This is a genomic window from Bradyrhizobium sp. DN3 (assembly GCF_041357655.1).
In the GTDB taxonomy this organism is placed as follows: domain Bacteria; phylum Pseudomonadota; class Alphaproteobacteria; order Rhizobiales; family Xanthobacteraceae; genus Bradyrhizobium.
In genome coordinates this window covers 57129-113343 of record NZ_JAULLN010000005.1, presented here as the reverse complement: position 1 = coordinate 113343, position 56215 = coordinate 57129, and the positions used below count along the sequence as shown (strand labels likewise).

The 56215-nt window shown below is 63.2% G+C and carries 56 protein-coding genes, 1 tRNA gene and 1 pseudogene (2 of these 58 only partly in view); 26 read left to right on the top strand and 32 right to left on the bottom strand.

Annotation, left to right across the window (positions count from 1 at the left end; all coding sequences use genetic code 11):
* The 12 genes from AAE027_RS09775 to AAE027_RS09720 form a co-directional block, all read right to left on the bottom strand.
* Positions 1-1021, bottom strand: the 5' portion of a protein-coding gene (locus AAE027_RS09775) for an AI-2E family transporter (protein ID WP_370987572.1). The gene continues 104 nt to the left of window position 1, outside the view; the window shows 1021 of its 1125 coding nt (coding positions 1-1021); its start codon is at positions 1019-1021; the stop codon falls past the left edge of the window.
* Between the two features lie 185 nt (positions 1022-1206).
* On the bottom strand, positions 1207-1656 hold the full coding sequence (gene aroQ, locus AAE027_RS09770) for a type II 3-dehydroquinate dehydratase (protein ID WP_370987571.1): 450 nt from the start codon (positions 1654-1656) through the stop codon (positions 1207-1209).
* Positions 1657-1669: 13 nt separating this feature from the next.
* Positions 1670-2416 carry an amino acid ABC transporter ATP-binding protein gene (locus AAE027_RS09765; protein WP_370987765.1) on the bottom strand — a complete coding sequence of 249 codons (747 nt, stop codon included), beginning with the start codon at positions 2414-2416 and terminating at the stop codon, positions 1670-1672.
* Between the two features lie 62 nt (positions 2417-2478).
* On the bottom strand, positions 2479-3306 hold the full coding sequence (locus AAE027_RS09760; RefSeq protein ID WP_370987570.1) for a transporter substrate-binding domain-containing protein: 828 nt from the start codon (positions 3304-3306) through the stop codon (positions 2479-2481).
* 51 nt (positions 3307-3357) lie between these two features.
* Positions 3358-4014 carry an amino acid ABC transporter permease gene (locus AAE027_RS09755; RefSeq protein WP_370987569.1) on the bottom strand — a complete coding sequence of 219 codons (657 nt, stop codon included), beginning with the start codon at positions 4012-4014 and terminating at the stop codon, positions 3358-3360.
* A 10-nt stretch (positions 4015-4024) separates the two neighbouring features.
* The gene (locus AAE027_RS09750) at positions 4025-4693 is read right to left on the bottom strand and encodes an amino acid ABC transporter permease (protein ID WP_091878454.1); all 669 of its coding nucleotides are present in this window, start codon (positions 4691-4693) and stop codon (positions 4025-4027) included.
* A 51-nt stretch (positions 4694-4744) separates the two neighbouring features.
* On the bottom strand, positions 4745-5599 hold the full coding sequence (locus tag AAE027_RS09745) for a shikimate dehydrogenase (protein WP_370987568.1): 855 nt from the start codon (positions 5597-5599) through the stop codon (positions 4745-4747).
* Between the two features lie 15 nt (positions 5600-5614).
* Positions 5615-6442 (bottom strand): shikimate dehydrogenase, encoded by an 828-nt coding sequence (gene aroE / locus AAE027_RS09740; RefSeq protein WP_370987567.1) that lies wholly within the window; start codon positions 6440-6442, stop codon positions 5615-5617.
* A gap of 2 nt (positions 6443-6444) precedes the next feature.
* Positions 6445-7671, bottom strand: coding sequence for a CaiB/BaiF CoA transferase family protein (locus tag AAE027_RS09735; RefSeq protein ID WP_370987566.1), 1227 nt, complete (start codon positions 7669-7671; stop codon positions 6445-6447).
* Positions 7668-8138 (bottom strand): MaoC family dehydratase, encoded by a 471-nt coding sequence (locus tag AAE027_RS09730; RefSeq protein WP_370987565.1) that lies wholly within the window; start codon positions 8136-8138, stop codon positions 7668-7670. The genes AAE027_RS09735 and AAE027_RS09730 overlap by 4 nt, the downstream gene beginning before the upstream one ends.
* Positions 8139-8157: 19 nt before the next feature.
* Positions 8158-8544, bottom strand: a complete 387-nt coding sequence (locus AAE027_RS09725; protein ID WP_370987563.1) for a VOC family protein — start codon at positions 8542-8544, stop codon at positions 8158-8160.
* 4 nt (positions 8545-8548) lie between these two features.
* On the bottom strand, positions 8549-9493 hold the full coding sequence (locus AAE027_RS09720) for a ketopantoate reductase family protein (protein WP_370987562.1): 945 nt from the start codon (positions 9491-9493) through the stop codon (positions 8549-8551).
* 102 nt (positions 9494-9595) lie between these two features.
* Between AAE027_RS09720 and AAE027_RS09715 the strand changes: the two genes are divergently transcribed.
* The 7 genes from AAE027_RS09715 to AAE027_RS09685 all read left to right on the top strand — a co-directional run bounded on the left by AAE027_RS09715 (position 9596) and on the right by AAE027_RS09685 (position 18191).
* Positions 9596-10576, top strand: coding sequence for a LysR family transcriptional regulator (locus AAE027_RS09715; protein ID WP_370987561.1), 981 nt, complete (start codon positions 9596-9598; stop codon positions 10574-10576).
* A 442-nt stretch (positions 10577-11018) separates the two neighbouring features.
* Complete coding sequence (locus AAE027_RS09710; RefSeq protein ID WP_370987560.1) at positions 11019-12989, top strand: AMP-binding protein; 1971 nt, start codon at positions 11019-11021, stop codon at positions 12987-12989.
* Positions 12986-13771 carry an ABC transporter ATP-binding protein gene (locus AAE027_RS09705; RefSeq protein ID WP_091878471.1) on the top strand — a complete coding sequence of 262 codons (786 nt, stop codon included), beginning with the start codon at positions 12986-12988 and terminating at the stop codon, positions 13769-13771. The genes AAE027_RS09710 and AAE027_RS09705 overlap by 4 nt, the downstream gene beginning before the upstream one ends.
* Before the next feature lie 9 nt (positions 13772-13780).
* Positions 13781-14710: a branched-chain amino acid ABC transporter permease gene (locus AAE027_RS09700; RefSeq protein ID WP_091878473.1), complete on the top strand. Its 930-nt coding sequence runs from the start codon at positions 13781-13783 to the stop codon at positions 14708-14710.
* A gap of 14 nt (positions 14711-14724) precedes the next feature.
* On the top strand, positions 14725-15852 hold the full coding sequence (locus AAE027_RS09695; RefSeq protein ID WP_128932296.1) for a branched-chain amino acid ABC transporter permease: 1128 nt from the start codon (positions 14725-14727) through the stop codon (positions 15850-15852).
* Positions 15853-15953: 101 nt separating this feature from the next.
* Positions 15954-17279: an ABC transporter substrate-binding protein gene (locus tag AAE027_RS09690; RefSeq protein WP_370987559.1), complete on the top strand. Its 1326-nt coding sequence runs from the start codon at positions 15954-15956 to the stop codon at positions 17277-17279.
* Positions 17280-17354: 75 nt separating this feature from the next.
* Positions 17355-18191, top strand: a complete 837-nt coding sequence (locus AAE027_RS09685) for an ABC transporter ATP-binding protein (protein WP_370987558.1) — start codon at positions 17355-17357, stop codon at positions 18189-18191.
* 165 nt (positions 18192-18356) lie between these two features.
* On the opposite strand, the gene AAE027_RS09680 is transcribed toward AAE027_RS09685, so the two are convergent.
* The 5 genes from AAE027_RS09680 to AAE027_RS09660 all read right to left on the bottom strand — a co-directional run bounded on the left by AAE027_RS09680 (position 18357) and on the right by AAE027_RS09660 (position 22900).
* Positions 18357-18432, bottom strand: a tRNA-Lys gene (locus AAE027_RS09680).
* 168 nt (positions 18433-18600) lie between these two features.
* Complete coding sequence (locus AAE027_RS09675) at positions 18601-19197, bottom strand: Spy/CpxP family protein refolding chaperone (protein ID WP_370987557.1); 597 nt, start codon at positions 19195-19197, stop codon at positions 18601-18603.
* A 192-nt stretch (positions 19198-19389) separates the two neighbouring features.
* Positions 19390-20391, bottom strand: coding sequence for a TRAP transporter substrate-binding protein (locus AAE027_RS09670; protein WP_091878846.1), 1002 nt, complete (start codon positions 20389-20391; stop codon positions 19390-19392).
* Positions 20392-20673: 282 nt separating this feature from the next.
* Positions 20674-22236 carry a 2-isopropylmalate synthase gene (locus AAE027_RS09665; protein WP_091878849.1) on the bottom strand — a complete coding sequence of 521 codons (1563 nt, stop codon included), beginning with the start codon at positions 22234-22236 and terminating at the stop codon, positions 20674-20676.
* 397 nt (positions 22237-22633) lie between these two features.
* Positions 22634-22900: a hypothetical protein gene (locus AAE027_RS09660; RefSeq protein WP_091880278.1), complete on the bottom strand. Its 267-nt coding sequence runs from the start codon at positions 22898-22900 to the stop codon at positions 22634-22636.
* A gap of 176 nt (positions 22901-23076) precedes the next feature.
* On the opposite strand from AAE027_RS09660, the gene AAE027_RS09655 reads away from it, so the two are divergent.
* The 10 genes from AAE027_RS09655 to AAE027_RS09610 all read left to right on the top strand — a co-directional run bounded on the left by AAE027_RS09655 (position 23077) and on the right by AAE027_RS09610 (position 34367).
* On the top strand, positions 23077-24327 hold the full coding sequence (locus AAE027_RS09655; RefSeq protein ID WP_370987556.1) for an SMP-30/gluconolactonase/LRE family protein: 1251 nt from the start codon (positions 23077-23079) through the stop codon (positions 24325-24327).
* 102 nt (positions 24328-24429) lie between these two features.
* Positions 24430-25530: an NAD(P)/FAD-dependent oxidoreductase gene (locus tag AAE027_RS09650; RefSeq protein WP_370987555.1), complete on the top strand. Its 1101-nt coding sequence runs from the start codon at positions 24430-24432 to the stop codon at positions 25528-25530.
* Between the two features lie 57 nt (positions 25531-25587).
* On the top strand, positions 25588-25791 hold the full coding sequence (locus AAE027_RS09645; protein ID WP_176945287.1) for a hypothetical protein: 204 nt from the start codon (positions 25588-25590) through the stop codon (positions 25789-25791).
* A gap of 309 nt (positions 25792-26100) precedes the next feature.
* Positions 26101-27348 (top strand): ABC transporter substrate-binding protein, encoded by a 1248-nt coding sequence (locus AAE027_RS09640; RefSeq protein ID WP_370987554.1) that lies wholly within the window; start codon positions 26101-26103, stop codon positions 27346-27348.
* A 98-nt stretch (positions 27349-27446) separates the two neighbouring features.
* On the top strand, positions 27447-28322 hold the full coding sequence (locus tag AAE027_RS09635) for a branched-chain amino acid ABC transporter permease (protein WP_370987553.1): 876 nt from the start codon (positions 27447-27449) through the stop codon (positions 28320-28322).
* Position 28323: 1 nt separating this feature from the next.
* Entirely contained in the window at positions 28324-29250 is a 927-nt protein-coding gene (locus AAE027_RS09630) for a branched-chain amino acid ABC transporter permease (protein WP_370987552.1), read from the top strand.
* Positions 29250-30731 (top strand): ATP-binding cassette domain-containing protein, encoded by a 1482-nt coding sequence (locus tag AAE027_RS09625; protein WP_370987551.1) that lies wholly within the window; start codon positions 29250-29252, stop codon positions 30729-30731. Before AAE027_RS09630 ends, AAE027_RS09625 begins: the two co-directional genes overlap by 1 nt.
* A gap of 40 nt (positions 30732-30771) precedes the next feature.
* On the top strand, positions 30772-32007 hold the full coding sequence (locus AAE027_RS09620) for an ABC transporter substrate-binding protein (RefSeq protein ID WP_370987550.1): 1236 nt from the start codon (positions 30772-30774) through the stop codon (positions 32005-32007).
* 186 nt (positions 32008-32193) lie between these two features.
* Complete coding sequence (locus tag AAE027_RS09615) at positions 32194-33504, top strand: ABC transporter substrate-binding protein (RefSeq protein ID WP_130215736.1); 1311 nt, start codon at positions 32194-32196, stop codon at positions 33502-33504.
* Between the two features lie 590 nt (positions 33505-34094).
* Positions 34095-34367 carry a hypothetical protein gene (locus tag AAE027_RS09610; RefSeq protein ID WP_370987549.1) on the top strand — a complete coding sequence of 91 codons (273 nt, stop codon included), beginning with the start codon at positions 34095-34097 and terminating at the stop codon, positions 34365-34367.
* A gap of 225 nt (positions 34368-34592) precedes the next feature.
* On the opposite strand, the gene AAE027_RS09605 is transcribed toward AAE027_RS09610, so the two are convergent.
* From AAE027_RS09605 to AAE027_RS09565, 9 genes are all read right to left on the bottom strand, one after another.
* Positions 34593-35762 (bottom strand): Gfo/Idh/MocA family protein, encoded by a 1170-nt coding sequence (locus AAE027_RS09605; RefSeq protein ID WP_370987548.1) that lies wholly within the window; start codon positions 35760-35762, stop codon positions 34593-34595.
* A 48-nt stretch (positions 35763-35810) separates the two neighbouring features.
* The gene (locus AAE027_RS09600) at positions 35811-36125 is read right to left on the bottom strand and encodes a septal ring lytic transglycosylase RlpA family protein (RefSeq protein ID WP_370987547.1); all 315 of its coding nucleotides are present in this window, start codon (positions 36123-36125) and stop codon (positions 35811-35813) included.
* A 102-nt stretch (positions 36126-36227) separates the two neighbouring features.
* Positions 36228-37073 (bottom strand): CmcJ/NvfI family oxidoreductase, encoded by an 846-nt coding sequence (locus tag AAE027_RS09595; protein WP_370987546.1) that lies wholly within the window; start codon positions 37071-37073, stop codon positions 36228-36230.
* A 382-nt stretch (positions 37074-37455) separates the two neighbouring features.
* Complete coding sequence (locus AAE027_RS09590) at positions 37456-38394, bottom strand: ABC transporter substrate-binding protein (protein ID WP_370987545.1); 939 nt, start codon at positions 38392-38394, stop codon at positions 37456-37458.
* A complete protein-coding gene (locus tag AAE027_RS09585) occupies positions 38391-39491 on the bottom strand; it encodes an LLM class flavin-dependent oxidoreductase (RefSeq protein ID WP_370987544.1) in 1101 nt (366 codons plus the stop codon). Before AAE027_RS09585 ends, AAE027_RS09590 begins: the two co-directional genes overlap by 4 nt.
* Positions 39492-39521: 30 nt before the next feature.
* On the bottom strand, positions 39522-40694 hold the full coding sequence (locus AAE027_RS09580; RefSeq protein WP_370987543.1) for an acyl-CoA dehydrogenase family protein: 1173 nt from the start codon (positions 40692-40694) through the stop codon (positions 39522-39524).
* Positions 40688-41479: an ABC transporter ATP-binding protein gene (locus AAE027_RS09575; RefSeq protein WP_370987541.1), complete on the bottom strand. Its 792-nt coding sequence runs from the start codon at positions 41477-41479 to the stop codon at positions 40688-40690. Before AAE027_RS09575 ends, AAE027_RS09580 begins: the two co-directional genes overlap by 7 nt.
* A complete protein-coding gene (locus AAE027_RS09570) occupies positions 41473-42495 on the bottom strand; it encodes an ABC transporter permease (protein WP_370987540.1) in 1023 nt (340 codons plus the stop codon). Before AAE027_RS09570 ends, AAE027_RS09575 begins: the two co-directional genes overlap by 7 nt.
* Complete coding sequence (locus tag AAE027_RS09565; RefSeq protein WP_370987539.1) at positions 42473-43573, bottom strand: ABC transporter substrate-binding protein; 1101 nt, start codon at positions 43571-43573, stop codon at positions 42473-42475. Before AAE027_RS09565 ends, AAE027_RS09570 begins: the two co-directional genes overlap by 23 nt.
* Positions 43574-44079: 506 nt before the next feature.
* Here AAE027_RS09565 and AAE027_RS09560 point away from each other — a divergent pair.
* Both AAE027_RS09560 and AAE027_RS09555 read left to right on the top strand, forming a co-directional pair.
* Positions 44080-44313, top strand: a pseudogene (locus tag AAE027_RS09560) (aliphatic sulfonates ABC transporter substrate-binding protein); the annotation flags it as partial.
* A gap of 160 nt (positions 44314-44473) precedes the next feature.
* Positions 44474-44608, top strand: coding sequence for a hypothetical protein (locus AAE027_RS09555; protein ID WP_370987538.1), 135 nt, complete (start codon positions 44474-44476; stop codon positions 44606-44608).
* Between the two features lie 10 nt (positions 44609-44618).
* Here AAE027_RS09555 and AAE027_RS09550 read toward each other — a convergent pair whose 3' ends face one another.
* Positions 44619-45038, bottom strand: a complete 420-nt coding sequence (locus AAE027_RS09550; protein WP_128942822.1) for a hypothetical protein — start codon at positions 45036-45038, stop codon at positions 44619-44621.
* Positions 45039-45420: 382 nt separating this feature from the next.
* On the opposite strand from AAE027_RS09550, the gene glgC reads away from it, so the two are divergent.
* From glgC to AAE027_RS09535, 3 genes are all read left to right on the top strand, one after another.
* The gene (gene glgC / locus AAE027_RS09545; RefSeq protein WP_370987537.1) at positions 45421-46683 is read left to right on the top strand and encodes a glucose-1-phosphate adenylyltransferase; all 1263 of its coding nucleotides are present in this window, start codon (positions 45421-45423) and stop codon (positions 46681-46683) included.
* Positions 46680-48137: a glycogen synthase GlgA gene (glgA, locus tag AAE027_RS09540; RefSeq protein WP_370987536.1), complete on the top strand. Its 1458-nt coding sequence runs from the start codon at positions 46680-46682 to the stop codon at positions 48135-48137. The genes glgC and glgA overlap by 4 nt, the downstream gene beginning before the upstream one ends.
* Before the next feature lie 129 nt (positions 48138-48266).
* On the top strand, positions 48267-48527 hold the full coding sequence (locus AAE027_RS09535) for a SemiSWEET transporter (protein ID WP_091878893.1): 261 nt from the start codon (positions 48267-48269) through the stop codon (positions 48525-48527).
* A gap of 41 nt (positions 48528-48568) precedes the next feature.
* On the opposite strand, the gene AAE027_RS09530 is transcribed toward AAE027_RS09535, so the two are convergent.
* Positions 48569-49366 (bottom strand): DODA-type extradiol aromatic ring-opening family dioxygenase, encoded by a 798-nt coding sequence (locus AAE027_RS09530; protein WP_370987535.1) that lies wholly within the window; start codon positions 49364-49366, stop codon positions 48569-48571.
* A gap of 154 nt (positions 49367-49520) precedes the next feature.
* On the opposite strand from AAE027_RS09530, the gene AAE027_RS09525 reads away from it, so the two are divergent.
* On the top strand, positions 49521-49700 hold the full coding sequence (locus AAE027_RS09525; protein WP_027572935.1) for a hypothetical protein: 180 nt from the start codon (positions 49521-49523) through the stop codon (positions 49698-49700).
* Between the two features lie 6 nt (positions 49701-49706).
* Here the strand turns inward: AAE027_RS09525 and AAE027_RS09520 are convergent, their stop codons facing one another.
* Positions 49707-51179 carry a carboxylesterase/lipase family protein gene (locus AAE027_RS09520; protein ID WP_370987534.1) on the bottom strand — a complete coding sequence of 491 codons (1473 nt, stop codon included), beginning with the start codon at positions 51177-51179 and terminating at the stop codon, positions 49707-49709.
* Between the two features lie 329 nt (positions 51180-51508).
* Positions 51509-51757, bottom strand: coding sequence for a hypothetical protein (locus AAE027_RS09515; protein WP_370987533.1), 249 nt, complete (start codon positions 51755-51757; stop codon positions 51509-51511).
* A gap of 189 nt (positions 51758-51946) precedes the next feature.
* Between AAE027_RS09515 and AAE027_RS09510 the strand changes: the two genes are divergently transcribed.
* From AAE027_RS09510 to AAE027_RS09500, 3 genes are all read left to right on the top strand, one after another.
* Positions 51947-54634 (top strand): flavin-containing monooxygenase, encoded by a 2688-nt coding sequence (locus AAE027_RS09510; protein ID WP_370987532.1) that lies wholly within the window; start codon positions 51947-51949, stop codon positions 54632-54634.
* Positions 54635-54769: 135 nt separating this feature from the next.
* Complete coding sequence (locus AAE027_RS09505) at positions 54770-55042, top strand: hypothetical protein (protein WP_091878911.1); 273 nt, start codon at positions 54770-54772, stop codon at positions 55040-55042.
* Positions 55043-55126: 84 nt separating this feature from the next.
* Positions 55127-55432, top strand: a complete 306-nt coding sequence (locus AAE027_RS09500) for a hypothetical protein (protein ID WP_091878914.1) — start codon at positions 55127-55129, stop codon at positions 55430-55432.
* Between the two features lie 69 nt (positions 55433-55501).
* Here AAE027_RS09500 and AAE027_RS09495 read toward each other — a convergent pair whose 3' ends face one another.
* Positions 55502-55657, bottom strand: coding sequence for a hypothetical protein (locus AAE027_RS09495; RefSeq protein ID WP_164934324.1), 156 nt, complete (start codon positions 55655-55657; stop codon positions 55502-55504).
* Between the two features lie 91 nt (positions 55658-55748).
* On the bottom strand, positions 55749-56215 hold the 3' portion of the coding sequence (locus AAE027_RS09490) for a septal ring lytic transglycosylase RlpA family protein (RefSeq protein ID WP_370987531.1). Its footprint extends 52 nt past the window's final position; 467 of the gene's 519 nt are visible here — the last part of the coding sequence; its start codon lies beyond the right edge, outside the window — the gene reads right to left on this strand; it ends in the stop codon at positions 55749-55751.

Genomic DNA, 56215 nt, shown 5'->3' with positions numbered 1-56215 from the left:
AAGCAACCGACAGGATGATCGGCCCGATGAACAGGCCGATGATCCCATGCGCGAGCGTACCACCGATGACCCCGATCAGGATCACGAGCGTCGGCGTCGTCAGGCCTCGCCCCATGAGAAGCGGCTTCAGGACGTTATCAAGAAGACCGACGGCGACGAGATAGACCGTCAAAAGCAGGGCTACGGTCACGTCCTTGTCCATCCATATCCAAACGACCACGGGAAGAAGCACGATAGCCGCGCCGATCTGAACGATCGATAGCAAGAGCACGATGATTGCGAGCAGCCCTGCGCTTGGGAGGCCAGCGAGCTTGAAACCGATGCCCGCCAGCAGGGCCTGCACGATGGCGACACCGATGACACCCTGTGAGACCGCGCGTATGGTGGCCCCGGCGAGCTCCAGGAAGTGCTCGCTCTGGTCCGGCACGATGCGCAACAGGAAGCCCCGGAGCGCGGCAACAAGCTGCGCCCCGTACGGAAGCAGGAAACCGGCGACGACCACCGACAGCAGGAATTGGAGCATTCCGATGCCGGTGTCGCCCGCAAACGACAACATCGTCCCGGCGAGCGGTTTCAAATACGGCGCCAGCTCGCGCAACGCAGCACGGATATTCGTGTAGGCCTCATCCCAGAACGCGTAGAGCTGCGGACCGATCAAGGGCCAATCCCTGATCTGCTCTGGCGCCGCCTGAAGCACGAGATCCCCGCTGCCGATCTGGCCCGCAAGGTCCCGGAGCCCTTCAACCGCACTCAGGCCCAGCCAGGCGGCGGGACCGATGACGATACCTAGCGTGACGAGGGTGAGAACGGCTGAGGCGATCCGGGGACGATCGCCGAGGCGTTGGGCGAGCCAGGCGAAAACCGGGTAGAACGCCACCGCCAGCACCGCGCTCCAAGTCAGGATCGGCACGAACGGTCGGATGATCAGAAATGTCCATAGGATCAGCAGGCCGAGCAGCGCCAGCCGGATCACAAGCTGGACAACATCGTCGGTGGACAGAAGCTGGCGAAGTGTCTTCAAGGCTTTGTGCCGGATCTCAGAGGCCAGACAGCTTACAGCTTGAAGACCGCGGGGGCCGGAGACTTGATCCAGATCAAGCGAGCGGTTCCGACCACTATTGCCCTCCGCCGACGCCGGCGCAGACTACCAAACATCTGCAGCGATCGGCGTGACACGTTGGCGCATCACGACGGACTCATACGATGCTATCCCTTCTTCTCATCAAACAGCTTGGCCACACGACGCAAGCCGAGCAGATAACCCTGGGTCCCGAAGCCTGCGATGACTCCATCAGCTCGTTTGGAGACAAACGAGTGGTGGCGGAATTCCTCGCGTTTGTGCACGTTGGAAATGTGCACCTCGATCACTGTCCCCTCGAACGTGTTTAGAGCATCCAGGATGGCGACCGACGTATGGGTGAAAGCCGCGGGATTCATCACGATGCCGACAGCCGTCTCGCGCGCCTCGTGGATCCAGTCGATCAGCTCGTATTCTCTGTTGGATTGATGAAAGCGAATCTCCAGGCCAAGCTCCTTGGCTAGCGCTCGACAATCCCGCTCCACATCCGAAAGCGTCTCGTGGCCATAGATGTGGGGCTGGCGCCTGCCGAGCAAATTGAGATTTGGCCCGTTGAGGACGTAGACAAGACGACTCATGGAAGTACTCCGTTCAGTGATGGGCGAGGATCTCACCAAGGAACTGCCTGGTGCGGGCGTGCTGTGGATTGCGGAAGAAAGCGCCGGGCTCGCCTTCTTCGATGATCTGGCCTTCAGCCATGAAGATGACCCGGTCGGCAACCTGGCGCGCAAAACCCATCTCGTGGGTGACGCAAATCATGGTCATGCCGTCGTTGGCGAGGCCTATCATCGTATCGAGCACCTCCTTGACCATTTCGGGATCGAGAGCCGAGGTCGGTTCGTCAAACAGCATCACCTTGGGCTGCATGCAGAGCGCGCGCGCAATCGCGACGCGCTGTTGCTGACCGCCCGAAAGCTGAGCCGGATACTTCTCAGCCTGGTCACCGATGCGCACGCGCTCGAGGTATTTTCGCGCGGTCGCCTCCGCCTCGGTCTTGCTGATGCGGCGCGCGCGAATGGGGGCGAGCATGCAATTCTGCAACACCGTCATATGCGGGAAAAGGTTGAAGCTCTGAAAGACCATGCCGACGTCCTGACGTACGACATCGATTGCCTTGACGCTGTCGTCCAGCCGATGACCGTTTACTACGATACTGCCCTGCTGGATCGCCTCGAGGCGGTTGATACAGCGGATCAGTGTCGACTTGCCTGAGCCGGACGGACCGCAGAGCACGATCTTTTCACCCCTGCGCACAGTGAGATCAACGTTGCGGAGAGCTTGGTACCCGCCGTACCACTTCTGCACACCCAGCATTTCGATCAGGATCTGATCCCGCATGAATTCGGCCTCCGACATCGACAGCGGCCAACGCGCGCAGCGCGTCGGCCGCTTAACGGTATTTACTGGACTGTGAACGGAACGCCGGGGACCGAGTCCGGGAAGGTCGGCACGGGCGCCCTCATCCACTTGGCGTAGAAGCCGGCCAACTTGCCGTTAGACTTGATCTGGTCGATGAATTTGTTGGCGGTCTCGTTCCACTCCTTCTCTCCCAGGCGCGTGCAGGCCCCGTTGTACAGAGCGGTGAAGTGAAGCTTGGGCTCGAACCCAAATTCCGGCTTTGCGGCGTTCAGACGCTGCGGGTAGAAGCTGTTTGCGCCGACGGCCTGCACCTGACCCGAGAGCAGCGCCTGGATCGTGGCCGCATCATCATCAAATCTGCGGATTTCAGTGCCCGCTGGAGCACTATTGGTGACCTGGGTGTCCTGCGTGGAGGACCTCGGAACGCCTATAACGTACTTGCCCATATCGGCATTGCTGCTGATCGGCGTTGCCTGGGCAGCGACAAGCGTGATCTCATTGGCAACATACGGTTTGGAATACTGCACCGCCTTTGCACGCTCGGGCAGCATCGCCATGGTTGCGAACAGAATGTCTACGCGGCCTGTGGTCAGCGCCGGAATACGATTGGCCACCGCCAGCGGGACAAACTCGGCCTTCACGCCAAGATATTCAGCGAAGGCGCGCCCCATATCGGCATCGATGCCATCCTGCTTTCCTGAGCTGTCGACATAGCCCCATGGAGGATTATCGCCCTGAATGCCGATGACAATGACGCCCTTCTTCTTCACGTCTTCCAGAGTGCCCGCCTGCGATTTACCCGCGACAGCGATGGCCCCCAGCATCAGCAGCGCGATGCCGAGCTGGCGACGATTGAGTGAAAACAACATCAATATCTCCTCCTGATGATGGCTTTATGTGATTGAGCAAGTGCGCCGTTCCTACCTTTGATTGGCCAGGGCGAGCCTGGCCTCCATCCGGCTGCCCCACCACGACAGTGGCCAGCAGAGGATGAAATACATCGCGCCGACCACGCCGAAGACGAGCAACGGCTGGAAGGTCTGGTTCGATACGATTTGACCGGCGCGGGCGAGCTCGATGAAGCCGACGATGGCAGCGAGCGAAGTGCCCTTGATGAGCTGCACGAGATAGCCGATGGTCGCCGGCAGCGAGATGCGGATCGCCTGCGGCAGCACGATGTCGCGCATGCGGGACGAATAGTGCAGTCCAAGCGCCATCGCCGCCTCGGTCTGGCCGCGCGGCACGGCCTGTATCGCTCCGCGCCAAATCTCACCAAGGAAGGCGGAGGCATTCACGGTGAAGCCGATCGCCACCGCGACGAAGGCGTCAAGCTTCAGCCCGGTTAGCGCCAATCCGTAATACACGACGAAAAGCTGCAGCAGCAGCGGAGTGCCCTGGAATATCCCGATGTAAATGCGGATGACCCATTCCACGCCCTTATGACCACAGGTGCGCAGCAATGCGACAGCCAGCCCCGCCGTGCAGCCGCCCGCAAACGCGACCAGCGTCAGCAGCATCGTCCATTGCAGCCCACGCATCAGGAAACCGAACTCAGGGAGGCCAAAATGCGGTACCATGATCTCCCCCTCAGCGTGTCGGATATGAGAAGAAGCGGTGAGAGATAACCGCGAAGCCCAGCATCAACAGCCAGGAGATCGCGAGGTAGAGGAAAGTGACGAAGAAGTAGACCTCGAAGCTGCGGAATGTGTCGCTTTCGATGCGCTGCGCAACCGACGTCAATTCGTAAGCCGATACGGCCGAACAGATCGACGAGGTCAGCGTCAGCATGATGAACTGACCCGTGAGCGAGGGGTAGATCGCGCGAAGCGCTGGCTTGAGCACAACGAACCGGAATACCTGCCCTTTGTGCAGTCCGAGCGCGTAGCCGGCTTCTACCTGTCCCTTATGAATGGACTGCACCCCGCCGCGGATGATCTCGATGGCGTAGGCGCCGCCATTGACACCGAGTGCGATGACGGCGGTGGCTGTCGGATTGAGCTTCAATCCGACGAGCGGCAGGGCGAAGAACAGAAAGAAGATCTGCACCAGGAAAGGCGTATTGCGCACGGTCTCGACGAAGCCGATCACGAGAGCACGCAACCACGCCGCCTTCGAATCGCGTGCCGCGACGCCGGCGACACCGATCATCATTGCGAGCGTCATGCCGGCAAGCGCCAGGCCCAACGTACCCACGCACCCCCACAGCAGCGCGGGCATCGCATGCCAAACCACCGAGAAATCGAGCGTGTAGCCCATCTTGCGTTTCCTCTCGGGCGTTGTACGTGCCGCTCGCCCATCGGCCGGGTGTCACCCTCCCCGGGATGCAAAAGTGGCGAAGAAGACGTCTGGATCAGGTGAGATGCCCGTGAACAGGCGGAATGCCTCGGTGCCCTGGAAGATCGCCATGCCACCACCATCGACGGTGCGGCAGCCGAGGGCACGCGCCGCGCGCAGCAACGCGGTTTCCAGCGGGAAGTAGACGATCTCGGCGACCCACAGATCGGGACGCAGCAGGGCCGTCGGCAGCGGCGTGCCCGGATACTTGTCCATGCCGATCGGCGTCGCGTTGACAATTCCGTCTGCGGAAGCGACGGCCGCCGCGACATCATGGCCGGCCCTCAAGTGCCCCTCTACAAATCGGGGGGACAAGCTATCCACCAAACTCTGCGCCTTGGCCACGTCGACGTCGATGATGGTTAGCTCCCGCACGCCCAGCTTCATGAGCGCGAAAGCGACCGCCGAGCCTGCGCCGCCCGCGCCGAATTGGACGACGCGACCGAGCGATGCACCTTGCATGTTGCGGCGAAAGTTCTCGGCGAAGCCGAACCAGTCCGTGTTGTGGCCGGTCATTCGGCCATTCCTGATGACCACGGTGTTCACGGCGCCAAGCGCCTCTGCGTCAGGCGAAAGCTCATCCAGGAGTGGAAGAATCGCCTGCTTGCAGGGATGGGTCACGTTCAACCCGTCAAAGCCCATCCGCCTTGCGGCCGTGAGCAATTCCGGCAACGCCTCCACACCGAGCTTCAACTCTGTCAGATCGATCTTCTTGTAGATATAGCGGATGCCAGCGGCGTCTGCGGCCGCTTCGTGCATGGGCGGGGTGCGGGACGCAGCGATGCCGCTGCCGATCAGGCCGACGAGAAAGCTGGACTTCGGATGCATGCTCGGCATCGCCCGTCAGCTCAATGGGATGGTCAGTTCGGCGATGACCTGAGCCGTGCTCGGTCGAACGCCGCGCCACCAGGAAAAAGCTTCGGCCGCTTGCTCGACCAGCATGCCGACGCCGTCGGCCAGCTTGGCTACGCCTTCGGCGCGGGCCGCTTGCAAAAAGGGCGTCAGCCCTTTGCCATAGGCGAGTTCGTACGCCAGCGCCGCACCGCGGAAGACATTGCCTGGAAGCGGCGGCATTTCACCCCGCAGGCTGGCCGACGTCGCGTTGACGACGACGTCATAGCCCTCGGCAAGATCGGCCAGTTCAGCATAGCCGCTGACAATCAGCGGACCACAACCGGCAAGCTCTTCGGCCAATGCGACCGCTTTCGACAGCGTTCGGTTGACCAGAACCAGCTCGGACGGCTCCTGGCGCAGGAACGGCAGCAGCGCGCCACGCGCTGCTCCTCCAGCGCCGAGCATTAGGACGCGCCGGCCGGCCATTTTGACGCCGAGATTGACGGTGATGTCACGCACCAGGCCGATCCCGTCGAAATTCTCGGCAATGATCCGATCGCCCTCGAACTTCAGGCAGTTTGCGGCGCCTGCTCGTTTGGCGCTCTCTGAAAGCTCATTTGCGTAGGCGAAAGCATCGAGCTTGAACGGGGCTGTGATGTTCAGCCCCTTGGCGCCCTCCGTCCGGAATTGATCAACCCGTTCGTTGAAGCCATCGAGTGGTCCCTCGATCGCCTCATAGACAAGGTCCTGTCCCGTCATTTTGGCGAAAGTGCCATGGATGAGGGGTGATTTGCTGAAGCCGATCGGATTGCCAATCACCGCATAACGATCGCTCATGGCTACTCCTGCACTGCGGTTTCGTTGTAGAGAACACCGTCTCGCACCATCGCGTCGATGGTTTGGGCCGACAGTCCCAGCGACTCTGCCATGCGGCGATTGTCCTGGCCGAGCAGCGGCGCCGGAGTGCGCACCGTGGTGTCGCAATCGGAGAAGCGGAATGGCAGGTTCGGCAACGTCACCTTCCCGAGCACGGGATGCTCCTGCTCAACCAGCATGCCGCGCGCGTGGATCTGCGGATCCTTCACGACCTCTTCGATGGTCTGCACGGGCGCAGACGGCACACCTGCTTCGTCGAGTGCCGCGAGGCAGGCATCCCGAGACGGCTGCGACAGCGTCCAGTTGCGCACGATGTCCATCGCTTCGGCATAATGGGCGTTCCGCGCGGCAGGCGTGGTGAAGCGTTCGTCGGATGACAACCTGCTTCCTCCGATCAGCGCCGCCAATCGTCGCCACGCATCATCGACTTGCGCAGCGATGACAAGATTGCCGTCCTTGGCCGGAAAGACCCCGTAAACGGTCGAGTCCGGCTGTCCGCTGCCGGTCTGCTTCGGCAGGTCGGTACCGCCGGAGAGGAAGTAACGCTGAACCGCATAGTCGTGCATCGAGACCATGCAGTCGTACAGCGCCAGATCGATATGCTGGCCGCGGCCGGACGACGCGCGGCCGACCAGCGCGGCATTGATGGCAGCCACACCGTGAATGCCGGTATACATGTCGGCCAGTGGCATCCGCAGCAGCGGCGGCGCTTCACCGGGGGAGCCCAGTTGCGCCAGAGCGCCCGACATCGCCTCTGCGATCAGGCCGAAGCCCGGACGGTCGGCATAGGGACCGGTGTGGCCATAGGCGGAGACCGAGCAGTAGATCAGTTCGGGATTCCGCGTCGACAGCGCCTTGTAACCGAGCCCGAGGCGCTCGAGTGCGCCGGGGCGGTAGTTCTCGATGAAGACGTCGGCTGTGTCGACCAGCTTCATCATCATGTCGAGACCACGCGTGTCGCGCAGATCGATACACAATCCCTGCTTCCCCATGTTCTGCTGCAGGAAGTAGCCGGATTGTCCGTCCTTGAAATACCCATGGGCTCGGCCCGCATCGCCTGCCTTCGGACGCTCCACCTTGATGACGTCCGCGCCCATCGCGGCGAGGCAACGGCCCATGAACGGGCCGGCCAGGAAATGGCTGTAGTCGATGACGCGAATGCCTTTGAGCGGCAGATCTTGCGCCGTCATGCCTGCTCTCCTGCGGCGTTGGTCTTCGGCCGCATCGGAATCATCAGCCGATGCTCGCCTAGCTGCACCACTTCGCCGCGCTGGTTGATGAGCTCCGAGGGCAGCACCACGATGCCCCACCCGTCACGCTTCGTGGCGCGCATCGAACCAACGCGGAACTTCACGTGCACGGTGTCACCGAGCTTGATCGGTAGCTTGAAATCCCACGTCCAGCCCAGCGACATTCCCGGAAGGAAACGGTAGTCGGCACGGGTCTTCAAACCGTCGGCCAGCGACAGACCGAACAGCCCGTGCGCGACGCGCGTGCCGAATGGTGTGGTCTTGGCGTATTCCTCGTCGACATGGACCGGCGTGAAATCACCCGTCAGTTCGGCATAGGCATTCACCATCGCTTCGGTGACCGTCACCGAGGGGGTGACGCATTCGTCACCGACCCTGGCATCGTCCCAGTAGCGCTCACCGGTCATGTCGCGTCTTCCTCTAACTCTAGGCACGGGGATTGATCGCCAGGGCGGCTTCCACGGCGCCTGCACTGGCTTGCAAGATTTCGACGTTGAGCCCGCCCGGTAGCTCGAGCCAGTTCGGCCCGGCAGGCAACGCCTTGGCGCCCCACGCGGCCGCACGGGCGAGCACACCTTCGTAATCGTCGACCATGATGCCGAGATGGGCGAGACGCCCCTCTGGTCCCGCGAAGTTCGGATCTTCGATGAGTTGCACGCTTCCGAGCACCCACACCTGACGTGGGCGCGCGCCATCGGCGGGTTGCTCGTCGCGAATGGCAAGACCAAGCACCTCACGAAAGAAGTCGACGTGACGATCAACATCAGGCACACGGATGGCGACGTGTTCGACATAGGCACGGGGCGGCGACATCGTCTCAGGACCTTCCAGGATAGTGGCTGCGGGCGTATTCGATGCCCTTGACTAACGCGACGAGGGTGGAATTTACGGGAGTTGGGACGTTGAGCTTGGCGCCCCAACGCACGACGGAGCCGTGGATGTAGTCGACCTCGGTCAGGTTGCCGGACTGCAAACTCTGCAACATCGACGTCTTGAACTCGGGCGGTAGACCAGCGGATGCCATCGTCCAAGCGCGTCGCGGATCGGTGATCGAGATCTTCACGCCAGCCGCCTGCGCGACCGCGATGCTCTCCGAGATTGCGGCCAGCGCGCAATCTTCCAGGATAGGCAGCGAATAGAGACCGCCATAAGTCAGCCCGGTAACGGCGGTAATTCCTCCTCCGGCGACATTGATGAACAACTTGTCCCACATCGTGCCCAAGATGTTGTCGCTGAGCAGCGTGAGAATGCCGGCACGATTGAACGTCTCGGAAATTCGCTGAGCGCGTTCCGTCAGGCGTCCATCAAGTTCGCCGATGATGGTTTCCTTGCCGATGACCCCGGAGCGGACATGACCGGGGCCGAGCAGCACGCCGCCTACGTAGGTCTTGCCTGCCATGACCCGGTCACGACCGACTTCCTCCGAAAGGATGTCCTCATGACCAAGACCGTTTTGAAGTGACATCACGACCGTCTGCGGTCCGATGATCGGCGCTGCCGCCCGGATCGCATCCCGCGTGTGATAGGACTTGACGAGGACGATGACGAGGTCCGCCACGATGCCGACCTGGGTCGCGGAGGTGCAGGCAGAGACCGTCACAACGGTCTCGGCGTCACCTTCGAGCATCCGGAGACCATCAGCATTGATCGCGTCGACATGAGCCTGGAACGGATCGATCAGCCAAACCTCAGCGCCACCGCGCGCCAGCGTGCCACCGATGGTCGAGCCCAGGGCTCCCGCTCCGATAAAGCAGATCCTCATCCGAACGCTTCTCCCGCGCCCTTTTTGGCGTCGGAAGCGTGGTAGCAGTCGGCTCCGTATTTGGATATGCTATGATCCTTATATCCATTATTGCAGAATGCAATGAAGCACCGGGACCTCTCCGAGACGAACCTGCTGGAGCCGCGCCTGCTCCGGCTCTTCGATGCATTGTTCACCACGGGTAGCGTGACCAAGGCAGCCGATAAGCTCGGTCAGAGCCAGCCGACCATTTCGATCTGGCTGGCGCGCCTGCGAAAGGAACTGGACGATCCGCTCTTTATCCGGTCGGCGGAGGGAATGCTGCCGACTCCGCGCGCCGAGGCTCTCATCGGCACGGCCAGACAGGCGTTGGAGATGCTGCGTCGTCTGGCAGAGCTTCGCCCCGAGTTTGATCCGGCGACTGCAAAGCGCCGCTTCGTCATCTGCATGACGGATGCGAGCCACATCACGCTGCTTCCGGCCATCCTCGCCTACGTTCGTCGTGTTGCTCCGGGCATCCGCATCGAGGCGGCGCAGATCGGCGGCGATACCCCACGAATGCTGCAGTCTGGCGAGGCCGATCTGGCGCTCGGCTACATCTCGGACCTCGACGCTGGGCACTTCCAACAGGCACTCTTTCCGCAGGATTGGGTCTGCTTGGCGAACGCAAAACATGCCCGGATCCGCGACCGCATCACCGCAAAGGATTTCAGGCGTGAGGCGCACGTCCTCATTCGCTCCGGCACCGGACATCAGTTGCTCGCGGCCGCGCTACAGGAGCAGCGGATAGTCCTCGACGTTGCGCTTGAGCTGCCGGGCTTTTTGGGGTTACCCGCAATCGTCGGAACGACTGACCTGATCGCCACCCTTCCAAGGCACATCGGCGAAACGTTGGCTCACTATTACGGACTGCGCGTGCTCGACTGCCCGCTGGCGATCGTCGGCTTTACGGTGAAGCAATATTGGCACGCCCGCTTCCATCACGATCCGGCAAGCCAATGGCTGCGTGACGTGTGCGGTGAGCTCTTTCAACAGCAGGAAGTACGGGGTCTACATCGTTCCGGCCGGCCAAAGAAACGACGGCCCCGCGATTTGCCGTCGTAGTCGACCGTTTATTGAGGGCGGAAGCTAAACGTTCGGTTTGCGCAAAAAGGCTGCCGATGTCATGTATCCGGCCCTCGAAGCCTCGGTTGGTCAGGGCGGCAAGGCAGCCCTCCACCGCCTTCGCAGCCGACCAATGCCTACGCAGAATAGGATTTTCCCCTGTCGGAATGGAGCGCAGCTTCAATATCGCAACGCAACATAAATCTGGACGCTCGAGTTTAGCCGTCAATACCGCAATCGGTTATTGGCAGGCGGCCCCCTCAATGACCCACCGCGGGGACGGTCACGACAATCTCGGCCCGGCAAAACCGGGACTTGTAGGACTTTCGAACCGTTGTAATGTTGGAAGGTGCGGCGTTCGCATGGCTGCTTCCCATAAAGGGCGCGGCGTCACCATAAGCAGGCGCGAACCAACGCGTCGGTTTTTGGGATCGAGAGCGACATGGCCGATGGCGGATCGTTTGATACGTTCCCCAAGTTGCTTCTGCGAAATGCGACGCAGTTCGGCACGCGTCCGGCGTTTCGACACAAGGATCTTGGCATTTGGCAGACGTGGACGTGGGCCCAGGTTGCTGCGATCGTCCGGGCTTACGCCGCGGGCTTGCATCGACTTGGACTGCAGCCAGGAGACAAGATCGCGGTAGTGGGTTCCAACCGACCGAAGCTCTACTGGACCATGATGGCAGCGCAGGCGCTGCAAGCGATTCCGGTTCCGGTTTACTCGGACGCAGTGGCTGAAGAGCTTGCTTTTGTTCTCGCGCACGCTGAGGCGAGCTTTGTTGCAGCACAGGATCAGGAGCAAGTGGACAAGGTCTTGTCCGTATGCGAGCGAGTGCCGCATCTTCAAAAGATTCTCTATGACGAGTCGCGCGGCCTTGATGGCTACGCGGACAGCCGGCTGATCGCGATCCACGATGTCATCGAGGACGGTCGCGCAGCGCTGACGGCGGATCCGGCGCTCTGTGGACAGATCGATGAATTCGTCCGGCAGGGTGATGGTTCTGACATCGCGGTCATCCTCTACACCTCGGGAACGACCGGCGCGTCGAAGGGCGTCATGCTGTCGACGCGAGGCTGCATTGACGCCGCGTCGGACACCACCAGGTTCGACGGACTGGCCGACCACGACGTGGTGTTCGCATATCTGCCGCTGGCCTGGGTGGGCGATCATTACCTCAACTATGTGCAAGGCCTTGTCGCTGGCTTCTGCATGGCCTGTCCCGAGAGTAGTGAAACGATCGAGCAGGATCGGCGCGAGATCGGACCGACCTTCTATTTCGCGCCGCCGCGTGGTTTCGAGGCCATGCGGACGCGCCTGATGATCCGCATGGAGGACGCTGCGCCTGTCAAGCGTCGAATGTTCAACTACTTTCTCGACGTGGCGCGCCGGTATGGCGAGCAGGTGTTGACCGGAAAACAGGTGCTCCTGCGGGGCCGGTTGCTCTATGCGCTCGGGCGCTTGCTGGTCTACGAACCTCTCAAGAATGTTCTCGGCCTGTCCCGGGTGCGTGTCGCGTACACTGCAGGCGAAGCCATCGGTCCGGACTTGTTCGCATTCTACCGCTCGATCGGACTAAATCTGAAGCAGCTCTACGGCCAGACCGAAGCCTTCCTGTACGTGACGTGCCAGCCTGATGGCGAGATCTACCCCGATACGGTTGGTCCGGCGGCCCCGAACGTCGACATCCGCATTGCGCAATCGGGCGAAGTGCAATTTCGCTCGCCCGGCATGTTCGTCGGATATTTCAAGGATCAAGCAAAGACCGCGGAAACCATGACATTCGACGGTTACGTCAAGACCGGCGATGCGGGCTTTTTCGACGAGAAGACCGGACATCTAAAGATCATCGATCGGGCGAAGGACGTCGGCTGGCTGGCTGACGGCACGATGGTTGCGCCGAAGTACCTTGAGAACAAACTGAAGTTTTTTCCCAATATCAAGGAAGCGATCACTTTCGGCGACTCACGAGAGTTCGTTTGCGCCATGATCAACATCGACCCGGTCGCTATCGCGAATTGGGCGGAGCGCAACAATATCGCCTATGGCTCCTATCAGGAGCTTGCCGGGCATCCGCTGGTCTATGACATGGTAGCGAAAGACGTTGCCGCGGTGAACCACTCTCTCGTCAAGGAAAGGGTGCTGGCGGGCGCTCAAATTCGTCGCTTTCTCATTTTGCACAAGGAACTCGACGCAGATGACGGCGAATTGACCCGCACGCAGAAGGTGCGTCGCCGGTTCATTGCCGAGCGCTATGCGCCACTGGTCACCGCACTCTACGACGGCTCGCATGAGGCCGACATTTCCACTGAAGTCACTTTTGAGGATGGCCGCAAGGGCACTATCGCGGCTCGTGTCAAGATCCGCGACATGCAGGCCAGTGGTTCGGCGGAATCTTTGGGGAAGGCAGCATGAGAGCGCCGGACACAAACGAGATCCTGCTTCAAGTCGAGGGCGTAGCACTGGCCTTCGGCGGTGTTAGGGCGCTGAGGGACGTTTCGTTCAACGTGAGAAAAGGCGAAATTCGAGCCATCATCGGCCCCAACGGCGCCGGCAAGACCTCGATGCTCAACGTCATCAATGGTTTCTATCACCCTGATCGTGGCGCCATCACCTTCAAGGGGCGCACCCGGGCCAGGATGCAGCCTTTCGAGGCCGCCCGCGGCGGCGTCGCGCGCACCTTCCAGAACGTCGCCCTGTTCAAGGGAATGAGCGCGCTCGACAACATCATGGCTGGCCGCACGTTGAAGGTGCGCCGGGGCCTCTTATGGCAGATGCTGCGTTACGGCCCTGCTCTGGCAGAGGAAGTCGAGCATCGGCACCGGGTCGAGGAGATTATCGACTTCCTGGAGATCGAATCGATCCGCAAGGTGCCTGTCGGGCGCTTGCCATACGGCTTGCAGAAGCGCGTCGAGCTTGGTCGCGCTCTCGCCATGGAGCCCGACCTTCTTCTCCTCGACGAGCCCATGGCAGGGATGAATCTCGAGGAGAAGGAGGACATGTCGCGGTTCATTATCGATGTGAACAGCCATTACGGCACAACGATCGTGCTGATCGAGCACGACATGGCTGTCGTTATGGATCTGTCGGATCGCGTGGCGGTGCTCGATCATGGCGTAAAGATCGCCGACGGCACGCCGGACGAGATGAGGGAGAACCAGGCCGTCATCGACGCCTATCTTGGCGTCGCACACTGAGGTGCGTTCGTGATCGCATTGGGTCAGTTTCTCGAGGTCCTGATCGGCGGATTGATGTCCGGCGTGCTCTATTCGCTGGTCGCCCTCGGCTTCGTGCTGATCTTCAAGGCATCCGGCGTTTTTAATTTTGCCCAGGGTGCAATGGTATTGCTCGCGGGATTGGCGCTGGTTCGCTCGCTCGATCTCCTCGTGGCCAACGGCTTCCCGCTTTGGGTTGCGATCGTTCTCGGCATCGGCTTTGCCGCCGTGATCATGGCGACAACGGCTTGGCTGATCGAGCGGTTCGTGATCGGACCCCTCATCAACCAGGACGCCCTCACGCTGTTCATGTCCACCATCGGCGTGACATTCGTTCTCGAGGGCGCGGCGGAAATGATCTTCGGATCGGATGTTTATCCGTTGCGGCTATTCCCGACGGACGCCTGGTTCGTGTTTGAGGGCCTCTTCCCGGGTGGAATTCTGATCAACAAGCTGGACGTCTGGGGTGCATTGATCGCAGGCATCCTGGTCGCCGGCCTCGCGATCTTCTTTCAGCGTACCAAGACCGGTCGCGCACTCAGGGCTGTGGCCGATGACCATTTGGCCGCGCACTCGGTTGGGATTCCAATCAGTTGGATTTGGTTCGTGGTCTGGCTCGTTGCCGGTCTCGTTGCGCTGGTTGCGGCGACCGTGTGGGGCACTAAGCTTGGTGTGCAATTTTCCATCACCTTTCTCGCGCTGAAGGCTCTGCCGGTCCTGATCATCGGGGGCCTCACCTCCATTCCGGGAGCCATCGCCGGCGGGCTCATTGTCGGGGCGGGTGAGAAACTTGCGGAGGTGTACCTCGGGCCATCTATCGGCGGCGGTATCGAATATTGGTTTGGCTATGTGCTGGCGTTAACAGTGTTGCTTGTGCGGCCGCAGGGTCTGTTCGGCGAGCGGATCATCGAGCGTATCTGAGACAGGAGCTAGCTTTGCTTTATCGTGAGGTCGGCCAATTCAAGACAACCTACGCAGAGGATATGGCGATCTTCCCGATCCGTCAGGACCGCATTGCGCTCGCGATCTTGCTCGGCATCGCTTTCATTGGGGTGCCGGTTCTGGCCAGCTTCCACATCTGGCCGTTTGGTAGCGAGTACCTGCTGTGGGCGATTCTGCTGCCCTTCCTGATCCTCGCACTCGCTGCCATCGGCACAAACATTCTCGTCGGCTATTGCGGCCAAATCTCGCTCGGCAGCGGTGCGTTCATGGCCATTGGCGCCTATTCCGCCTACAAGCTGGCGACAGGCGTTCATGTCCCGCTCACCTCGCATGGCTTCGCGATTTCGATCCCGCCTTTGCCCGTATTGGTATCCATTCTGCTTGGCGGGTTCATGGCGGCGGGCGTCGGAATCCTGTTCGGGATTCCCAGTCTGCGGATCAAGGGCCTCTATCTTGCGGTTGCAACGCTCGCGGCGCAGTTCTTCTTCGACTGGGTATTCCTGCGGGTGCCGTGGTTCACCAACTACGCCCCGTCAGGGTCGGTCAATGCGCCGGAGCTGAATTTCTTCGGTGTGGTCGTTCGCACGCCGATCGAACGCTATCTGCTGTGCCTGATCTTCGTCACGGTGATCGCGGTCTTGGCGAAGAATCTCGTCCGCGGCAATCTTGGCCGACAATGGATGGCAATTCGCGATATGGATATCGCTGCCGAGCTGATCGGCATCCGGCCACTCTATGCAAAGCTCACCGCCTTCGCGGTCTCTTCATTTATCATCGGCGTGGCGGGCGCACTCTGGGCGTTCGTCTACCTTGGCTCATGGGAGCCGCTCGCGTTCTCGATCGACCGTTCGCTCGAGCTCTTGTTCATGGTGATAATTGGTGGGCTGGGATCCATCATGGGCCCGTTCGTCGGGGCGGCGTTTATCCTCATTGTGCCGATCATGCTGAACGTCCTTCCAACCCAGCTCGGCGTGCCGCTGTCGACGGAAACGATCACTCACCTGCAGTTCATTATCTTTGGGTCGTTGATCTGCTATCTTCTCATCAAAGAACCCCATGGGTTCGCCCGGCTGATATCAATCGGCAAGGAGAAGCTCAGACTTTGGCCGTTTCCCTATTGAAGTTGCGATCGCGCCTCGAGCGGATGGCGGCTGTTGACAAAGAAGGAAGGAAACAATCCCCCGAACGGAAAAAGAGGGGCTCAAAGGAGGAGAATATCAACATGGCAAGTATTCCACGCAATGTACTGATACTGGCGGCCGCGTTGTCGGGCGCGGCGTTTAGTGCACCGGCCGCAGCGCAAAACGAGCAGTTCATCCCAGTTCTGTCCTACCGGACCGGACCGTACGCTGTGAACGGAGCGCCCTACGCAAACGGCGTTGTGGACTACTACAACCTGATCAATGAGCGTGACGGCGGGATCAACGGCGTCAAGATTCTGACCGAAGAATGCGAGACGAGTTACGCGACCGACAAGGGCGTTGAGTGCTACGAGCGCCTCAAGGGCAAGGGGCCGACCGGCGCGGCCTTCATCAACCCGCTATCGACCGGGATCACCTTTGCCCTCACCGAGAAGACCGCGACCGACAAAATCCCGATCATCACGATGGGGTACGGCCGTGCCGATTCCAAGAACGGCGCGGTGTTCGCCTACAACTTCCCATTGCTCGGCACTTACTGGTCGGCGGCGGATATCGCGATCCAGCATGTCGCCAAGGAACTCGGTGGCTTCGACAAGCTGAAAGGCAGGAAGATTTCGCTGCTGTATCACGACAGCCCCTATGGCAAGGAGCCGATTCCGATGCTGCAGGTGCTGGCGCAGAAGTACGGCTTTGCGTTCACCTCGATCCCGGTCACGCACCCCGGTGTCGAGCAGAAGTCGCAATGGCTGGCGATCCGCCAGAATCGACCGGACTATGTCCTGGTCTGGGGCTGGGGCGTCATGAACAGCACGGCAATCAAGGAAGCGGCGGCCGTTGCCTATCCGCGCGAGAAGATGATCGGTGTTTGGTGGTCGGGCGCAGAGCCCGACGTGACGCCGGCAGGCGATCAGGCCGCAGGTTACAAATCACTGATGCTTCAGCATGGTGCTGGCAGGTTTCCCGTCCATGCTGACATAGAGAAATACGTCTACGCGAAAGGCAAAGGTTCAACGGAATCTGGCAAGGTCGGCGAAGTTCTCTACAACCGTGGCATGGTCAACGCCATGCTCGGCGTGGAGGCGATCCGGAAGGCGCAGGAAAAGTTCGGCAAGAAACCGCTGACGGGCGAGCAGGTCCGTTGGGGGCTGGAGAACCTCATCCTCACCGATGCACGTATCAAGGAACTCGGATTTGAGGGGATGTTGAAGCCGGTCAGCATTTCCTGCTCCGATCACGAGGGTGCGCGCTACGGGCGCGTTCAGCAGTGGGATGGCAAGGCCTGGAAAGTAATCTCCGACTGGTACACGGCAGACGAATCGCTCATCGAACCGCTCGTCGCCGATGTGTCCGCGAAGTATGCCGCGGAGAAGAAGATCCAGCCGCGCGACTGCGCGAAAGAAACTTGAACCAGTCTGACTGATCCGGGAGGCAGGTTTGCCTGCTCCCGGATCCCCGAAGGTGCAACTGTCTGGAGGTCTGCCGTGTCAACCCCCAAGGTCGCTCCGGCGACGGAAGCGGCAGCTCCGGTTCTGTCGGTCAACAATATCGAGGTTGTCTACGATCACGTCATCCTCGTGTTGAAGGGCGTATCGCTGGAGGTTCCGCGGGGCGGCATAGTCGCGCTTCTCGGCGCCAATGGTGCCGGCAAGACCACGACGCTGAAAGCGATCTCCAATCTGCTGCATGCAGAGCGCGGCGAAGTTACCAAAGGCTCGATTCTATTCGATGGCATCGAGGTGCAGTCCATGTCAAACGACCTGGTGCGGCGCGGCTGCATTCAGGTGATGGAGGGACGACGTGCCTTCCCTCACCTCACGATAGAAGAGAATCTTCTGACTGGCGCCTTCACGCGCAAGGACGGCAAGTCGGCGATCACGCAGGACCTTGAGCGGGTCTATGCCTATTTCCCCCGCCTCAGAGAGCGACGTGGTTCCACCGCCGGTTATACGTCAGGCGGTGAACAGCAGATGTGCGTGATCGGGCGCGCGCTGATGTCGTGCCCGAAGATGATCCTGCTCGATGAACCTTCGATGGGCCTTGCGCCGCAGATCGTGCAGGAGATCTTCGAGATCGTAAAGGATCTCAACGTCAAGGAAGGCGTTTCCTTTCTTCTCGCCGAGCAGAACACCAATATGGCGCTCAAATACGCGAGCCACGGCTATATCCTCGAAAATGGCCGCGTGGTGATGGACGGCGAGGCACGGGCGCTCGCAGCAAATGAGGACGTCAAGGAATTCTACCTTGGCGTTGCCGGTGACAGGCGAAAATCATTCCGCGACGTGAAGCACTACAAGCGTCGCAAGCGCTGGCTCGGATGACGCAGAGCGATCGGCTCCGCTCGTCGGGAATGTATGCAACCCAGCGTGGCCAACAGGCTCAAAGAAAGGATTTTCGCGCCTACCGAATGCGGACTGGACCAAGTGCAGCCGCTGACCGCTTGTCGGAATGGCTATCGCGAGGGGTACCCAAGCCATTGAAAGGCTTGGTGGGCGCACCAGGGCTCGAACCTGGGACCCGCTGATTAAGAGTCAGCTGCTCTACCAACTGAGCTATGCGCCCGAAAGGCGGTTAAGGCCTTGCGAGGCCGGTCGTTTAGCAAAGCGATCCGGGTATGGCAAGCGATGGGACGCAAGTTTTCCAAGGCTTCGTCCACACGTCCAAAAAAGCGAAAAGCCGCCGGATTCCAGCGGCTTCGCCAGGGTTAATCCCGGGACAGTCCGGCCCCCCTCAGAGCCGGCCTTCGCCGTCCCGGTCCGAACCGCCGTCGCGGTCGAAACGGTCACGATGGAAGTGCTCCATGCCGCGCTCCATCATGCGGTCCATGCCGCGTTCCATGAAGTGGCGGGGCGGCCCGTCTTCGCCGCCGCCGAATGGGCCGCGGTGGCGGGTCAGCACCGCGAGGCGCCGCTTCTGGCCCTCATCCAGCGTCTTGTAGAGCGGATCGGCGGCATCGGCGATCTTCTTCAGGGCGGCGGAACTGGCGCCCATGTCCTCGGCGCGCTGGCGCAGGCGCGCAATCGGATCCTCCGGCTTGTCGGTATCGCCCGGGCCGGCATTCATCCGCGCATTGGCGCGGTCGATGCGCAGCTTGGCGAAATCGCGCACGGCGGCCTCGACCGGCGGCCACAGCTTCTCCTGATCGGCATTGAGCTTCAAGCCGGCATGGACGGCGGCGATCCGCGCGTCGACGAAGGCGGCGCGGTCCTCGGGGTTCATGCGGATGTGATGGAAGCGCTCCATCCACGGGCGATGATATTGAGCATAGACCACGCCCGAGCCGGCGATGCTGAGCACGGCAATGGCAGCGATGGTGAACTTCCTCATACGGACCTCCTCTGGAAGGATGCCCCGAGGATGAGCGCGGTGCGGCTGACGCGCAACTTACAACTTGGACAGGAAGCGGCGTTCTTACGACGACGCAACGCCTGATTTTACCGCCAGCCACAATCAGAAATCATTCGCAACAAAAAGGCTTCCGTGCAGCTCGCACGGAAGCCCCTTCATCGTCTTTCCAGATCAGTTGGTCGTGCTCTTGGCTTCCTTCAGGAATTCGTCGATCAGCGGCTGGCCGACGCGGCTTGCGGCGTCCTTGTAGACCGGCTCCATCGCCTTGCGCATCGCCTCGTCCTGCTCGCCCGTGAGCTTGATGATCTCGCTCTTGCCGCTCTTCTTGATCTCGGCGAGCGCGTCGTCGTTCTCCTTCTGCGACTGCGCGTTGCTGAAGGCGGTTGCCTCCTTCATCGCCTTCGAAAGCTGGTCGCGGATGTCGGCCGGCAGATCGTCCCAGAACTTCTTGTTCACGATCACGACGTAGCCGATGTAACCGTGATTGGTCTCGGTGATGTACTTCTGCACCTCGTGCATCTTCTGGGTATAGATGTTCGACCAGGTGTTCTCCTGTCCGTCGACGACGCCGGTCTGGAGTGCCTGGTAGACTTCCGAGAACGCCATCACCTGCGGCAGCGAGCCGAGCGCCTTGAACTGGGCCTGGAGCACGCGCGAGGACTGGATGCGGAATTTGACGCCCTGATAGTCGGCAGGCGAGATCAGCTTCTTGTTGGCGCTCATCTGCTTGAAGCCGTTATCCCAATAGGCAAGTCCCGTGATGCCCTTGGCGTCCAGGAGCTTGAGCAGCTTTGCGCCGAGCGGGCCTTCCGTCACCTTCCGCAGCGTCTTCAGGTCGGGAAGGATGTAGGGCAGATCGAACACCTCGAACTCGCGGATGCCGAGCGGACCGAATTTCGAGTTGGACGGCGCCAGCATCTGCACGCTGCCGAGCTGGAGCGCCTCGAGCTCTTCCTTGTCCTTGTAGAGCGTCGAGTTCGGATAGACTTCGACCTTGACCTTGCCGCCGGTGTACTTCTCGGCGAGCTCCTTGAATTTCTCCGCCCCCTTGCCCTTCGGCGTGTCGGTGGCGACGACGTGGCTGAATTTGATGATGATCGGGTCAGCGCTGGCGGGGCCGACAAGGCCCAAGGCCAAAGCCGCGACGGAGGCCGCGATCGCAAAGGTGCGCATAATCTCTCCCTGGTGTTATTGGGCCGCCCGGCATGCCGAGCGGCCTATCCTCATGCCGACAGCATCAATACAGGCCGGCAGCCTGCACGGCTATTGGCCGTTAGCAGGGCAGGTATTCATGGTGAATGCCGCGAGCATCGCTGCGCCCTCTCCCGCTTGCGGGAGAGGGTTGGGGAGAGCTCCCTGTGAGAACGGAGCCTTCACCTGCCTCGCTCCGGCGCGCAAGTGCGCTGCCGAGCGCGTCGGCCTCTCCCGCCAGCGGGAGAGGCGAAGTCAGCTGCGTCAACTCGCCGCTGCCGCCGTCACCGTATCGCGCTGGCGCTTCATGACGATCTTGTTGAGCGCGCCGAGATAGGCCTTTGCGGAGGCCACCAGCGTATCCGGGTCCGCCGCACGCGCCGTCATCGAACGGCCGTCCTGCGACAGCCGCACCGAGACCTCGGCCTGTGCGTCGGTGCCTTCGGTCACCGCGTGAACCTGGTACAGCTCGAGTTTGGCCTCGTGCGGCACCAGGCGCTTGATGCAGTTGAACACCGCGTCGACCGGACCGTTGCCCTCGGCCTCCTCGATCTTGATCTGACCGTCGACGTCGAGCTTCATGGTCGCGCGCTGCGGGCCGTGGGTGCCGGCGATCACGGTCAGCGAAGTCAGCTTGATGCGGTCGTGCGAAGCTGCCATCTCCTCGTCGACCAGCGCCTCGATGTCCTCGTCGTAGATGTCCTTCTTGCGGTCGGCCAGCGCCTTCATCCGCGTGAACGCATCTTCCAGCTGATTGGGGCCGAGCTTGTAGCCCATCTCCTCCAGCTTGTGCACGAAGGCATGACGGCCGGAATGCTTGCCCAGCACCAGCGAGGACTGCTTCAGGCCGACCATCTCCGGGCGCATGATCTCGTAGGTGGAGGCGTCCTTCAGCACGCCGTCCTGGTGGATGCCGCTCTCATGCGCGAACGCGTTCCGGCCGACGATGGCTTTGTTGTACTGCACCGGGAACGAGGTCGCCGCCGATACCATCTTCGAGGCGCGGGTCAGCTGCGTGGTGTCGATCTTGTTCCAGTACGGGAATTTGTCGTTGCGCACGTTGATCGCCATCACGATCTCTTCGAGCGCCGCGTTACCGGCGCGCTCGCCGATGCCGTTGATGGTGCACTCGACCTGGCGCGCGCCGCCGACCACGCCGGCCAGCGAGTTCGCCACCGCCATGCCGAGGTCGTTATGGCAGTGCACGGAGAACACAGCCTTGTCCGAGTTCGGCACGCGCTCGATCAGCGTCTTCATGAAGTGGGTGTATTCCTCCGGCACCGTGTAGCCGACGGTGTCGGGGATGTTCACCGTGGTGGCGCCGGCTTTGATCACGGCCTCGACGATGCGGCACAGGAAGTCCATCTCGCTGCGGGTGCCGTCCTCGGCCGACCATTCGACGTCGTCGATCTGGTTGCGGGCGCGCGCGACCATGGCGACCGAGGTCTCGATCACCTGCTCCGGGGTCTTGTTGAGCTTCACCCGCATGTGCAGCGGCGAGGTCGCAATCACGGTGTGGACGCGACCGCGCTTGGCGAACTTCACCGCCTCGGCGCAGCGGTCGATGTCGGCCGGGTGGGCGCGGGACAGGCCGGCGATCACCGAATTCTTGGAGCGGCGGGCGATCTCGCTGACCGCCTGGAAGTCGCCTTCGGAGGTGATTGGGAAGCCGGCCTCGATGACGTCGACGCCCATATCGTCCAGGAGCTCGGCGACCTCGAGCTTCTCCTCGAAGGTCATGGTGGCGCCGGGGCACTGCTCGCCGTCGCGCAACGTGGTGTCGAAAATGATGACGCGGTCCTTGTCGGACTTGTTCACGGTGGCCATTCCAAATTTCCTTTTGAGCTTTTGCGCCGTTCAGTCTGCTGGGCGCTTGAGGTGTCCGGTGATCTCGACCAACCCCTGAGCGCCCAGGCGCGTGGCGCCCAGCCGGCCCTCAGGGGCAGCTAAGAAGAAGCCCGCCAAGAAGGAGGGTGGGCAGCGCGGCCGGGATCGCGGCGGCGGCCACAGCCACCTCCCCCGAAATCCCATCGATTTGGCCGCGAATCAGCATTGCCAGACCCTTTTGAGCCCACAATCCTCGGTCAAAACCGTTGACGGTTGGTTGCCGGGGGCTCGATACGCCCGTTTCTAGACGAGAAACGGCCACAACTGCAACGCCAAAAGATGGTCAGGGGAGCTGACCTAGTAGAGGGGAATTTGTAGGCCAGCGCGCGACCGCCGGCTATCCGGTGCCGGTGCGACGGGCGCGGGCCCTGCTTTCCCAGCGGTTCAGCATCTGGCCAAGCTCGCCGGTGGTAACCACGGCGGCGCCGGCGTTCGTGATCTCGTTGGTGTTTGCCGGCGCGTGGGCGGAGAGCCAATCCGGCTCGGTGTACTCGCGCCAGCGGCGTGCCTCCGCGCGCCTTTTGCGAGAGACGTAGTCGCGCGTGAAGTAGCCGGCCGCAAATGCGATCGCGAGCAGAATGACCAGGACGACAAATTGCACAATGAGCTCCGGCTTTATCCCCGTCAGCCTCCAATCCAAACGCATTCGAAGGTGACGAAATTGCGACCCGCCTCGCGCAGCGGTTTCGATTCCACCCCTCGCAACCGGCTGCGGACCGCATTAACCTCCGCCCGGCTCGGCCGGATCAACCGGCCAGCGAACATGATCGGGAGGACGCGATGACACGCCAAGAGGCTCGTGACGGAGAGCAGCGTGACCACGATGGTGCGCTTTCACGACGAACACTTGTCCAAGGAGTTGTACAAGGGCTTGCGCTCGGCGCCGCCGCCACAATGGCCGGAGCCGGCTCCGCGCTGGCGCAGACCGGCCCCGCCGCACCGCCGACGACGATCACCACCCCGCCGCGCGACTTCGGCCCCCGTGGCGCGCCGACCACCTATTTCTGGGACCCCGACATCATCGCCGTCGATCCGTCCTTCAACGATCTCGCGCAGCCCAACACCGCGATCAAGCGGCTCTACACCGGTGTGCTCTGGGCCGAGGGCCCGGCCTGGAGCGCGCAAGGACGTTATCTGCTGTGGAGCGACATTCCCAACAACCGTCAGATGCGCTGGAGCGAGGACGACGGTCGCGTCAGCGTGTTTCGTGCGCCATCCAACAACTCCAACGGCAACTCATTCGACTTCCAGGGCCGCCAGCTTTCCTGCGAACACTTGACGCGTCGGGTGACGCGATATGAGCATGACGGCACCGCCACGGTGCTCGCGGACTCCTATCAGGGCAAGAAGCTGAACTCGCCGAATGACATCGCCGCGCATCCCGACGGCAGCTACTGGTTCACCGATCCGCCCTATGGCGGCCAGCTCTACGAAGGCGAGCCCGACGTCGCAGGCGGCCCGAGCAATGCAGGCGGCAAGCTCAATCCGCGGATCGGACAGCCGGCCGGCTTCGTCGCAGGCAAACGCGAGTTGCCGACCAACTGCTATCGCATCGACCCTTCGGGCCGCATCGACCTCGTCGTCACCGAAGACCAGGTGCCAGATCCGAACGGCCTCTGCTTCTCACCCGATTACAAGAAGCTCTACATCGCCTCGACCGGCAAGGGACCGGGCGACACCGGAGCGGGCGGCAAGGGCGAGATCTTCGTGTTCGACGTCGGCACGGACAACAAGCTCTCCGGCCTCAAGAAGTTCAGCGATTGCGTGATCGACGGCGTGAAGTGCGGACCCGACGGCCTGCGCTGCGACGTCAACGGCAATGTCTGGGCCTCCAGCAATGCCGGCCGCTCGGTCGGCTACAATGGCGTGACGGTGTGGTCGCCGGAGGGCAAGCTGCTCGGCCGCATCCGCCTGCCGGAAGTCTGCGGCAACATCACCTTCGGCGGCCCCAAGCGCAACCGCCTGTTCATGGCCGCGAGCCAGTCGCTCTACGCGGTCTACACGGCGACACAAGGCGCTGGGCCGGGCTGAAGCGGCGCGACGCAGTCCACGAGACGGCGCCGGCGCGCCCTGCCGGCGCCGAATTGTTTTGATACTCCTCTCGATGCGAGAGGGACTATCAGGGAAGAAGCCATGTGCGTTGTCATCTGCGGCGGCGGCGTGATCGGCGCCTGCACCGCTTATTTCCTCGGCCGCCTCGGCATCGACGTCATCGTCGTCGAACGGACCGAGGTCGCGGCCGCCGCATCCGGCAAGGCCGGCGGATTCCTGGCGCTCGACTGGTGCGCCGACACGCCGCTCGATGCGCTGGCGCGGCGCAGCTTTGCGCTTCATGCGCGGTTGCCGGACGAGACCGCTGGTGATTGGGGCTATCGCCGCATGAACGCCTATAGCGGCTTCGTCGTGTCCGATGCTGATGCGCACCGTGATGCGCCGGCCGCGCTCGGCTGGCTCTCCAATGGCGTCGTCATCGCGCACCGCCTCGGCACGACTGAGACGACCGCGATCGTTCATCCGCGCAAGTTCACCTCCGCCATGATGAACGCGGCCCTCGCGCAAGGCGCCGAGCTTCGAACCGGACGCGTCACCGGCATCGTTCGCGATGCGAACGGCACCGCGCGCGGGGTCGAAATTGACGGCCGCACCCTTGAGGCGGATGCGGTAGTGATCGCCATGGGACCTTGGTCGCTGCTCGCCGCACAATGGATGAGCCTGCCCGCCGTCTACGGCCAGCGCAGCCCGAGCATCGTTTACGACACCGGCACGGATGTGCCGGCGGATGCGCTGTTCCTGGAATATGATGAGAATGGCAGCGCGGTCTCGATCGAGGTTTTCCCGCGTGCCGACGGCGCAACGCACGTCACTGCCTTCTCCGACGTCGCGCCACTGCCGCTGGATCCGGCCGTGGTGACGCCCGACGAGGACGCGATCGCTCGCCTGCAGGCGATCTCCGAACGGCTGTCGCCCGCGTTTCGCGCCGACAGGATCATCGCGCGGCAGGCCTGCTTCCGTCCGGTCACGCAGGACGGCTTGCCGCTGATCGGCAAGGTGCCGGGAAGTGAGGGCCTCTACGTTGCGACTGGACATAATGTCTGGGGCATCCTCAATGCGCCCGCGACCGGCGAAGCGCTGGCGCAGCTGATCGCGCATGGCGCAGCAGGCGATGTCGACCTGTCGCCGTTCGATCCCGCCCGGCTGCGCCCGCTCGATCCGTCGCTGCTAAGGGCGCGCTAAGCCGCACCGGAGAACGCGGCCTCCGCTTCGCTGCGCAACCGGTCCCGGCGTTTCGAGATGGCTGACGAAGACGTCGCTGATGCGGAGCAACTCGCGATTGGACAAGCCAGAGAGATCGCCGATGTCGAACAGCATCGCACGGCGTCCGAACCTGAAGTCGACGAGCAGGCCGGGATCGGCGAACGGCTCGTTGACGAGGCGGCATTCAACCAGCTGGACCATGCTTTAAGACCTTCCCGCGCGGCGCGGCATTACCACTGACAACGCAGCTCGCTCGCGGTCGCATCGACGCCCGTGGCGGGCGATGATCAATGGCTGCTCGCAGTGCGGGCGTTTCGGGTCGACACTGACGATCGCAAGGCCGAGCGCATACAGCATGGCGATCGACGAAATCTGCATGCCTGATCCCGAAGCAGCGCTTGCAACTGCAATACCAGCTGTTTGCGCAGCGCTAGACTTTAGCCGGCTCTCACAATCCTGAATGCAGTTTCACTTGCCGAGAATGTCATCGCCGTTATAGTCCCGCCCCAATAGCTCGTAAGAGGCTTATTAAAAGGGAGAAAGAACAACATGAAAATCATACTCTCTGGTGCATTGCGGATGGTCCTCGGCGCAGCCTCACTCGGCGCGCTGATGACCGCGTCGAGCGCGGCACTTGCGGTAGACCCGATCAGGATCGGCGTGATCGCGGAGGCGCAGGCGATCGCCGGCGCATCGATCCCGCAGGCGGCGCAGCTCGCAGCCGACGAGATCAATGCGAGCGGCGGCGTCGACGGCCGCAAGATCGAGATCATCTCCTACGACAATCACTCCTCCTCCGCAGATTCGGTGCGCGCGTTCCAGCGCGCGGTGAACGAGGACAAGGTCAACGCGGTCATCGCCAGCTACATCAGCGAGGTGGTGCTGGCGCTGGAGCCCTGGGCCTCGCGTCTGAAGACGCCGTTCGTGACGCCCGGCGCGGCCTCCAACGAGATCAGCAAGAGCGTCCACGCCGACTACGAGAAGAACAAGTACACCTTCCATGGCTATCTGACCTCGGCCGCGCTGGCGCTCTCGGTCTGCGACGCCGCCAAGGATCTGCTCGTCGACAAGATGCATATGAAGTCGGCGGTGATCATGAGCGAAGACGCCGCCTGGACCAAGCCGCTCGACGTCGGCTACGAGGAATGCCTGCCCAAGGTCGGGCTGAAGGTGCTCGATCACATCCGCTTCTCGCCCGATACCACCGACTTCACGCCGATCTTCAACAAGATCGAGGGCTCCAAGCCCGACGTGATCATCACCGGCATCTCGCATGTCGGCGTGCAGCCGACGGTGCAGTGGAAGAACCAGCAGGTGCCGATCCCGATGTTCGGCATCGCCTCGCAGGCGACAAACGAGACCTTTGGCAAGGACACCAATCAAGCGGCCGAAGGCGTGCTCTACCAGGGCGTCTCCGGCCCTGGCGTCGCGGTGACGCCGAAGTCGGTGCCGTTCGCGGAGAACTTCAAGAAGAAGTACGGCAATTATCCGTCCTATGCCGGCTACACCGCCTATGACGAGGTCTACTACATCGCCGATGCCGCCAAGCGCGCAGGCTCGACCGACGCCGACAAGCTGGTCGCGGCGCTCGAGAAGACCGACTGGGAAGGCACGATCGGTCGCGTCCAGTTCTACGGCAAGGACGATCCGTTCACGCACTCGATCAAGTACGGCAAGGGCCTGATCACCGGACTGATGCTGCAATGGCAGAACGGCAAGCAGACCGCGGTCTGGCCGAAGGACGTCGCCAAGACCGACGTCAAGTTCCCGAGCTTCATCAAGCTCACCACGAACTGATCGGAACAGCTCCCGGGCTCTTTCCCCGGGAGCTTCAACATGCGGCTTCCGCAGCACCTTTTCTCAAGAGGCAGCCAAGACTGCCTGGCCAACCATAGATGCAAGCATTCCAGATATTGATCGATGGCTTTGCCATCAGCGCTCTCTACGCTCTCGGTGCAACCGGCTTCACGCTGATCTTCGGCGTCTCCGGCGTGCTCAACCTCTCTCACGGTGCCATCATGGTGGCCGCCGCGGTGGCGGCCTGGGCTGCTGCCAGCATCCTCAATGTCGGCACCTATGCCGGCGCGCTGATCGGCGTCGGCGTCGCGCTTCTCACCGCCTTCGCCACCTATTTCGCGGTGGTGAAGCCGATCCAGGATTCGCGGCGCATCCCGAACGAGGAAAAGGAGATCTTCGTCCTCACCGGCACCCTGCTGTGGGGCATCATGATCCAGGAGCTGATCGCCTATTTCTTCACCAACAACGCCAAGACCGTGCTGCCGATCGTCGACGGCGTGGTCGAGATCCTCGGCGTCCGCACGCCGCGCAACGAGATTTTTACGGCGATCGTCTGCTGCCTGGTCATCGCGCTGCTGTGGCTCCTGGTGAACCGCACCCGCACCGGCAAGGCCGTGCTGGCGGCCTCGATGAACCCGCGCGGTGTCACCCTGCTCGGGCTCGAGCTCACCAACATCTACATCGTGGTGTGGGCAATCTATGGCATTTTGGCCGGCATTGCCGGCGTGCTGCTCGGAATGTTCTTAGGGGTCAGCTCCTACAGCGTCGGACCGCTGACCGCGAGCGCGTTCTCGATCGTCGTGCTCGGCGGCCTCGGCAGCGTCTCCGGCTCGCTGATCGCGGCCTTCGTGGTCGGCTATCTCGAGACCCTGACGGCCTACCTGCTCTCGCCGGCCTACCGCACCATCCCGGCGCTGCTGCTGCTCGTGTTCGTGATGTACATCCGGCCCCAGGGCCTTCTGGGGAGGCGCTGAGATGTCCACCTTCTTCACCTCGCGCCTGTTCTTCATCTCGCTCGCGCTCGTCATCATCGCGGCAACGCTGCCGCTCTACGTCTCCGGCTACGTGCTCGGGCTGCTCACCGTCGCGTTCTATTTCGGCGTGTTCGCGATGGCCTGGGACCTCTTGTTCGGCTTTGCCGGCGAAGTGAACTTTGGCCCCACGTTCCTGATCGGCGTCGGTGCCTACGCCGCCGGCATCCTCAATGCCCAGTTCGGCTGGTCAGTTTATCTCTGCATCGTCCTCGGCGCCCTCGCCTCCGTCGTCGCCGGCCTCGTGCTGGCGCTGCCGGCCTTGCGGGTGCGCGGGCCCTATTTCGGCCTGACCACGCTGGTCGCGGTCTTGATGCTGCAGAACTTCATCGTCGTGTTCGCCGACCTCACCGGCGGTGAGATCGGGCTCACCATCCCCGACGTCATCAGCATCAATGCCGGCACGAATTACTGGATCGCGCTCGGCTTCATGACGATCTCGGCGGCGATCCTCTACGGCCTGTCGCAATCGCCTGTTGGACTCGTGCTCCAGGCCAGCGGTCAGGATCCGGTGCAGGCCGGCGCGCTCGGCTTCAACATCGTCAAGCACAAGCTCGCCGCCTTCATCGTCAGCGCGTTCTTCTCGGGGCTGTCGGGCGCGCTGCTGGTGTTCTACTTCGGCACCGCCTCGGTCGGCACCGTCGTCGACGTCGCGGTCGGCGTCAACGTCATCGTCTCCGCCGTGCTCGGCGGCCGCCGCACCGTGCTTGGCGCGGCGTTGGGCGCGATCTTCCTGATCGTCGCCGGCGAGTTCCTACGTCCGACCGGTGAGCTCGCGACCTTCATCGTCTCGGCGGTCGCGCTCCTCGTCGTGCTGTTCTTCCCCGGCGGCTTCCTCGGAGCGGCCCTCTCGCGCGAGGCGCGCACGTGATGGACATGAGGCTTTCAAACCGGGCCGTGCTCGAAGTTCGCGGCCTGACAAAACGCTTCGGCGGATTGACCGCGGTGAAAAACCTCGGCTTCGAGGTCAACGCCGGTGAGATCTTTGGCCTGATCGGGCCGAACGGCTCGGGCAAGTCGACGGCGATGAAGAGCGTGATGGGCATCGAGCGCCCGACATCAGGCGAAGTCGTCTTCGAGGGCGAGGACGTCGCCGGCCTGCCCGCGCACAAGATCGCGCGCAAAGGTTTTGGCATGGTGTTCCAGCACTCGCGGCCGCTGAACCGGCAAACGGTGCTGGAAAACATCATGGTGGCGCTGTTGCCGGACAGCCTGTTCATGCTGTTCCCCGACAAGGCGCTGGTCGAGCGCGCCAAGTGGATCGCCGAGCGCGTCGGGCTCGGCGCAGTCATGAACCGCCGCCCGCCGACGCTTCCGTTTGCCGATCTGCGCCGGCTCGAGCTTGCCAAGGCGATCGCGCGTGACCCCAAGGTCGTGTTGGTCGACGAGCCCTTCGCCGGGCTGACGCGGGCCGAGGTCGACATCTTCTCCGACCTGATCCGCAGCTTTCGCGATGAGGGCCGCGCGGTGATGCTGGTCGACCACAACGTCAAGAGCGTCGCCGCCCTCGTCGACCGCGTGCTCGCGATGTATCTCGGCGAGGAGATCGTCACCGGCAGGGCCGACGACGTGATGAAGAACGAGACCGTACGCCGGGTCTATCTCGGCGGCGCCATCGAGACCCATGCGCGGCCCGAGACCAGCTTCAAGGATAAGGTGCCGCTGCTCCAAGTCGAGAATGTCAGCGTGTTCTACGGCAAGGCCCAGGCGCTGGAGAACGTCTCGATCCACGTCCATGAGGGCGAGTTCGTCTCGGTCGTCGGCCTTAACGGCGCCGGCAAGACCACGCTGTTCAACACCATCTCGGGCTTCCTGCCTTACAGCGGCGAGATCGTCCGTGGCGGCGAGAAGCTGCGCGGCACCAGCCCGGCCAAGATCGCGCGCAGCGGTCTCGTGCAGTGCCCGGAATCGCGCGAGCTGTTCGGCGAGATGAGCGTGCGGGAAAACCTCGATCTCGGTGGCCAGCACCTTTCCGATGACAAGCGCGCGGCACAGCTCGCCTGGCTGTTCGAGCTGTTCCCGATCCTCAAGGAGCGCCAAGGGCAAATGGCGCAGACGCTCTCCGGCGGCGAGCAGCAGATGCTCGCCATCGGCCGCGCGCTGATGATGCAGCCGCAGATCCTGATCCTGGACGAGCCGACGCTGGGCCTTGCCCCCGTCATCCTCGAGCAGTTGTCCAAGGCGCTGACCAAGCTGCGGCAGACCACGTCGATCACGGTGCTGCTCGGCGAGCAGAACGTGACCTTCGCGCTGCCGCATGCCGACCGCGTCTATGTGCTGGAGCATGCAAGGATCGTCTGGGAAGGCGATCCCGGCCGATTCGCGAGCGAGGCCGGCGCCGATTTTCTTTAAGTTCGTCAACATCAACAAAAACATGGAAAAGGAAACGACCATGCGACCATCAGTTTTCGGCAGCAGCCTGCTCGCCTCCGCGCTGGCGCTGTGCCTCGCGGCACCCGCCTACGCGCAGTCGACCGATCCGATCAAGATCGGCGTCATCGCCGAGGTGCAGTCGATCGCCGGTGCGGCGACGCCCGGCGGCGCGCAGATCGCTGCCGACGAGATCAACGCCAAGGGCGGCGTGCTCGGCCGCAAGATCGAGATCGTCACCTACGACAACAAGAGCTCGTCGGCGGATTCCGTGCGCGCCTTCCAGCGTGCGGTCAGCGAGGACAAGGTCTCCGCGGTGATCGCGAGCTATATCAGCGAGGTCGTGCTGGCGCTGGAGCCCTGGGCAGCGCGGCTGAAGATGCCGCTGATCACGCCGGGCGCCGCTTCGAACGAGATCACCAAGGCGATCCACAACGACTACGAGAAGAACAAGTACACCTTCCACGGCTACCTGACCTCGGCCGCCCAGGCCCAGCTCGTCTGCGACGCCGCCAAGGACCTGCTCGTCGACAAGCTCAAGTTCAAGACCGTCGCGATCATGAGCGAGGACGCCGCCTGGACCAAGCCGCTCGACGTCGGCTACGAGGCATGCCTGCCGAAGGCCGGCCTCAAGGTCGTCGAGCACGTCCGCTTCTCGCCTGATACCACCGACTTCACGCCGATCTTCAATAACATCGAGAGCAAGAAGCCCGACGTGATCGTCACCGGCATCTCCCATGTCGGCGTGCAGCCGACGGTGCAGTGGAAGAACCAGCAGGTGCCGATCCCGATGTTCGGCATCAGCGCGCAGGCGCTGAGCCCGACCTTCTGGAAGGACACCAATGGCGCCGCCGACGGCATACCGTCGCTGGCGGTGGCGACGCCCGACGTCGCCGTCACTCCCAAGACGAAGCCGTTCGCGGCCGCCTTCAAGGCCAAGTTCGGCACGCCGCCGGCCTATACCGGCTACACCTCCTATGACGAGGTCTACTTCATCACGGAAGCCATCAAGCGGGCCGGCTCGACCGATCCCGACAAGATGGTCGCCGAGCTCGAGAAGACCGATTACGAGGGCACGATCGGTCGCATCCAGTTCCACGGCAAGAACGACGAGTTCACCCACGGCATCAAGTCGGGCCCCGGCGCTGTCACCGGCCTCGTCTTCCAGTGGCAGGACTCCAAGCAGGTCGTGGTCTGGCCCGAGAAGATCGCGGAAGGCAAGATGAAGTTTCCGAACTTCGTCAAGCTGTCGCAGTAACCAGTCGCATCGACAGGAAGCCCATCGCTCCGCGCGGAGTGATGGGCTTTTTGCTGCCTTTCGCAGATGCGTTCTACGCCGCCGCCTGCCCTATCGACCTTGGGCGATGTTGACTTTCGCCATCCTGCTCCCAATACTTCGCCAAAAATAACAACCAAACATAAGACGGTTTTGAGGGAGGATAGGATGCCGACTTCACGCAGGCAGCTGCTGAAGACATCGGCGGCTGCCGCCGCCGCACTCAGCCTCGATTGGACACGGGCCCAGGCACAAGCCGAGAATTTGCGAATTGGCGTCATCTACGATCTGACCGGCCCGTTCGCCGCAGGCGGTTCGGTCGCCTCTTCGATCGGTGCGCAGATCGCCATCGATCTCGTCAACGAGAAGGGCGGGATCGGAGGCAAGACCAAGATCGTGCCTGTTGCCGCCGACTCCCAGAGCAAGCCGGACGTCGCGATCAACGAGGCCGAACGCCTGATCAACCAGGAGAAGGTCGATATCCTCAACGGCGTCTATGCGAGCTCGCACGCCGTGCCGCTCGCCGCCAGGGTCGAGCAGCAGAAGAAGATCCTCTGGATCACGACCGCGGTCTCGACCGCCGTGTTCAAGGACAAGAATCTGCAATACGTCTTCCGCGCGCAGATTCATTCCGACCAGTACGGACAAGCCTTTGCAAGCTTCATCAACGAGCATGCGAAAGCCAAGCTCGGCATCGACCCCAAGGAGGTCAAGGTCGCATTGATCCACGAGGACGGCCCGTATGGCGTCGGCGTCGCCGCGGCCGACGAGGCCTACGCCAAGCAGGCCGGCATCCAGGTGGTGCTGCGCGAAGGGTATTCGGCCTCGGCGCCCGATCTCTCGGTGCTGGTCACAAAAATCAAGCGCGCCAAGGCCGACGTGATCTCGCATGCCGGCTACAACCCCGACATCACCCTGTTCCTGCGCCAGGCCCGCGAGAGCGGCTTGCGTTTCAAGATGCTGTTCGGGGCCGGTGCCGGCTACAGCCAGCTCGACAAGCTGCGTGCGACTTTCGGCTCCGACATCGACAATTTCTGCAACATCGATCCGGTGCCGGCGCAGCTGCTCGACCCCGCCAAGCTCGCGCCGGGCATGGGCGATCTGATCAAGACCATGGTCTCGCGCTACCAAGCCAAGACCGGCGCGACCGACGTGCCGCCGCACTGCTCGATGGGTTTTAACCAGACCTGGGTGCTGCTCAACAATGTGCTGCCAGTCGCCAAGGAGAAGTACGGCAGCTTCGAGCCCGAGGCCGTTCGCAAAGCAGCGCTCGATGTCGACATCCCCGCCGGTGGCACCATCCAGGGCTATGGCGTGAAATTCTTCCCGCCGGGCACGCCGCTCTCCGGCCAGAACGAGCGCTCGACCCCGGTCGTGATGCAGAACGCCGGCGAGCACATCTCGGTGGTGTGGCCGACGAACATCCGCACGCGGGAGCCGGTCTTCCCGCTGCCGAAGGGCTCGACCTACGGGGCGTGAGTGATGCTCTGACGTAGCTTGAGTCGTAGCGGCTATGCGACCTTCTCCCACAAGAGGAGAAGGATCTGCAGCGTGCAAGCGGCTAACCAATCAGTGCTGCAACGAACCCCCTGCCCCGCTGGCGACGTTGCAGCCGATGGTGCTTGCATCCAGTGGTAATTCTTTTCGCGCTGTAGTTGGATTTTCGATCGCGCGGCCGCGCTCTCAAGTTGTCGGACGAAGTTTTGCTGAAACACGAGCCTGCTATAGTAGGCTTTAGGTAATTGGCCCTGCTCCTTTTTTCGCACGGCTGGCGCAGTCGGCGAACGGGCGCGCATCCAGCGGGGCCTGGGAATACTCATAACAGTGATAGTCAACGATGGGGGTGACCATGCCCGCCATATTCGAGCTGCTCTATCGCGAATATTGCCGCGCCCGCCTTACTGAAATGCGGAAACAGCCTCCTCACGAGCAAACGTCCTGAACTCTTGCAGCCGGACTGCGATCCTGCTGGTCAGAGTAGCGTTGACACGGCGGACACGCAGACCGGTGACAGAAGCAGTCGCCTTGCTTTGGCAGCAACTACGTTGCCTTAATTTGAGAGGTGTATCATGAAGACCGCACTTCTTATTGCAGCCATATTAGCTGTTGGTGTTGTATCAGCTAATGCTGGTAGTGATCAGCGTCATCGTTCATCACTCCATAAGAGACACCATACTGGATCAGCTGTAATGGCTGTTGGTGTTCCAGCAGGCGGTGGTATTGACCAACGATCTGCCTCGACACTTTATAGGCAAAATCTGCGCGACTCAGGCTACAATGCTAAGGAGAACTTTGATAAAGCTGGCCATATGTGCGTGTCCTGTAATTATCAGGGCAATTGACGAAGCCCGGTGCTGTGACGAATGAGAGCGCGATAACAACAGATCGAGCAGCCGGAGAAGAAGAATCGGGGCGGGTGTGCAGATAGAAACCTCGCACTTTTTCAAGACGAGCCTCGCCGAAAAATAGCCCCCAAAGGATTCCCAATGTGGGTTTCCTCTCGGGGCTTTCTTTGTTTGCGCGCCCACTGCTCAGCCATGCGCGCGGCCAGCTCAGCGGGCTCATCACTACAACACCACGCGGCGCCCCTCTTCCGCCGCCCAGTAGCCCGCGTAGTTCACCTTGATCGTCTCGTACGCCAGCGCGAGGTCAGAGAGTGGCTGCCGACCCGTCGCAGCGCATTCCATGAAGTCCTGGATCTCCTGCAAATATCCGCGCGTCCATTCCTCCTCGAGGCAGACATATTGCCAGCCGGTTTTGCGGTCGACCTTTTCGGTGATGTAGACGCTGGCGAGCTTCTCCTCGCTGGTCTGGTAGCTCATCAGATGCGTGTTCGGGGTGATGTTGGCGAACAATGAGCCGCCGCTCGTGTAGGTCTCGATCAGATTGCGCACGCCACCCATGATCATGTCGCCGGAGAACACGGTTGCCTTGGTGCCGTCGGAGAAGGTCGCCGTTAGCGTGCCCCAATCCTCGACATCGACGGGATTGGCCTTGATGTAGGTGCGTTCTTCGGTCTTGAGGCCAGCGGTAACGTTGCCGGCATCGCAAGTGACGCTGGCGACGCGGATGGTCTCGCCGCGCGCCTTGGCCTCGACCTGCTTGAGGTAGAGCACGGCCGAGAGCGGGTGACAGCCCATGCGGATCAGCGAGCCGCCGCCCGTCATCGCCCATTGCGCGGCATGCGCGGCGTGCGAGCCGGAATGGCTCTCCTCGCCCTTCATGAACAGGATCTTGTCTTTCGTCGCCTTGATGATCTCCGCGGTCTTGGTCACCGCGGGCGCGTAGATCCAGTCCTCGGCATACATGAACAATTTTCCGCTACGCTCGATCGCGGCCCGCGTCGCGTCCATCTCCTCCAGCACGCGCTCGTACATCAGCGCCTTCGGCACATGCTTACCGATCGGCCGCGCATCGCCCTCGCGGCCGAAATAGCCGGCAAACGGCTTTTCGCAGATGACGTGCTTGCCCGCCTGCATGCCGGCGACGATCATCTCGGCATGAAGGTTGGGCGGGGTGCAGATGTCGATGACATCGAGCTCGCGGTCCGCGATCACTTCCGCGAAGCTGCGATAGACGCGCGGGATGTTGTGGCGGGTCGCGAACTCGACCACCTGATCGCCGCGCGCAGCCACCGCCGCAACCTCGACGTCCACGCCATAGACGCGCCGGAACGCATACATGTGCAGCTCCGACACGAAGCCGCAGCCGACGAGTCCCACCCTGATCCTGGCCATAGCGCCCCTCACCCTTGCTTTGGGTGGCACTATAGCCCGCTTGCCGGCCTAATCCACCGAGACCCGCACCACGCCGGCGCTCATCATGCCCAGCGCGCGGGCGGCGGGCACCGAGAGATCGACGATGCGGCCGCGGATGAACGGGCCGCGATCGTTGACGCGGCACTGAATCGTTCGTCCGCTGTAGGACACCCTCAGCACGGCGCCGAAAGGACGCGTCCGGTGCGCGCATGTCAGATCGCCACCTTTACCGGCCTTTCCATATCCGTAGTACGAAGCAAGCCCGCTTTCGGCGTGGGCAACGGAAAAGGCAAAAAGCAAAAAGCTGGCAAGAGATATCAATAGCGTCGTCTGCGCTTGCACGGCACCCTCCCGGTTACCCTGCCCGGCGCTGCAAACGTCGCTTTGTTCCCTAAGGTTCCCAAAAGACTGCCGGGCGATGCCCGGCAGCGCCATCACTCTTTGTTACTGTTTGTGAAACACCAGCGCGCGCACCTCGATGCTCTCGCGCGGGGCGGCATCTCGCGGCGTGGTCGGATCGACGAAGGCCGTGTGCGGCCCGAACCGCGTCCGGCCGTCGGTTGCGGAGTCATAACACTTGAGCAGCAGCGCCTCGTCCGGCGTCATCTCGGGGAAATAGAACCAGCGGTGGTTCGGATTGTACTTCACCGAATAGGTCTCGCCGCGGCGATTGGGATAGATCAAATCGGAGGCCACGAGATCATCGGGCGCAACCGTCGTGCCGTCGGCCATCGCCAACGGTGAATCGCGCAAGGGACCGCGGATCGGCCGCCACAGGTTGATCACCTGCACGCGCCCCTTCAGCAACTCTTCGGCTTCGTCAGGCAAGTGCTCGCGCACGCGATTGGCGCCGGAGACGCCGGTCTGGTCGACATGCACGCGCGTCGCCGGCTGGCGCGGGCCGCCACCACGAATGTCGGCGGCGCCTTCGACGCGCTTGCGCACGGTATGATCGAAGATGACGACACAGTCGGCCTTCAGCGTCGCCCGCAGGAACGCCTCGACGGCGGGATAGTAGACGGCGCGAATTTCCTCGTCGTTGTAAAAATCCTTCACCTGCGTCGGATGGCGCACCAGCGCAAAGCCTTCGCGATCGAGCGAGAAATTCTGCGCAATCAGCCGCGCGTCAAAGATCGGGACCTGGTGCGGCTCGGCAAGCGCCGTGCTCTTCGGCTCGCCCGGAGGCGGATCGAAGGCGTAGGTGCGCGGCCTGGCCGATGTCGGCGCGAGATAGTTGAGTTCGGCGGTGACGAAGGGAAGCGATTCGATTTTTGTTTCTTGCAGGCCCATGGCCGGTCTCCCGATGTGGTCGTCTGGTTGATTTTTGCCGCGGAGCCGCGGGGTGCAAGGGAGCGGGTGCAAATAGCAATGACGATGTTGTCGTCAGTGCGAAGCGCAGAAGGAACGTGTCGAGTAAGGCGATTGCGCTGGAAACCTCCTCCTTTCCTCACGAGTCCTTGAAGCGCTCGTGAAAGCTTCTTCCTCTTACCCTCCCCTGGAGGGGGAGGGTCGATCGCGCGCAGCGCGAGCGGGGTGGGGTGATCCCTCCACGAGAAACACTGTTAGACGTGGAGAGACCTTCACCCCACCCCGTCTCACATTTCGCTGCGCTCAACGTGAGCCGACTCTCCCCCTCCAGGGGAGGGTAAACTGGCCGTGCAAGTAGAGCCGCCTACAATCCCGCCTTCGCGATTGCATCGGCGAACGAACGGTCCACGATCTCCGCGGCGTCCAGCTTCTGCTTGATCAGGCCCCAGCGGAAATAGAGGTCGATCGTGCTCTGCTCGTCCGCGACCACGCCGTCGTCGATCGGCGCGAGGCGGATCTTTGCGCGCGAGAGCCAGTTCTGTGGCACGGCGGTCGGGATGTTCATCAACCTGCCCCAGGTCGCGGCATAGCTATCGATGTTGTTCAGCGACCACGCCCGCGCCGCGGTGAGGCGTCGGATGAAGTCGGTCAGCTCCGCGCGCTTGTCGCGGATGGCATCGGGCCGCGCCACCTGGAAGCTCAGCCCCGGTGTCAGACCTTCCGAGGTGATGATGCGGCGCGACCTAAACAGCACCTCCTCCTGGCTGACATAGGGCTCCCAGGTCGACCAAGCGTCGACGGAGCCTTGCATGTAGGCGATCTTGGCATCTGAAGGCGCAAGGAACGCGATCTGCACGTCGCTCGCACTCCAGCCGCTCTTCTCGAGCGCGGCGAGGATCAATTGATGGCCGATCGAGCCGCGACCGGTTGCGATCTTCTTAGCCCGCAGATCGGCAAAGCTCTTGATCGGGGAGTTCTCGGGCACGAGGATCGCGAGCCCCTCGCGCGTCTGCCTGATGGCGGCAATCGCCTTCACCGGCGCGCCGGAGGCCGCGGCGAAGGTGAAGGGCGCGTCCCCGACGAGACCGGTCTCGATCGCACCGGCGCTGAGCGCTTCCAGCAGTGGAGCTGCCGCCGGAAACTCCTTCCACTCGATCTTGTAGGGGACATCCTTGAGCACGCCGGCCGCTTCCATCACGGCCTGCGCATTGCCCTTCTGATCGCCGACACGCAAGGTGGTTTGCGCCGCCGCCAGCTCGAACGAGCCGAACAGCAGCGCGCCGGCCAACATCAGACGGATCATTCCGCGGCCTCGCCGCGAACGGCCCGACGCTCGGCGATCAGCTTGCGTGTCAGCGGGATCAGCTCGCGGCCATATTCGATGGTGTCGATCAGCGGATCAAAGCCGCGGATCAGGAAATGGGTGATGCCGAGGTCGTAATAGTCGCCAAAGACTTCGGCGACCTGCTCGGGCGTACCGACCAGCGCGGTGGTGTTGCTGTTGGCGCCGGTGAGCTTTGCGATCTCGGTCCAGAGCCGCTTGTCGATGCGGCTGCCCTGATCGGCGAGCGCGAGCAGGCGCCGCGCGCCGGCCGTGGCGTGGCCATCGGCGGGCTTGCGATAGCCGGTCTTGTCCTGAAGCGCAGTCGCGCGCGCCAGAATGTCTTCCGCCTTCTCCCAGGCCTGCTTCTCGGTCGGCGCAATGATCGGCCGCACCGACAGGCTGAAGCGCGGCGTCGGCCGCCCCTGCCGGACCGCCGCGTTGTGGACGCGGGAGGTGACGTCGCGCACCTGCGCATAGGATTCACCCCACAGCGCGAAGGTGTCGGCGTGCTTGCCGGCGACGTCGATCGCCGCATCGGAAGCGCCGCCGAAATAGATGCGGATCCCTTCGGGACGATACGGCTTCACCTGCGAGAAGGCGTTCTCGACCTGATAGTATTTGCCTTTGTAGGTGAACGGCTTGTCGCTGGTCCATTCCAGCTTGAGCACGTCGAGGAATTCGGAGGTGCGGGCATAGCGCTCGTCCTTGTCGTCGAGCGTGTTGCCGTCCTGCCGCAGCTCGGTGGCGTTGCCGCCGGTGATGACGTGGAGCGCGACACGTCCGCGGGAGAATTGATCGAGCGCCGCGAACTGCCGCGCCAGCAGCGTCGGCGCGGTGAAGCCGGGCCGCTGCGCGATCAGCACGTTGAGGCGATCGGTGTGGTTGAGGACGTGCTGCGCGACCTGGAGCGCGTCGGGCGTGGTCGAATGAAACGCCAGCAGCGCGCGATCGAAGCCGGCATTCTCATGCGCCTTCGCCACCGTCTCGATGTGGGTGGGATTGAGCACCGGCCCCTCGCGGACGACGGTTTCCGACGAATTGTTGTTGCTGATGAAGCCGATGAACTCGATCGACATGACCGTCTCCCTGGTTGTTTTCCGGAAAGGCTAGAGTCCCAATGCGGCGCGGCCGAGGCCGATGCGCGTGGAATCATCCTGTGGCGTGTGCACGCGGCCACACAAGGCATCACGATAGTGCCGCTCCAGCGGATTGGCGCGGGACAGGCCGTGATTGCCGGTCAGCGACAACGCGTCTTCGACCACGGCGACGGCATTGTTGGTGACGGTGAGCTTGATCACGTTGGAGTCGCCGGCGGAGAGCAGGACGCCGTCATCGAAATCGCGCGCGAACGACTCGATCAGCCGCGCATTAACCGCGAGCCGCGCCTCGATGGCCCCGAGGATCTCTTGCGCGCGCGGCAAGGTCGCGAGCGGCGCACCGAGGCTGGCGGGAGCGCGCTGTTTCAGGAACGTGATCAGCCAGTCGCGCGCGGCGCGGGCAACGCCGTCATAGATCGCAGCGACGAAGACGGTGTGGACGGTCGCCTGCGTGACGTCAAACGTACGCCAGTCCGCCGGCTTGCGGACATCGACCTCGGCATCGAGCGGGATCACGACATCCTCGAAGACGACATCGTGGCTGCCGCTGGCACGCAGGCCGTGATGGTCCCAGGTCTCGACGATGCGGGTGCCCGGCAGGCCCGCCGGCACCAGGAACTGTCCGACGCGCGGCTCGGCCTCGTCGGTCCGGGCCCAGACCAGGTACCATTTCAGGATCGGCGATCCCGTCGAATAGATCTTGTGGCCGGAGAGGCGCCAGCCGGTCTCAGTGCGCCGCGCGATCGTCGCCGGCAGGCCGCCGCGCGCGGGCGAGCCGAGCTCCGGCTCGACCCGCAACGCGTTGACGAGCGCAAGGCCCTCGACACTCTCGCGCGCGAGCTTGCGGGACAACCGCGCCGGCCAGGCCGGACTGCGCGCCATGACGAGATGATTGATGTAGTGCATCGACAGCACCAGCGCCGTCGACGGATCGGCCTTGCCGACGATGCCGATCACGCGTGCGGCGTATCGTGCGCCGGCGCCGGCCCCACCATGGGCCGCAGGAACCGTCAGCGACAACAGGCCCGCCTCGGAGAGCTCGCGAAAATTCTCGAAGGGGAAGCTGCCATTGCGGTCATGCTCGGCCGCGCGCGCGGCAAAGCTCGTCGCCAGCGCCTCGGCGCGTGCGATGTAGTCGGGCTCGCTAAGGGCCGTGCGCCCTTTCGCTATAGAGGTCACCATGTGGCATCCAGCCCCAGCAGGCCGAGAATCTGGCGACGCAGATCAGCCAGATAGGGATCGCCGCGATGGCGTGGATAGGGTCGGTCGACACGGATGTCGGCCTTGACCCGTGCCGGGCGGTCGCTGAACACGATGACGCGGTTGGCGAGCACCAGGGCTTCCTCCGCATCGTGCGTCACCAGCAGCGTGGTGAATCCCTTGCGCTGCCAGAGCGAGACAAGCTCGGCCTGCATGGTGATGCGGGTCAGCGAGTCGAGTTTGCCCAGCGGCTCGTCGAGGATCAGGATTTTTGGATCGTTGACCAGCGCCCGCGCCAGCGCGACGCGCTGCGCCATGCCGCCGGAGAGCTGGTGCGGATAGGCGTTGCGGAATGACGAGAGGCCAACGAGATCGAGCGCGGCGTCGACGCGGTGACGCTGGCTCTTCAAAATGCCCTGGGCCTCGAGGCCCAGGGCGACGTTGTCCCAGACCGACCGCCAGGGAAACAGGGTCGGATCCTGGAACACGACGACGCGCGAGGGATGCGGATTTCTGATGCGATCCTCGTCCTCCCGCAACCTGCCTGCCTTCGGCTTGTCGAGACCGGCGACCAGCCGCAGCAAGGTCGACTTGCCGCAACCGGATGGGCCGAGCAGCGCGACGAATTCGCCGGGCTCGACAGAGATGCTGACGTCGCTGAGCACAGGCAGCTCGGCGCCGTCAATGTCGAAGGCGTGGCTGACCTGCTCGATATCGAGCGCGGCGCCGGCGGCCGGATGCGCGATCGCTTCAGCCAGAGCTACCATTTCACGGTCCCCTTCTGCCAGACCAGCAGGCGGTCGCGGATCGAAAACAGCAGCGTGATCGCGCCGGAGCAGAGCAGCGACATCACGATCAGCGCCGCATACATGTTGGAATAGGCGGCCCAGCCCTGCGCCCATTGCAGGTACCAGCCGAGGCCCGCCTTGACGCCGATCATCTCGGCGACGACCAGCACCGCGAAGGACGAGCCGAGCCCCATGAACAGGCCGACGAACACGTGCGGCAGTGCCGCCGGGATCGCGACCTTCAGCACCAGGAAGGACGGCTTTGCGCCCAGGGTCCGCGCGACGTCGTAATAGGCATTGCTGACGCTCGCGACGCCCGACCAGGTCAGCACAGTGACTGGAAAGCCGGTCGCCAGCGCAATCAGGAAGGTCGAAGCGCTCCAGCTCGACGGGAACGTGAAGAAGGCGATCGGCAGCCACGCGGTCGCGGGCAACGGACCGATGAAGCGCAGCACCGGATGCACCCAATAACCGACGGCGCGCGACCAGCCGATCGAGACACCGGTCAGGAAACCGACCGTGGCACCGATCAAATAGCCGCCGAGCTGAAGCTTGACCGAGGCAAAGACGCAGTCGAGCAGTTTTGGCAGATCATCGGTATAGACCTCGATGATCGCCTGCGGCGGCGGAAAGAACGGCAGCGGCAGCCAGGCGAACTTTGCAGTGGCAACTTCCCAAATCGTCAGGAAGGCGCCGAGCGCCACGAGCCAGGGCGCGCGCTTGCGCAAACCCCGCCCTGCGGAGCCGAGATAATCGGCACCGACCGTTCCGAACAAGGCGACCGCGGCGACGATGAAGGCCGCAATGCCGAGCGAATGCGTGCGCGACCAGTCGCCGACATCGTCCCACCACAGGCAGGACAGGCCGAAGGCGATCCAGGCAATGCTTGCGAGCACGCCGACGCCCGACTCTCTGATCCAGGTCGCAAGCAGTGGCGCGCGCGAGAGGCGCGGCGCGCCGGAGGCGAGGCCGTCAGACAGCGAATACGTCGACATAGATGCGCTCCGCGAATTTGGCCGTGTCGGTGCTCGGCTTGAAGACCTGCACGCTCTTCAGATCGTCGGCGTAGGCCTTGAGCTCGCGCTTGAGCACGTCGCCGACCGGATGATGATGGTGGGTGTGGTAGCGTACCATGCCCTCGATGTCGGCGAGCGTGGCCGCCTTCGGCGCGTAGGGCTGGAACGATTTTGCCGCAACCGTCGCATTCTGCGCTGTGAACATCGCGGCATCGAGCAGCGCCTGCGTGATGGCGCGGGCGACCTGGGGCTCCTCGCGCACCAGGCTGCCACGCAGGCCGAGGATGCAGCAGCTCTTTTCGCGATACTCGCCGTCGAGATTGGAAGCGACTTCCTTGTATTGAGTATCCTTGAGCCAGAGATAGGCGAGCGGATCGGAGGAAAGGAAGGCCTGCACCTCACCCTTCTCCACCGCGACGTTGAGCAAATTGCCGGGATAGGCGCGCCAGTCGACGTCCTTGACCGGATCGATGCCGAGCTTGGCGAGCTGGATCGAGAAGAAGTTCTTGTCGGGGCCGGCGAGATCGCCGACCGCGACGATCTTGCCCTTGAGATCGGCGAGCTTGGCGACGCCGGAATCGCTGCGCGACAGCACCCGCATGCAGCCACCATGGGTGCCCGCAGCGATCTTGACGTCAAACCCCTGCTCCAGTGGCTTCAGCCAGCGCAGCGCCATGCCGAGACCGGCGTCGCTCTTTCCCGTCGCGATCGCCTCGAGCAGCTGGTCGGTCGATCCGGAATAGTTGACGAGCTCGACGTCGAGATTGTGCTTCTTGAAGAAGCCGTGCTCGATGGCGACCGGCACCGGCGCGAGGCAGACCGCGCCGGCATTCCACGACAGTTTCAGTTTGCGCGGCGCGCCGGTGAGCGCAGGCGCATCGGAAGCCGTCCGGCACAACGGAAACTCCGAGAAGTCGATGCCGGACGCAATCCCGCGCGGTGCAAATGCCTGCGCGCCCAGCGCGCCGAGTGGCGCGGCGAAGGCCGCAGCCAACCCCGCCCGGAGCAGATGGCGCCGATCGAGACTCGATCCACCGCGCTTGTCGTCGTTGCTCATCAGTCTCCACTCCTGCGCTGGCACGGCTCCGCTACGTGCGCAACGGCTTACGTTGCGCACGTTCCGTATGGAGCTGCGTTGAGAGAAAATTGTTTCGTCGGCGCGTGACGCGCCGCGTTGATGCGATGCGCAAATCATGCGGCGCACGCGCCGCATCGTCAATGAAATGGAATTTCGAATGTTGTGCGAGGCGAAGTCATTCTCTCCATCGGCATGCGCGCGAACGATGAAAGGATTTTCGCGAATGCGACTGCTAACTCCGAGCGACGCGATAACGCATGTGCACCATTCCTGTGTACCTTTCCCACGCGAGCATGTCGTCTTCTCGCGCGCGGCCATTTGACGAAACGTCCTTGCCTCGTGCGCCCGCAATACGAATGGCCATTTCATTGACGGCGCACCGCGCGGTCATAGACTTGATCGTCTCGCTGAATCGCTCGCTCACGCGTCGTGAGCCAAGCAACAAGACAGGCCATATGAGCATCAACTCCCATCATCGCCGCTGTCACCTGTCCGAATATGCCAAGAACACGGCCGAGCTGACCAAGCTGCCGGAAGACGTGCTGCTCTCGGCCTACACCGCACAGCGCACCAGCCCGATCGTGATCGACGAGAACGTCGTGAGAGAGGTGCAGGAAGCCTCCGACCGCTCGACGCGCTACGGCATTTTGCCGAAAAAGCTCGACGTCGACAAAGCCGTCGACCGCAGCTTCACCGCCGAGGCCGCGGGATCGAACTGACGAGATGATCTTCGGACTGCGCCGCGGGCTCGCTCAACCTCTCCCGCTTGCGGGAGAGGTTGGCGCAGCGCGCCGGGTGAGGGCTTTCTCCTCTGGGGGGTTCTCGACGTGGAGACACCCCACCCCAACCCTCCCCCGCAAGCGGGAGAGGGAGCGCACTGTGTTCGCGGCAATAGGCAAGGCAAAGGGCGGTGAGATGCGCGGCTTTCGCCTCAAGCCAGGCCCGCTGCATCTCGCCGCGATCGTGCTCGCGCATTTGGCCTGCATGAGCCTGATCGTGTGGCTTTCGCTTTAGCCGCGTGAAATCACCAATAGGCGCGGTAGTACGGACGCGGATACGGCCGATAGCCGTAATAAGGCCGATAGTACCGGCGATAGCCATAGTACCGCGGATAAGCGTAGGCCGGCCCGTAGCCGTAATAGGCCGGCGCATAACCATAGCCGTATCCCGGATATCCATAGCCGCCGTAATACGGGCCGCCATAATAGCCATAACCGTAAGGCGCGCCGCTGGCGATGGCGCCGCCGATGATCGCGCCGGCCGCGAGGCCACCGAGGCCCCATCCCCAGCCGCCGCGCCAATGCACCTGCGTGACATCATCACCGGCCGCGGCCTTCATGGTCGCGACGTTGGTCGGCATCGGACCTGCCGCAGCCTGTTCGATTTGGCCGGCCATGACCACGCCGGCCAGCGAACAGGCAATTGCCGTTGTCCAGATCCTCATCGTCTTACTCCCTGTCTGACGTTTCGCTTGGAAAAGGATCGCAACACCATGATCGGACATCCTTGCGCCAAGTCAAAGCGCCAAGTCAAAGCCCGGACTTTGCGTGCGGCGCACAAGTCCCGTTCACGCCTCGTTGCGAAATGGCCACCGGCACGTGAGGCCAAACGATCTCTGCTCCGCCCGATGTGACAGCGGCGCGACGCTGTAGCCCTTCGGCCACGGCAAAGACATCAAGGCAAAGCATTAAGCTTCCCGTTGCGCGCAACCAACAACCCACTTCCCGATTTACTATTCGTACCGTTACTATCGGTTCCAATGGGCGCGGGACCGCGGGGCTTCTCGCGACAAAAAGCCCCGGCATGCCAGAGTGTGGGAGGATGACATGAGTGCCGTCGGTAATGAACCGCTTGCCCGCCAAGCGCTGGCGTTCGTCCTCGCTGGTGGACGCGGCAGCCGGCTTTTGGAGCTGACCGACCGGCGCGCCAAGCCGGCGGTCTATTTTGGCGGCAAGTCCCGCATCATCGACTTCGCGCTGTCGAACGCGGTGAACTCGGGCATCCGCCGTATCGCGGTCGCGACCCAATACAAGGCGCACAGCCTGATCCGGCACCTTCAGATGGGCTGGAACTTCTTCCGCCCGGAACGAAACGAGAGTTTTGACATCCTCCCGGCCAGCCAGCGCGTCTCCGAGAACATGTGGTATGTCGGCACGGCGGACGCCGTCTACCAGAACATCGACATCATCGAATCCCACGCCTGCCGCTTCATCGTGGTGCTGGCCGGCGACCACATCTATAAGATGGACTACGAGGTGATGCTGCGCGAGCACGTCGAGAGCGGCGCCGACGTCACGGTGGGTTGCCTCGAGATGCCGCGCGCGGAATCGTCGGGCTTCGGCATCATGCATATCGACGAGAAAGGCTGGATCCATTCGTTCCTGGAGAAGCCGAAAGATCCGCCGCCGATGCCCGGCAAGCCGGACGTCTCGCTCGCCAGCATGGGCATCTACGTCTTCAACGCGAAATTCCTGTTCGACCAGCTCAAGCGCGACGCCGAGGACCCGAACTCGAACCATGATTTCGGCAGGGATATCATTCCGTACCTCGTCAAGAACGGCCGCGCGTTCGCACACCAGTTCTCGACCTCCTGCGTGCGCTCCAGCAGCCACAACGGCGCCTATTGGCGCGACGTCGGCACCGTCGACGCCTATTGGTCCGCCAATGTCGATCTCACCGATGTCGTGCCGGAACTCGATCTGTTTGACCGCGCGTGGCCGATCTGGTCCTATGCGGAGATCACGCCGCCGGCCAAATTCGTCCACGACGAGGAGAGCCGGCGCGGCCAGGCCGTGAGCTCGCTGGTCTCGGGCGGCTGCATCATCTCTGGCGCCGCACTGCGCCGCTCGCTGCTGTTCACCGGCGTGCGGGTCAACTCCTACGCCAATGTCGAGAACGCCGTGATCATGCCCTATGTCAATGTCGGCCGCGGCGCTCGCCTGAAGAACGTCGTGATCGACCGCGGCGTCGACATCCCCGAGGGCCTCGTCGTCGGCGAAGATCCCGAGTTCGACGCCAAGCGCTTCCGCACCACCGAGCAGGGCATCTCGCTGATCACCCAGCCGATGATCGACAGGCTCAATACATGACGCCTGTTCGCGTCCTCGCGGTCGCTTCTGAAGTCTATCCCATCGTCAAGACCGGCGGCCTCGCGGATGTCGCCGGCGCGCTGCCGGTTGCACTGAAGGCGCATGGCGTCGAGATGCGCACCCTGATGCCCGGTTATCCCGACGTGACGCGGATCCTTGCCGGCGCCGAGGAAATCAGGCGCTGGCCAAACTATTTCGGCGGGCCGGGCCGGCTGCTCGCGGGCTCGCACGACGGCCTCGATCTGTTCGTGCTCGACGTGCCGCATCTCTATGCGCGGCCTGGTAACCCCTACGTCACCAGCGATGGCGTCGATTGGCCGGACAATGGCGTGCGCTTCGCCGCACTCTCCCGCGTCGCCGCCGATATCGGTCACGGCCTCGTGCCTGCCTTCGTGCCCGACATCGTGCACGCCCACGACTGGCAGGCGGGGCTCGCGCCGGCCTATCTGCATTATGACAACCGGCCGCGGCCCGGCACCGTGATGACCATTCACAATATGGCCTATCAGGGCAAGTTTGCCCCTGAGCTGATCGGTGCGATCGGCCTGCCCTGGCACTCCCTCAACGTCAACGAAATCGAATATTTCGGCGGCATCAGCTTCCTGAAAGCCGGCCTGCAATTCGCCGATCGCATTACCACGGTGTCGCCGACCTACGCGCAGGAGATCCAGAGCGACGAAGGCGGCATGGGGCTCGGCGGCTTGCTGCGTGCACGCGCGGGCGTGCTGAGCGGCATCCTCAACGGCATCGACATCTCCGTGTGGAATCCGCAAACCGATCCGCATATCGCCTACCGCTTCGACGCGGAAGATCTGACGTTCCGGGCCGCGAACAAGGCGGCGCTGCAGCAGCAGTTCAATCTCGATTCCTCGGACGAGGTGCCGTTGCTCGGCGTCATCAGCCGCCTGTCCTGGCAGAAGGGGCTCGATCTCCTGCTCGAGGCCATTCCGACCATTTTGGACCAAGGCATGCAGCTCGCGCTGCTCGGCAGCGGCGATCGCGATCTCCAGGACGGTTACCAGGCCGCCGCACGCGCCAATCGCGGCCGGATCGGAGTCGTGATCGGCTACGACGAGATCTTGGCGCATCTGATCCAGGCCGGCTCGGACGCGCTGATCGTGCCGTCGCGCTTCGAGCCATGCGGCCTGACCCAGCTCTGCGCGCTGCGCTATGGCGCCGTCCCGATCGTGTCACGTGTCGGCGGCCTCGAGGATACCATCGTCGATATCGGCGAGGCCGACGCGTCCGGCCAAGATGCCACCGGCTTCAAGTTCGGCCCCGTGACGGCGGAAGCCCTCGCCGGCACGCTGCGCAAGGCCAACACCACCTTCCACGACAAGCTGACCTGGCGCCGGCTGCAACGAAGCGGCCTTGCGACCGACGTCTCCTGGCGCAACCGCGCCAGCGACTATGCCGCACTTTACCGCGACCTCATGGCGGCGCGCCGGGCATAGAGCGAGCGAAGTGGATACCGGTTCGCGTGAAAAAAACGCGTCAAAACTAGAATCTAGAGTCCCGTTCCGATTTCATCGGGATGGGACTCTAGGCATGGCCATTGTCGAATCCATGCTATAGAGCCGGGCATGGACCCCTTCGTGATCAAGCTGCTCGGCTTTGCCGCCGCCACCTGCACCACCGTCGCCTACGCGCCGCAATTCATCAAGGTCTGGAAAACGCGCTCGGCGCGCGACATCTCGCTCGGCATGTTCCTGGTCATGGTGCTGGGCTTGGCGCTCTGGCTGCTCTACGGCCTGCTCTCTGGCGACGCCCCGCTGGTCGCCGCCAACGCCATCACAATGCTGCTCGCCGGCGGCATCCTGTTCATGAAGCTGAAATACGGGTGAGGTTTCTTCACCTCTCCCGCAAGCGGGAAGAGGGAGAAAAGTCAACCGCCAAACACATACGACGCCATCGCTACGCCCGCGACCTCGTCGACGAAGACGCGACGGCCGAAATCGCTGCCGGCGGCGCCGGCTGCGACCATCAGCGGCAGCAGATGGTCCTCGCGCGGATGCGCAAGACGCGCGCTGGGTGCGTTCTCCCAGTCGACCAGCATCGCGTTGCGGCGGGCCGCATCCGGATTGCTGATGGCCTCGTTCAGATAGGCCTCGAAGTCGTACGAGACCGGCTTGGACTCCGGTCGATTGAAGCCGCGCATGTTGTGATAGGTGAGCCCGCTGCCGACGATCAGAACGCCTTCGTCGCGCAGCGGTGCGATCGCCTGCCCGACCCTGATGTGCTCGGCCGCGTCATAGCTCGACTTCAGCGATAGCAGCACGATCGGCATGTCCGCATTCGGATACATCAGGCCGAGCGGCACGAAGGTGCCGTGGTCAAAGCCTTGATTGGGATCCTCCCGGCAATCGAGGCCGGCGCGCGCGAGCAGCGCCTTCACCTCTGCGGCAAGCGCGGGCTGGCCCGGCGCCGGATATTTGAGGTGATAGGTATGCTCGGGGAAACCGTAATAGTCGTACACCATCGGCGGATGCGCCGAGGTCGACACGGTGAAGGCGTCGGCCTCCCAATGTCCGGTGATGACGAGCACGGCCTTCGGCCTTTCCGGCAACAGCTGCGGCAACCGGCCGAACTCCGCGGCGGTCTTCGCGTACTGCACCCGCCTGTCCTCCATGAACGGCCAGGGGCCGCCACCATGCGACAGGAACAAGGTCGGAAATCGCGTCATGGGCTCGTGTCTCGTTGGCAACAGGCGCGTGCGAGCTGCCCGCGCGATCAGCGGCGAGCATAGGCAAACCGGCATGGTTAGCAAGCCGTTAACGATTTGCCTTCCAAAATCCCCGGCGTGGCCGAAGCAGTCGGCCAGAAGACGAGGACGGAAGATGAGGAAGTTTGCGCTGGGGGACGTCGTCAACAGTGACAAGGGCCGCCGCGGCGTCGTTCGCGCCGCCTTCAAGTCGCGGGAAGGCCAGCAGTTCTACGCCGTCGAGAAGGACGGTGCGATCGACTATCTGGAAGAAGACCGGCTGAGCCCGGCGCCGCGCGTCGAGCTCGCGGCATAATCCAACTCATTTCCTGCCCTCACCTGCCATCCGATCGAGACGCTCCGCGAAGGGGTCGTCTCCGCTCGCGGTGCGGTCGTCGGTGATCAGCAGCAGGCGATCACGCTCTGCGGCCGTGTCCCAATGGGGCAAACCGGGACCATTGGGATCGCCGCTTCTTGCAAAATTGATCCAGTAGCCGCGCATGCGGCTTGCGACCTCGCGATCGCCTCGCGAGAAGATTCCTGCACCGGGCACGCCTTCCGCACCGAAGATGAACTGCAACTCGCGTCCATGCCCACGATCGGGATTTGCGCGCCGCGCCTCGGGCACATAGCCAAAGCGATAGCGAAAGGTCGGCGCGCCGGTAGCGGCGTGAAGACGTGCCAGCAGTCTGACCGGCTCGGAGAAGACCTTGTCGGTATAGAACCGAGCCTTCAGCTCCGAAGGTTTGGAAAGGTTGGGATAGAGCTCGCGCAGCCCATCGACCGTGCGGCCTGACAATGCAAGGTCGTCCTGGTCGTCGAGTTCATCGCCGAAACGCGTCTCGTCGTCATTCGAGCCGATGATGAGGGGAATGCGGCTTTCGTGCCCCGACGCGAATCCCGCAGCGATGTCCTCCGTCACCAGGCTCCCATCCATGACCGGCACAAAGGCGCGCGCGAACTTCGCCAGCAGGCGAGCTTCGGCAGCCAGCAATCGCGCCGGCGGGACTGCCCGCAAATCCAGCTCGGAAGCGAGTCCCGCGGCGAAATACGCGCTCACAACCTCCGCCTCCTGCAGCGATTGCAGAGCTGCGCGGCCGGGCACCGATTGCAGAATGGCTTTCTGGAATAAACCGCGCGCCTGCCTGCACAGCATCAGCAGTGCGATCGATGTCGCGCCCGCGCCGTTGCCGAACAGGGTGACGTTGTTTGGATCACCGCCGAACGCCGCGATATTGTCGTGCACCCAATGCAGTGCCGCGATCTGGTCCATCAGGCCGTAATTGCCGGAGCCGCCTTCCGACAACGTCGGATGGGTGAACCAGCCGAGCACACCGAGGCGATAATTCACGGTGACGACGATGAGGCCGGCCTGCGCCAGCCTGGCGCCGTCGAACACCGCATCGTTCGCGGTGCCCGTGACGAAGGCGCCGCCATGGATAAACATCATCACCGGCAGCGGACCATCGACCCCGAAGGGACGAAACACGTTCAGCGTGAGGCAATCCTCGCGCGCGGCAGGCAGCGACGGTTGAAGGCACGGCGCGCCGTAGTCGAAGGCGGTGTGCATCTCCGAACTCTCGGCCGTCGGCTGCGGCGGGCGCCAGCGCAGTGCGCCGACCGGCGCCGCCGCGTAAGCCAGCCCCTTGAAGGAGGCCACCTCGCCTTCGACGGCGCCAAGCATCTGACCTTCACGCGTCAGCGCAAATGGAAACTGTCCGACCGGCTGGGCCGCGGCCAAGCCGGCGCCACACAGGACAATGGAAGCCGCAACAAGCGCGAGCACGGATCGCATCTTCGAAGCATCTCGATGCGCGGAACGGTTGCGGCAGGTTACGTCCGCGGCCGCCAGTGAGGCAAGCCTCGCGGCAGTCGTGCCTATTGGGGACAATTTCATTGAGAGCGATTCCCTTGCGGCGCATCCTTCGAGACGCCCGCTGTAGGCGGGCTCCTCAGGATGAGGACGGAATGCATGGCAGCAGTATCAACGAGCGGTCGTCTTGAAGGACGAGGCGCGTGCTCCGGCCGTGCCAAACCGTTATGGGATCTTCCCTGTCGGCAAGCGCGGGGCGAGGGAGCGCGCCCTCGACGCGGCCGGACGCTTGGCTGAATCGCGCCTGCGACCTAACCACCCTTGGCGAGGAGCTCCGCCAGCGCGCGGCGCGCGACGATGCCGAGCTCACCGAGCGTGGAGTGCCCCGACTGTGCCGCCTCGATCAGGCGCTCGGCGATGAACCTGCGGCTGTCGTGATCGCCGCCATGTGGCAATTGGCGGCACGTCTCCTCCAGGACGACGTCCATGTTCGCTTTGGTTCGCTCACTCAACTCTGTCATGACGCCCGGTCGGTACGCGTGGCTTGTAAGCGCAAGCATACACAGAAGGATGTGGTCTGATTAGCCCGGACAATCCCGGCGATTGTGCATCGCGGTGCGTGTATCGCCCTAACCTTCGCGCGGCCACGATGCCGCCGCAAACGACTACCGAAGATTGCACTTGTCCTGATGACAAGCCGAACCTGCGGCGATAGCCTGCCGGCAAAACAAATACACGGGAGGAATGCCATGCCTGACGCAATGGTCGCCGCACGTGAATCCCAAGCGGCGAGCGGAACAGCCCAGCAGGTCGACGTCGCCGTGGTGGGCGCCGGATTTGCCGGGCTCTATCTCCTGCATCGCCTGCGCAAGGCCGGCTTCAAGGCGATCGCCCTCGATGAGGCCGGCGACGTCGGCGGCACCTGGTACTGGAACCGCTACCCCGGCGCGCGCTGCGACATCCAGACCATCGATTACAGCTACACCTTCGATCCGGATCTCGAGACCGCCTGGACCTGGTCGGAGAAATACGCGACCCAGCCCGAGATCTTGCGTTATCTCGGCTTCGTCGCCGATCGCTATGACCTCAGGCGCGACATCCGCTTCAACACCAAGGTGACCGAAGCCAAATGGGACGAGGCGACCGAGCGCTGGCAGCTCACCACCGACAACGGCGCACCGGTCTCCTGCCGCCATTACATCATGGCCACCGGCTGCCTCTCCGCGCCAAAGCCGCCGGAGATCGACGGCGTCAAGGACTTCAAGGGGGAGATCTATTTCACCGGACGCTGGCCGCATGACGGCGTCAATCTCGCGGGCAAACGCGTCGCCGTGATCGGCACGGGCTCATCGGCCATCCAGTCGATCCCGCTGATCGCCGAGCAGGCCGCGCATCTGACCGTGTTCCAGCGCACGCCGAATTTCGCGCTGCCTGCACACAATGGTCCGGCGCCAGCAGACCGCATGAGCCTGCTGCAAGGCGATCGCGCGGCCTATCGCGAGCAGGCGCGCCAGTCGATGGCCGGCGTCCCCTACCCGCAGCAGACCGTTGTGAGCTGGCAATTGAGCGATGCCGAACGTCGCGAGCGGTTCGAACGCGCCTGGGCAGCCGGCGACCTCGTCCACATCCTGACGCAGCTTTGGGCCGACCAGGCCGTCGATGTCGACGGCAACAAGATCGTCCAGGACCTGATCCGCGAGAAGATCCGCGCCGCCGTCAACGACCCCGAAACCGCCGCGGCGCTGACGCCGCACGATCATCCCTTCGGCGCCAAGCGTCCCTGCCTCGATACCAATTACTACGCCACCTACAACCGGCCGAACGTCACGCTGGTCAATCTGCGCCAGGAGCCGATCAAGGCGATCACCGCGAGCGGCATCTCCACGAACGGCCGCAGCTTCGATCTCGATATCATCGTGTTCGCGACCGGCTTCGACGCCATGACCGGCGCGATCCGTGCCGTGCATCCGATCACTGGACGGGGCGGCCGGTCGCTCTCCGACGTCTGGGCACAGGGACCGCAGACCTATCTCGGCCTCACGGTCGAGGGCTTCCCGAACTTCTTCATGATCACCGGCCCCGGCAGCCCGTCGGTGCTCTCGAACATGGCGGTGTCGATCGAGCAGCATGTCGACTGGGTCGTCGATCGCCTTGCCGCGCTGCGCGATGCCGGTTTCAACACGATCGAGCCGACCGAGACGGCGCAGGCCGCGTGGGGCCGGCACATGGCCGACTGTTCGATGCTGACGCTGCACCGGCTCGCCAACACCTGGTACACGGGCGCCAACGTGCCCGGCAAGGTTCAGGGCCTGATGCCCTATACCGGCGGCGTCGGCCCCTATCGCAGCATCTGCGACGAGGTGGTCAGTCGCGGCATGCTCGGCTTCAGGCTCACCGGCCCCAACGCCGCCGCGCAATGCAATGACGGCGAAGTGGTGCGCCTGCAGCCGGACGTGCGGCTGGTGCTGAACCTGCTCGTGTCGCTGAACCTGCCGCCGATCGAGTCGATGGGCGCGCTCGGCGCACGTGCCTTCGTCAACGAGTTCAACAAGGGCCGGCCTGCGGGGCGGCCGATCGGCGACATCGTCGACGGCACCCTGCCAGTTACCGACGGCACGCTGCCTTACCGCGTCTACAAGCCCGCAACAGCAGGACCGCATCCGATCGTGGTCTATTTCCACGGCGGCGGCTGGGTGCTCGGCGACGAACAGTCGGACGAGCCGCTCTGCCGCGACATGGTGCGGCGGACCGGCATGATCTTCGTCAGCGTTGGCTATCGCCATGCGCCGGAGCACCGCTTCCCCACGGCGGCCGAGGACGGCTATGCGGCGACGCGTTGGATCGCCGAACACGCCGGCGAGCTCGGCGGCACGCCGGGCCCGGTACTGGTCGCAGGCTGGAGCGCCGGCGGCAACATCGCCGCCGTCACCTGCCAGCTCGCGCGCGACCGCGGCGGGCCTGACATCGCCGGCCAGCTCCTGGTCTGCCCGGTCACCGACTGCGCCTTCGATCGTCCGTCCTACAACGACAATGCGACCGGCTACTTCCTGACGCGCTCGCTGATGTACTGGTTCTGGGACCTCTATTGCTCGCCGGCCGACCGCACCGACCCGCGCGTCTCGCCGCTCCGGGGCAAGGTCGCCGGCCTGCCGCCAGCCTTCGTCGTCACCTGCGAGTTCGATCCGTTGCGCGACGAGGGCATCGCCTATGCCGAGGCGATGGCCGCCGCCGGCGTCCCGGTCGAGCAACTCAGGGCGCGCGGCCATTTCCACTCGTCCTTCGCGATGGTGGACGTGGTGATCACCGGCGTGCCCGGCCGGGCGCAGATGGCCCGGGCCCTGCGGCGCTTCGCCGGGCTGCCGGAGGTCAGCCGCGGCGACGAGAGCAGCACCGGCCATGACAGCCCGGAGCACAGAATCGCGGCCGCCGCGAGCTGAAGCGGCACAACGCCGCCGGGAACCTTTTCCCGGCCGCCGCGTTGAGTGTTCGTGGCATTGAGATGCAGCGACAGGTGTGTAGACCCCGGCACGCGAACCCGTGTGCTGGGGTCGTTTTTTGCGTGAGGCAGGACGATGGGGGACGTGGCCGGAGATTCAAAAGTCGATTTCGGCGCGCCTGCGGTGCTGCATAAATGGCCATCGCTGGCAAACCAGCGAAGGCCGGACAGAGACTCCTATCAAGTCAGTGAAGGCACGCTCGACGAGTGCATCTCGGCCTTCATGCAGAAGCCGGCGGCAACCCGGCACCTCTACGAGATCCGCACCGTGGCGCAGCCACCGCTCGTCACCGAAATCCTCTCGCCCGAGCACGTCATCGAGCTATCGCGCTTACGAGAATTTCTCTGACGGCCTTCACAAGCACGCGAGCAGGAACCTTCTTCCCGTTTTTCTCGTTGTCAGGGATCGGAAGCAAAGACGTGAGCGCCTCAGATGTTTGACGCCGACGTATCATCACCGATCGTACCCTACGGCGCAGACGAGACCCTCTTCGTGGTGATCGATCGCCGCGACGAGGCGACCGAAATCCGCATTGAGCGCAGCGATCTCGAAGCCACCATCGGCGAGCTTGTCGCCGGATGCTTCAACGACCCGATCAAGGTGATTTCGTTCAATACGCTCGAGCATTGGATGAAGGACATCTCGACCGACGTCGCCGGCGAGATTCGTGCGCGCTGCGAGATCTACGGCATAGAGCTGCCCGATTATCTCAGCGACTTCGTCGAGAGCCACCGCTGAGCGGGCGTTGTCTCAATTGCGCAGATAGGGAAGCAAGGGCGGATGCGCTTAGCGCGTGGTTCGCCAGAGTTAGGCGCGGCGGTGCTTGCCGGCGATGACCTCGATCTCGCGGCGGCGCTCGCCGGCGAAGGTCAGGAGCTTTTCGATCGTCAGCGTATCCGTGATCCGTTTGGCCAGCCGCTCGGCGCGCGCGGCCTGATCTTCGAGATACTGGATCGTGTTCAAGCGCCGCCTCCCCCAAAGCCCCGAATTGTTGGACAGCCATGGTGCGACAGAGCAGCTAACAGCCGGTTAAGCGCTGCGATGGGCTTGAGGCTCATTGCACGACGTCGAGCCGGACATTGGTGATGCCCTTGTCGACCATGCCGAGCGCCTCGGCCGCGGATGGGGAGATATCGACCACGCGGCCGCGAACATAGGGCCCGCGATCGTTGATCCTGACGGTGACGAAGCGGCCGGAGGAGGTATCGGTGACTCGCAGCTTGGTGCCGAACGGCAGGGTGGGATGGGCCGCAGTCAATTCGTTCTTGTCGAACTTCTCGCCGCTCGCGGTCTCCGTGTCTGAGTAGAAGCTGGCAACGCCGCGCGAAGCTGCCTGTTTTGCGTCACCGCCAGAGGCGCGCGACCGACTGATCGGCCGTGGATGCAGCGCCGCCACCCTGTGCGGGCGCTCCACCGCGGCCTGCCGGCCGGTCGCGGCGAGATCGGCCTTCTGGCGGCCGACCGGCGATTGCGCGCAGGCGGCGAGTGAGGCGGCGCCGGCAATGGTGAGCAGCAGCCGGC

Bases quoted from the DNA above. Each gene is read 5' to 3' on its own strand.
- aroQ (WP_370987571.1), bottom strand. From the start codon at position 1,656: ATGAGTCGTCTTGTCTACGTCCTCAACGGGCCAAATCTCAATTTGCTC.
- AAE027_RS09765 (WP_370987765.1), bottom strand. From the start codon at position 2,416: ATGCGGGATCAGATCCTGATCGAAATGCTGGGTGTGCAGAAGTGGTAC.
- AAE027_RS09760 (WP_370987570.1), bottom strand. From the start codon at position 3,306: ATGTTGTTTTCACTCAATCGTCGCCAGCTCGGCATCGCGCTGCTGATG.
- AAE027_RS09755 (WP_370987569.1), bottom strand. From the start codon at position 4,014: ATGGTACCGCATTTTGGCCTCCCTGAGTTCGGTTTCCTGATGCGTGGG.
- AAE027_RS09750 (WP_091878454.1), bottom strand. From the start codon at position 4,693: ATGGGCTACACGCTCGATTTCTCGGTGGTTTGGCATGCGATGCCCGCG.
- AAE027_RS09745 (WP_370987568.1), bottom strand. From the start codon at position 5,599: ATGCATCCGAAGTCCAGCTTTCTCGTCGGCCTGATCGGCAGCGGCATC.
- aroE (WP_370987567.1), bottom strand. From the start codon at position 6,442: ATGAGCGATCGTTATGCGGTGATTGGCAATCCGATCGGCTTCAGCAAA.
- AAE027_RS09735 (WP_370987566.1), bottom strand. From the start codon at position 7,671: ATGACGGCGCAAGATCTGCCGCTCAAAGGCATTCGCGTCATCGACTAC.
- AAE027_RS09730 (WP_370987565.1), bottom strand. From the start codon at position 8,138: ATGACCGGTGAGCGCTACTGGGACGATGCCAGGGTCGGTGACGAATGC.
- AAE027_RS09725 (WP_370987563.1), bottom strand. From the start codon at position 8,544: ATGTCGCCGCCCCGTGCCTATGTCGAACACGTCGCCATCCGTGTGCCT.
- AAE027_RS09720 (WP_370987562.1), bottom strand. From the start codon at position 9,493: ATGAGGATCTGCTTTATCGGAGCGGGAGCCCTGGGCTCGACCATCGGT.
- AAE027_RS09715 (WP_370987561.1), top strand. From the start codon at position 9,596: ATGAAGCACCGGGACCTCTCCGAGACGAACCTGCTGGAGCCGCGCCTG.
- AAE027_RS09710 (WP_370987560.1), top strand. From the start codon at position 11,019: ATGGCCGATGGCGGATCGTTTGATACGTTCCCCAAGTTGCTTCTGCGA.
- AAE027_RS09705 (WP_091878471.1), top strand. From the start codon at position 12,986: ATGAGAGCGCCGGACACAAACGAGATCCTGCTTCAAGTCGAGGGCGTA.
- AAE027_RS09690 (WP_370987559.1), top strand. From the start codon at position 15,954: ATGGCAAGTATTCCACGCAATGTACTGATACTGGCGGCCGCGTTGTCG.
- AAE027_RS09675 (WP_370987557.1), bottom strand. From the start codon at position 19,197: ATGAGGAAGTTCACCATCGCTGCCATTGCCGTGCTCAGCATCGCCGGC.
- AAE027_RS09670 (WP_091878846.1), bottom strand. From the start codon at position 20,391: ATGCGCACCTTTGCGATCGCGGCCTCCGTCGCGGCTTTGGCCTTGGGC.
- AAE027_RS09665 (WP_091878849.1), bottom strand. From the start codon at position 22,236: ATGGCCACCGTGAACAAGTCCGACAAGGACCGCGTCATCATTTTCGAC.
- AAE027_RS09655 (WP_370987556.1), top strand. From the start codon at position 23,077: ATGACACGCCAAGAGGCTCGTGACGGAGAGCAGCGTGACCACGATGGT.
- AAE027_RS09650 (WP_370987555.1), top strand. From the start codon at position 24,430: ATGTGCGTTGTCATCTGCGGCGGCGGCGTGATCGGCGCCTGCACCGCT.
- AAE027_RS09645 (WP_176945287.1), top strand. From the start codon at position 25,588: ATGGCTGACGAAGACGTCGCTGATGCGGAGCAACTCGCGATTGGACAA.
- AAE027_RS09640 (WP_370987554.1), top strand. From the start codon at position 26,101: ATGAAAATCATACTCTCTGGTGCATTGCGGATGGTCCTCGGCGCAGCC.
- AAE027_RS09635 (WP_370987553.1), top strand. From the start codon at position 27,447: ATGCAAGCATTCCAGATATTGATCGATGGCTTTGCCATCAGCGCTCTC.
- AAE027_RS09630 (WP_370987552.1), top strand. From the start codon at position 28,324: ATGTCCACCTTCTTCACCTCGCGCCTGTTCTTCATCTCGCTCGCGCTC.
- AAE027_RS09625 (WP_370987551.1), top strand. From the start codon at position 29,250: ATGGACATGAGGCTTTCAAACCGGGCCGTGCTCGAAGTTCGCGGCCTG.
- AAE027_RS09620 (WP_370987550.1), top strand. From the start codon at position 30,772: ATGCGACCATCAGTTTTCGGCAGCAGCCTGCTCGCCTCCGCGCTGGCG.
- AAE027_RS09615 (WP_130215736.1), top strand. From the start codon at position 32,194: ATGCCGACTTCACGCAGGCAGCTGCTGAAGACATCGGCGGCTGCCGCC.
- AAE027_RS09610 (WP_370987549.1), top strand. From the start codon at position 34,095: ATGAAGACCGCACTTCTTATTGCAGCCATATTAGCTGTTGGTGTTGTA.
- AAE027_RS09605 (WP_370987548.1), bottom strand. From the start codon at position 35,762: ATGGCCAGGATCAGGGTGGGACTCGTCGGCTGCGGCTTCGTGTCGGAG.
- AAE027_RS09595 (WP_370987546.1), bottom strand. From the start codon at position 37,073: ATGGGCCTGCAAGAAACAAAAATCGAATCGCTTCCCTTCGTCACCGCC.
- AAE027_RS09590 (WP_370987545.1), bottom strand. From the start codon at position 38,394: ATGATCCGTCTGATGTTGGCCGGCGCGCTGCTGTTCGGCTCGTTCGAG.
- AAE027_RS09585 (WP_370987544.1), bottom strand. From the start codon at position 39,491: ATGTCGATCGAGTTCATCGGCTTCATCAGCAACAACAATTCGTCGGAA.
- AAE027_RS09580 (WP_370987543.1), bottom strand. From the start codon at position 40,694: ATGGTGACCTCTATAGCGAAAGGGCGCACGGCCCTTAGCGAGCCCGAC.
- AAE027_RS09575 (WP_370987541.1), bottom strand. From the start codon at position 41,479: ATGGTAGCTCTGGCTGAAGCGATCGCGCATCCGGCCGCCGGCGCCGCG.
- AAE027_RS09570 (WP_370987540.1), bottom strand. From the start codon at position 42,495: ATGTCGACGTATTCGCTGTCTGACGGCCTCGCCTCCGGCGCGCCGCGC.
- AAE027_RS09565 (WP_370987539.1), bottom strand. From the start codon at position 43,573: ATGAGCAACGACGACAAGCGCGGTGGATCGAGTCTCGATCGGCGCCAT.
- AAE027_RS09550 (WP_128942822.1), bottom strand. From the start codon at position 45,038: ATGAGGATCTGGACAACGGCAATTGCCTGTTCGCTGGCCGGCGTGGTC.
- glgC (WP_370987537.1), top strand. From the start codon at position 45,421: ATGAGTGCCGTCGGTAATGAACCGCTTGCCCGCCAAGCGCTGGCGTTC.
- glgA (WP_370987536.1), top strand. From the start codon at position 46,680: ATGACGCCTGTTCGCGTCCTCGCGGTCGCTTCTGAAGTCTATCCCATC.
- AAE027_RS09535 (WP_091878893.1), top strand. From the start codon at position 48,267: ATGGACCCCTTCGTGATCAAGCTGCTCGGCTTTGCCGCCGCCACCTGC.
- AAE027_RS09530 (WP_370987535.1), bottom strand. From the start codon at position 49,366: ATGACGCGATTTCCGACCTTGTTCCTGTCGCATGGTGGCGGCCCCTGG.
- AAE027_RS09525 (WP_027572935.1), top strand. From the start codon at position 49,521: ATGAGGAAGTTTGCGCTGGGGGACGTCGTCAACAGTGACAAGGGCCGC.
- AAE027_RS09520 (WP_370987534.1), bottom strand. From the start codon at position 51,179: ATGCGATCCGTGCTCGCGCTTGTTGCGGCTTCCATTGTCCTGTGTGGC.
- AAE027_RS09515 (WP_370987533.1), bottom strand. From the start codon at position 51,757: ATGCTTGCGCTTACAAGCCACGCGTACCGACCGGGCGTCATGACAGAG.
- AAE027_RS09510 (WP_370987532.1), top strand. From the start codon at position 51,947: ATGCCTGACGCAATGGTCGCCGCACGTGAATCCCAAGCGGCGAGCGGA.
- AAE027_RS09505 (WP_091878911.1), top strand. From the start codon at position 54,770: ATGGGGGACGTGGCCGGAGATTCAAAAGTCGATTTCGGCGCGCCTGCG.
- AAE027_RS09500 (WP_091878914.1), top strand. From the start codon at position 55,127: ATGTTTGACGCCGACGTATCATCACCGATCGTACCCTACGGCGCAGAC.